The sequence below is a fragment of the Streptomyces sp. H51 genome (assembly GCF_035656535.1).
Lineage (GTDB): Bacteria > Actinomycetota > Actinomycetes > Streptomycetales > Streptomycetaceae > Streptomyces.
Genome location: NZ_JAYMHD010000039.1, coordinates 1 through 54,672, shown reverse-complemented (window position 1 = coordinate 54,672; position 54,672 = coordinate 1). Strand labels below are relative to the sequence as shown.

General features: G+C 72.3%; 60 protein-coding genes (1 of these 60 only partly in view). 32 read left to right on the top strand and 28 right to left on the bottom strand.

From position 1 onward, the window contains the following. A protein-coding gene (locus VKA29_RS12090; protein WP_324785417.1) for an enoyl-CoA hydratase/isomerase family protein crosses the window boundary here: on the top strand, positions 1-574 show its 3' portion. 230 nt of this gene lie to the left of the window's left edge; only the last 574 of its 804 coding nucleotides appear in the window; its start codon lies off the left edge, out of view; it ends in the stop codon at positions 572-574. An 18-nt stretch (positions 575-592) separates the two neighbouring features. Here VKA29_RS12090 and VKA29_RS12085 read toward each other — a convergent pair whose 3' ends face one another. After that, a complete protein-coding gene (locus tag VKA29_RS12085; RefSeq protein WP_324785416.1) occupies positions 593-1,306 on the bottom strand; it encodes a nucleopolyhedrovirus P10 family protein in 714 nt (237 codons plus the stop codon). 112 nt (positions 1,307-1,418) lie between these two features. On the opposite strand from VKA29_RS12085, the gene VKA29_RS12080 reads away from it, so the two are divergent. The 5 genes from VKA29_RS12080 to amaP are packed head-to-tail and all read left to right on the top strand — an operon-like array spanning position 1,419 to position 3,781. After that, positions 1,419-1,916: an Asp23/Gls24 family envelope stress response protein gene (locus VKA29_RS12080; protein WP_324785415.1), complete on the top strand. Its 498-nt coding sequence runs from the start codon at positions 1,419-1,421 to the stop codon at positions 1,914-1,916. A gap of 44 nt (positions 1,917-1,960) precedes the next feature. Next, positions 1,961-2,146, top strand: coding sequence for a hypothetical protein (locus VKA29_RS12075; RefSeq protein ID WP_324785414.1), 186 nt, complete (start codon positions 1,961-1,963; stop codon positions 2,144-2,146). Continuing rightward, on the top strand, positions 2,143-2,526 hold the full coding sequence (locus VKA29_RS12070) for a hypothetical protein (protein WP_324785413.1): 384 nt from the start codon (positions 2,143-2,145) through the stop codon (positions 2,524-2,526). The genes VKA29_RS12075 and VKA29_RS12070 overlap by 4 nt, the downstream gene beginning before the upstream one ends. Then, positions 2,523-3,197, top strand: coding sequence for a DUF6286 domain-containing protein (locus VKA29_RS12065; protein WP_324785411.1), 675 nt, complete (start codon positions 2,523-2,525; stop codon positions 3,195-3,197). The genes VKA29_RS12070 and VKA29_RS12065 overlap by 4 nt, the downstream gene beginning before the upstream one ends. Positions 3,198-3,202: 5 nt before the next feature. Continuing rightward, the gene (amaP, locus tag VKA29_RS12060) at positions 3,203-3,781 is read left to right on the top strand and encodes an alkaline shock response membrane anchor protein AmaP (RefSeq protein WP_324785409.1); all 579 of its coding nucleotides are present in this window, start codon (positions 3,203-3,205) and stop codon (positions 3,779-3,781) included. 42 nt (positions 3,782-3,823) lie between these two features. On the opposite strand, the gene VKA29_RS12055 is transcribed toward amaP, so the two are convergent. Genes VKA29_RS12055 through VKA29_RS12035 form a run of 5 tightly spaced genes read right to left on the bottom strand, consistent with a single transcriptional unit; the run spans position 3,824 to position 8,817 of the window. Continuing rightward, entirely contained in the window at positions 3,824-4,579 is a 756-nt protein-coding gene (locus VKA29_RS12055; RefSeq protein WP_324785408.1) for an SDR family oxidoreductase, read from the bottom strand. A gap of 4 nt (positions 4,580-4,583) precedes the next feature. After that, positions 4,584-6,371 carry a glycoside hydrolase family 15 protein gene (locus VKA29_RS12050; RefSeq protein ID WP_324785407.1) on the bottom strand — a complete coding sequence of 596 codons (1,788 nt, stop codon included), beginning with the start codon at positions 6,369-6,371 and terminating at the stop codon, positions 4,584-4,586. A 33-nt stretch (positions 6,372-6,404) separates the two neighbouring features. After that, positions 6,405-6,695 carry a hypothetical protein gene (locus VKA29_RS12045; protein ID WP_324785406.1) on the bottom strand — a complete coding sequence of 97 codons (291 nt, stop codon included), beginning with the start codon at positions 6,693-6,695 and terminating at the stop codon, positions 6,405-6,407. Beyond that, positions 6,692-7,279 (bottom strand): RNA polymerase sigma factor, encoded by a 588-nt coding sequence (locus tag VKA29_RS12040; RefSeq protein WP_420718476.1) that lies wholly within the window; start codon positions 7,277-7,279, stop codon positions 6,692-6,694. Before VKA29_RS12040 ends, VKA29_RS12045 begins: the two co-directional genes overlap by 4 nt. Further along, positions 7,276-8,817 carry a sodium:solute symporter gene (locus VKA29_RS12035; protein ID WP_324785405.1) on the bottom strand — a complete coding sequence of 514 codons (1,542 nt, stop codon included), beginning with the start codon at positions 8,815-8,817 and terminating at the stop codon, positions 7,276-7,278. Before VKA29_RS12035 ends, VKA29_RS12040 begins: the two co-directional genes overlap by 4 nt. 168 nt (positions 8,818-8,985) lie before the next feature. On the opposite strand from VKA29_RS12035, the gene VKA29_RS12030 reads away from it, so the two are divergent. The 3 genes from VKA29_RS12030 (at position 8,986) to VKA29_RS12020 (ending at position 11,648) form a co-directional block, all read left to right on the top strand. After that, positions 8,986-9,201: a DUF3311 domain-containing protein gene (locus VKA29_RS12030; protein ID WP_324785404.1), complete on the top strand. Its 216-nt coding sequence runs from the start codon at positions 8,986-8,988 to the stop codon at positions 9,199-9,201. A 114-nt stretch (positions 9,202-9,315) separates the two neighbouring features. Beyond that, positions 9,316-11,463, top strand: a complete 2,148-nt coding sequence (locus tag VKA29_RS12025; RefSeq protein WP_324785403.1) for a carbon starvation CstA family protein — start codon at positions 9,316-9,318, stop codon at positions 11,461-11,463. Further along, a complete protein-coding gene (locus VKA29_RS12020) occupies positions 11,460-11,648 on the top strand; it encodes a YbdD/YjiX family protein (RefSeq protein ID WP_324785401.1) in 189 nt (62 codons plus the stop codon). The genes VKA29_RS12025 and VKA29_RS12020 overlap by 4 nt, the downstream gene beginning before the upstream one ends. 238 nt (positions 11,649-11,886) lie before the next feature. Here the strand turns inward: VKA29_RS12020 and VKA29_RS12015 are convergent, their stop codons facing one another. The 3 genes from VKA29_RS12015 to VKA29_RS12005 form a co-directional block, all read right to left on the bottom strand. After that, complete coding sequence (locus VKA29_RS12015) at positions 11,887-12,678, bottom strand: SURF1 family protein (RefSeq protein WP_324785399.1); 792 nt, start codon at positions 12,676-12,678, stop codon at positions 11,887-11,889. Between the two features lie 48 nt (positions 12,679-12,726). Further along, positions 12,727-12,960 carry a hypothetical protein gene (locus tag VKA29_RS12010; protein ID WP_324785397.1) on the bottom strand — a complete coding sequence of 78 codons (234 nt, stop codon included), beginning with the start codon at positions 12,958-12,960 and terminating at the stop codon, positions 12,727-12,729. A gap of 80 nt (positions 12,961-13,040) precedes the next feature. Further along, entirely contained in the window at positions 13,041-14,048 is a 1,008-nt protein-coding gene (locus tag VKA29_RS12005; protein WP_324785395.1) for a DEDDh family exonuclease, read from the bottom strand. Positions 14,049-14,301: 253 nt separating this feature from the next. On the opposite strand from VKA29_RS12005, the gene VKA29_RS12000 reads away from it, so the two are divergent. The 3 genes from VKA29_RS12000 to VKA29_RS11990 all read left to right on the top strand — a co-directional run bounded on the left by VKA29_RS12000 (position 14,302) and on the right by VKA29_RS11990 (position 16,716). Further along, the gene (locus VKA29_RS12000) at positions 14,302-15,012 is read left to right on the top strand and encodes a VIT family protein (RefSeq protein WP_324785394.1); all 711 of its coding nucleotides are present in this window, start codon (positions 14,302-14,304) and stop codon (positions 15,010-15,012) included. 130 nt (positions 15,013-15,142) lie between these two features. After that, positions 15,143-16,036, top strand: a complete 894-nt coding sequence (locus tag VKA29_RS11995; protein ID WP_324785393.1) for a sterol desaturase family protein — start codon at positions 15,143-15,145, stop codon at positions 16,034-16,036. Beyond that, the gene (locus tag VKA29_RS11990) at positions 16,033-16,716 is read left to right on the top strand and encodes a lysoplasmalogenase (RefSeq protein WP_420718475.1); all 684 of its coding nucleotides are present in this window, start codon (positions 16,033-16,035) and stop codon (positions 16,714-16,716) included. The genes VKA29_RS11995 and VKA29_RS11990 overlap by 4 nt, the downstream gene beginning before the upstream one ends. 36 nt (positions 16,717-16,752) lie before the next feature. Here VKA29_RS11990 and VKA29_RS11985 read toward each other — a convergent pair whose 3' ends face one another. The 3 genes from VKA29_RS11985 to VKA29_RS11975 form a co-directional block, all read right to left on the bottom strand. Then, on the bottom strand, positions 16,753-17,760 hold the full coding sequence (locus VKA29_RS11985; RefSeq protein WP_324785392.1) for a CopD family protein: 1,008 nt from the start codon (positions 17,758-17,760) through the stop codon (positions 16,753-16,755). A gap of 101 nt (positions 17,761-17,861) precedes the next feature. Further along, positions 17,862-19,271 (bottom strand): CoA transferase, encoded by a 1,410-nt coding sequence (locus VKA29_RS11980; protein WP_324785391.1) that lies wholly within the window; start codon positions 19,269-19,271, stop codon positions 17,862-17,864. 237 nt (positions 19,272-19,508) lie between these two features. Next, positions 19,509-21,035 (bottom strand): S8 family peptidase, encoded by a 1,527-nt coding sequence (locus VKA29_RS11975; protein ID WP_324785390.1) that lies wholly within the window; start codon positions 21,033-21,035, stop codon positions 19,509-19,511. A 249-nt stretch (positions 21,036-21,284) separates the two neighbouring features. On the opposite strand from VKA29_RS11975, the gene VKA29_RS11970 reads away from it, so the two are divergent. The 3 genes from VKA29_RS11970 (at position 21,285) to moaA (ending at position 24,431) form a co-directional block, all read left to right on the top strand. Then, on the top strand, positions 21,285-21,641 hold the full coding sequence (locus VKA29_RS11970) for a DUF485 domain-containing protein (protein ID WP_324785389.1): 357 nt from the start codon (positions 21,285-21,287) through the stop codon (positions 21,639-21,641). Next, entirely contained in the window at positions 21,638-23,263 is a 1,626-nt protein-coding gene (locus VKA29_RS11965; protein WP_324785388.1) for a cation acetate symporter, read from the top strand. The genes VKA29_RS11970 and VKA29_RS11965 overlap by 4 nt, the downstream gene beginning before the upstream one ends. A 178-nt stretch (positions 23,264-23,441) precedes the next feature. Then, entirely contained in the window at positions 23,442-24,431 is a 990-nt protein-coding gene (gene moaA, locus VKA29_RS11960) for a GTP 3',8-cyclase MoaA (protein ID WP_324785387.1), read from the top strand. Here the strand turns inward: moaA and VKA29_RS11955 are convergent. Together VKA29_RS11955 and VKA29_RS11950 are read right to left on the bottom strand one after the other, a co-directional pair. After that, the gene (locus tag VKA29_RS11955) at positions 24,428-24,652 is read right to left on the bottom strand and encodes a hypothetical protein (protein ID WP_324785386.1); all 225 of its coding nucleotides are present in this window, start codon (positions 24,650-24,652) and stop codon (positions 24,428-24,430) included. The two genes, moaA and VKA29_RS11955, sit on opposite strands and share 4 nt — an antisense overlap. A 244-nt stretch (positions 24,653-24,896) precedes the next feature. Next, positions 24,897-25,295 (bottom strand): DUF3099 domain-containing protein, encoded by a 399-nt coding sequence (locus VKA29_RS11950; protein WP_324785384.1) that lies wholly within the window; start codon positions 25,293-25,295, stop codon positions 24,897-24,899. 245 nt (positions 25,296-25,540) lie between these two features. On the opposite strand from VKA29_RS11950, the gene VKA29_RS11945 reads away from it, so the two are divergent. Next, positions 25,541-25,819, top strand: coding sequence for a GlsB/YeaQ/YmgE family stress response membrane protein (locus VKA29_RS11945; RefSeq protein WP_324785383.1), 279 nt, complete (start codon positions 25,541-25,543; stop codon positions 25,817-25,819). Between the two features lie 129 nt (positions 25,820-25,948). On the opposite strand, the gene tyrS is transcribed toward VKA29_RS11945, so the two are convergent. From tyrS to VKA29_RS11920, 5 genes are all read right to left on the bottom strand, one after another. Then, positions 25,949-27,217, bottom strand: a complete 1,269-nt coding sequence (gene tyrS, locus VKA29_RS11940) for a tyrosine--tRNA ligase (protein ID WP_324785382.1) — start codon at positions 27,215-27,217, stop codon at positions 25,949-25,951. A gap of 43 nt (positions 27,218-27,260) precedes the next feature. Beyond that, complete coding sequence (locus VKA29_RS11935) at positions 27,261-28,655, bottom strand: metallopeptidase TldD-related protein (protein ID WP_324785381.1); 1,395 nt, start codon at positions 28,653-28,655, stop codon at positions 27,261-27,263. Then, a complete protein-coding gene (locus tag VKA29_RS11930) occupies positions 28,652-30,175 on the bottom strand; it encodes a TldD/PmbA family protein (RefSeq protein WP_324785380.1) in 1,524 nt (507 codons plus the stop codon). The genes VKA29_RS11935 and VKA29_RS11930 overlap by 4 nt, the downstream gene beginning before the upstream one ends. Positions 30,176-30,280: 105 nt before the next feature. After that, a complete protein-coding gene (locus VKA29_RS11925) occupies positions 30,281-30,481 on the bottom strand; it encodes a DUF397 domain-containing protein (RefSeq protein ID WP_324785379.1) in 201 nt (66 codons plus the stop codon). After that, positions 30,478-31,329: a helix-turn-helix transcriptional regulator gene (locus VKA29_RS11920; RefSeq protein ID WP_324785378.1), complete on the bottom strand. Its 852-nt coding sequence runs from the start codon at positions 31,327-31,329 to the stop codon at positions 30,478-30,480. Before VKA29_RS11920 ends, VKA29_RS11925 begins: the two co-directional genes overlap by 4 nt. Before the next feature lie 167 nt (positions 31,330-31,496). Between VKA29_RS11920 and VKA29_RS11915 the strand changes: the two genes are divergently transcribed. The 4 genes from VKA29_RS11915 to VKA29_RS11900 all read left to right on the top strand — a co-directional run bounded on the left by VKA29_RS11915 (position 31,497) and on the right by VKA29_RS11900 (position 34,225). Further along, entirely contained in the window at positions 31,497-31,943 is a 447-nt protein-coding gene (locus VKA29_RS11915) for an ATP-binding protein (RefSeq protein ID WP_420718474.1), read from the top strand. Positions 31,944-32,205: 262 nt separating this feature from the next. Next, positions 32,206-32,910 carry a 3-oxoacyl-[acyl-carrier-protein] reductase gene (fabG, locus tag VKA29_RS11910; protein ID WP_324785376.1) on the top strand — a complete coding sequence of 235 codons (705 nt, stop codon included), beginning with the start codon at positions 32,206-32,208 and terminating at the stop codon, positions 32,908-32,910. A 5-nt stretch (positions 32,911-32,915) separates the two neighbouring features. Next, positions 32,916-33,683 carry an enoyl-ACP reductase FabI gene (gene fabI / locus VKA29_RS11905; protein ID WP_324785375.1) on the top strand — a complete coding sequence of 256 codons (768 nt, stop codon included), beginning with the start codon at positions 32,916-32,918 and terminating at the stop codon, positions 33,681-33,683. Positions 33,684-33,877: 194 nt separating this feature from the next. Further along, a complete protein-coding gene (locus tag VKA29_RS11900; protein WP_324785374.1) occupies positions 33,878-34,225 on the top strand; it encodes a hypothetical protein in 348 nt (115 codons plus the stop codon). On the opposite strand, the gene VKA29_RS11895 is transcribed toward VKA29_RS11900, so the two are convergent. Then, positions 34,206-34,895, bottom strand: a complete 690-nt coding sequence (locus tag VKA29_RS11895; RefSeq protein ID WP_324785372.1) for a FadR/GntR family transcriptional regulator — start codon at positions 34,893-34,895, stop codon at positions 34,206-34,208. The genes VKA29_RS11900 and VKA29_RS11895 overlap by 20 nt on opposite strands. A gap of 73 nt (positions 34,896-34,968) precedes the next feature. Here VKA29_RS11895 and VKA29_RS11890 point away from each other — a divergent pair, with 73 nt between their 5' ends. From VKA29_RS11890 to VKA29_RS11875, 4 genes are all read left to right on the top strand, one after another. After that, positions 34,969-36,393 carry a CynX/NimT family MFS transporter gene (locus VKA29_RS11890; RefSeq protein WP_420718473.1) on the top strand — a complete coding sequence of 475 codons (1,425 nt, stop codon included), beginning with the start codon at positions 34,969-34,971 and terminating at the stop codon, positions 36,391-36,393. Positions 36,394-36,441: 48 nt separating this feature from the next. Further along, positions 36,442-36,558, top strand: coding sequence for an SGM_5486 family transporter-associated protein (locus VKA29_RS11885; protein ID WP_324785370.1), 117 nt, complete (start codon positions 36,442-36,444; stop codon positions 36,556-36,558). A gap of 221 nt (positions 36,559-36,779) precedes the next feature. Next, positions 36,780-36,986 (top strand): hypothetical protein, encoded by a 207-nt coding sequence (locus VKA29_RS11880; protein WP_324785369.1) that lies wholly within the window; start codon positions 36,780-36,782, stop codon positions 36,984-36,986. 76 nt (positions 36,987-37,062) lie between these two features. Then, the gene (locus tag VKA29_RS11875; RefSeq protein WP_324785368.1) at positions 37,063-37,581 is read left to right on the top strand and encodes a histidine phosphatase family protein; all 519 of its coding nucleotides are present in this window, start codon (positions 37,063-37,065) and stop codon (positions 37,579-37,581) included. Positions 37,582-37,670: 89 nt separating this feature from the next. Here the strand turns inward: VKA29_RS11875 and serB are convergent, their stop codons facing one another. Beyond that, positions 37,671-38,885: a phosphoserine phosphatase SerB gene (serB, locus tag VKA29_RS11870; protein ID WP_324785367.1), complete on the bottom strand. Its 1,215-nt coding sequence runs from the start codon at positions 38,883-38,885 to the stop codon at positions 37,671-37,673. Positions 38,886-39,073: 188 nt separating this feature from the next. Continuing rightward, complete coding sequence (locus VKA29_RS11865) at positions 39,074-41,092, bottom strand: streptophobe family protein (RefSeq protein WP_420718478.1); 2,019 nt, start codon at positions 41,090-41,092, stop codon at positions 39,074-39,076. A gap of 359 nt (positions 41,093-41,451) precedes the next feature. Here VKA29_RS11865 and VKA29_RS11860 point away from each other — a divergent pair, with 359 nt between their 5' ends. Continuing rightward, a complete protein-coding gene (locus tag VKA29_RS11860; protein WP_324785366.1) occupies positions 41,452-43,971 on the top strand; it encodes an FHA domain-containing protein in 2,520 nt (839 codons plus the stop codon). Between the two features lie 114 nt (positions 43,972-44,085). Here the strand turns inward: VKA29_RS11860 and VKA29_RS11855 are convergent, their stop codons facing one another. Then, positions 44,086-44,859, bottom strand: a complete 774-nt coding sequence (locus tag VKA29_RS11855; RefSeq protein WP_324785365.1) for a transglycosylase SLT domain-containing protein — start codon at positions 44,857-44,859, stop codon at positions 44,086-44,088. A gap of 903 nt (positions 44,860-45,762) precedes the next feature. On the opposite strand from VKA29_RS11855, the gene VKA29_RS11850 reads away from it, so the two are divergent. The 3 genes from VKA29_RS11850 (at position 45,763) to VKA29_RS11840 (ending at position 47,915) form a co-directional block, all read left to right on the top strand. Further along, positions 45,763-46,908 (top strand): GAF domain-containing sensor histidine kinase, encoded by a 1,146-nt coding sequence (locus VKA29_RS11850; RefSeq protein ID WP_324785364.1) that lies wholly within the window; start codon positions 45,763-45,765, stop codon positions 46,906-46,908. Next, positions 46,901-47,557: a response regulator transcription factor gene (locus VKA29_RS11845; RefSeq protein ID WP_324785363.1), complete on the top strand. Its 657-nt coding sequence runs from the start codon at positions 46,901-46,903 to the stop codon at positions 47,555-47,557. Before VKA29_RS11850 ends, VKA29_RS11845 begins: the two co-directional genes overlap by 8 nt. A gap of 112 nt (positions 47,558-47,669) precedes the next feature. Continuing rightward, positions 47,670-47,915 (top strand): chaplin, encoded by a 246-nt coding sequence (locus tag VKA29_RS11840; protein WP_324785362.1) that lies wholly within the window; start codon positions 47,670-47,672, stop codon positions 47,913-47,915. 233 nt (positions 47,916-48,148) lie between these two features. Here VKA29_RS11840 and VKA29_RS11835 read toward each other — a convergent pair whose 3' ends face one another. Next, positions 48,149-48,931, bottom strand: coding sequence for a hypothetical protein (locus VKA29_RS11835; RefSeq protein WP_324785361.1), 783 nt, complete (start codon positions 48,929-48,931; stop codon positions 48,149-48,151). Positions 48,932-49,071: 140 nt separating this feature from the next. Here VKA29_RS11835 and VKA29_RS11830 point away from each other — a divergent pair, with 140 nt between their 5' ends. The 3 genes from VKA29_RS11830 to VKA29_RS11820 all read left to right on the top strand — a co-directional run bounded on the left by VKA29_RS11830 (position 49,072) and on the right by VKA29_RS11820 (position 51,457). Continuing rightward, the gene (locus VKA29_RS11830; RefSeq protein ID WP_324785360.1) at positions 49,072-49,869 is read left to right on the top strand and encodes an ABC transporter ATP-binding protein; all 798 of its coding nucleotides are present in this window, start codon (positions 49,072-49,074) and stop codon (positions 49,867-49,869) included. A 49-nt stretch (positions 49,870-49,918) separates the two neighbouring features. After that, a complete protein-coding gene (locus VKA29_RS11825) occupies positions 49,919-50,350 on the top strand; it encodes an NfeD family protein (RefSeq protein WP_324785359.1) in 432 nt (143 codons plus the stop codon). A gap of 141 nt (positions 50,351-50,491) precedes the next feature. Beyond that, positions 50,492-51,457: an SPFH domain-containing protein gene (locus VKA29_RS11820; protein ID WP_324785357.1), complete on the top strand. Its 966-nt coding sequence runs from the start codon at positions 50,492-50,494 to the stop codon at positions 51,455-51,457. 78 nt (positions 51,458-51,535) lie between these two features. Here the strand turns inward: VKA29_RS11820 and VKA29_RS11815 are convergent, their stop codons facing one another. From VKA29_RS11815 to VKA29_RS11805, 3 genes are all read right to left on the bottom strand, one after another. After that, positions 51,536-52,042: an HNH endonuclease gene (locus VKA29_RS11815; protein WP_324785356.1), complete on the bottom strand. Its 507-nt coding sequence runs from the start codon at positions 52,040-52,042 to the stop codon at positions 51,536-51,538. Positions 52,043-52,197: 155 nt separating this feature from the next. Continuing rightward, positions 52,198-52,737 (bottom strand): YbhB/YbcL family Raf kinase inhibitor-like protein, encoded by a 540-nt coding sequence (locus tag VKA29_RS11810; RefSeq protein WP_324785354.1) that lies wholly within the window; start codon positions 52,735-52,737, stop codon positions 52,198-52,200. A 39-nt stretch (positions 52,738-52,776) separates the two neighbouring features. Further along, complete coding sequence (locus tag VKA29_RS11805; protein ID WP_324785353.1) at positions 52,777-53,559, bottom strand: sporulation protein; 783 nt, start codon at positions 53,557-53,559, stop codon at positions 52,777-52,779. A gap of 137 nt (positions 53,560-53,696) precedes the next feature. Between VKA29_RS11805 and VKA29_RS11800 the strand changes: the two genes are divergently transcribed. After that, positions 53,697-54,338 (top strand): DNA-3-methyladenine glycosylase, encoded by a 642-nt coding sequence (locus tag VKA29_RS11800; protein ID WP_324785351.1) that lies wholly within the window; start codon positions 53,697-53,699, stop codon positions 54,336-54,338. Between the two features lie 94 nt (positions 54,339-54,432). Here VKA29_RS11800 and VKA29_RS11795 read toward each other — a convergent pair. After that, a partial coding sequence (locus VKA29_RS11795; protein ID WP_324785349.1) for a hypothetical protein occupies positions 54,433-54,672 on the bottom strand: 240 nt, incomplete at its 5' end.

Sequence of the window (54,672 nt, the reverse complement as noted above, 5' to 3'; positions counted from 1 at the left end):
CATGCTGACGCCCGAGGGAATCGAGGGCGAGCCGACCTTCCTCGACCTCGCGCGCAGCAGCGACAGCGAACTGGACGCGGCCATCGCCGAGTACCAGGAGGCTTTCACCTGGTGGCGGCGCAGCGACATCGTGTCGATCGCCGCCGTGCAGGGACACGCCATCGGGGCGGGCTTCCAGCTCGCGCTCGCCTGCGACCTGCGCGTCGTCGCGCACGACGTGCAGTTCGCCATGCGCGAGACCAGCCTCGGACTGGTCCCCGACCTCACCGGCACGCACCCGCTGGTGAGCCTGGTCGGTTACGCCCGGGCGCTGGAGATCTGCGCCACCGGACGCTACGTGCAGGCCGAGGAGGCCGTGAGCACCGGCCTGGCGAACCTCGCGGTGCCCGCGGACCAGCTCTCCGACGCGGTGCGGGACCTGGCGTCGGCGCTGCTGGCCGCCCCGCGCGACGCCGTGGTCGAGACCAAGGCGCTGCTGCGCGGCGCACCGGGACGTTCGTACGACGACCAGCGCGCCGCCGAGCGCGCGGCCCAGGCCCGACGGCTGCGGGACCTCGCCGGCCTCGGCGAATAGACCGTCAGCCGACAGCGGTCAGCCGACAGCGGTCACCAGCACCGTCACGGTCGGCCGGCCGGGCAGCGTCCCGGCGACCGCCCCGCGGACCCGCCGGGCCACCTCCACGGCCCGGTGGTCCGCTGCCACCGCCACCTCCACCCGGACGTGGCGGTGCGGCAGGCCGGCCGCCCGCGTCCGCCGCTCCTCGACGTGCACGGCGCACCCCAGCCCGGCCGTCAGCCGGGCCACGCCCGCCACCGCCAGGACGGCCGCGGTGACGCGTTCCTCGTCCGGTGTCCCCGGCCGCGCGGCCTCCGGCACCCGCGGCGACGCCACGGGCGTGCGCTCCGGCTCGGTGTCCAGCAGGGCCGCCACCCGCAGGTCCACCTCCGTCACCGCCGGCCCCAGCAGCCGCGTGGCCGCGGCGCCCAGGGCCGCGCGCAGCCGGGCCGCCGTCGCCGGCAGCGGCTCGGCCGCCGTCGCCGCGAACTCGGCCGTCACCCGCAGCGGGCCCGGCGGCAGGGCACCGGGCGGCGGCGGCACGACGGGCTCGGAACCGTCCTCCGGGTGGGCCGGCGCGATCCGCAGCGCGTCGACCCGCACGCCGGGCACCTCCAGCGCCGCACGCCGCAGCACCGCCCCGGCCGCCGCCTCCGAGATCCACGCGCCGTCGCGGGGGCCGCCCAGGGGCAGCAGCCTGCCGAGCGCCAGCCGCTGCCGTACCGCGTGCGTCCACTGCTCCGCCGTCATTGCTCCAGACTGCCGCATCTCCGGCGCATCATGGCTCAGGCCCGCTTACCGTGGTCGAAGGGGGACCACAACGCGACCGGACGACCACGCGACCGGAAGGGACGTGACCGCGATGAGCGAGATGACGGAGCGGAACCGGCCGGGGACCCCGCCGGGGCAGAACGAGGTGCCGGAGACCCCGGCCACGCGCAGGGTGCAGGCGGCGCGGCGCGGCAGCGGCGACCCCGGCACCCGCGGGCGCACCACCATCGCCGACGGCGTCGTCGAGAAGATCGCCGGAATGGCCGCACGGGACGTGCTCGGTGTGCACACCCTGGGCAGCGGGCTCAGCCGCACCTTCGGCGCGGTGCGCGACCGGGTCCCGGGCGGTTCGAAGTCCGTGGCGCGCGGGGTGAAGGCCGAGGTCGGCGAGGTGCAGACCGCGCTCGACCTGGAGATCGTCGTCGACTACGGCGTGTCGATCGCCGACGTCGCCAGGGCCGTGCGGGAGAACGTCGTGGCGGCGGTGGAGCGCATGACCGGCCTGGAGGTCGTCGAGGTCAACATCGCGGTCAGCGATGTCAAACTGCCGGAGGAAGAGGGCGAGGAGCCGGAGCCGCGGATCCAGTGACCGCAGGGCCACCGGACCGTCCGCACCGCTGAGGGGAGCGCACCATGAGCAGGGCCGTGGTCGGCATGATCGCCGGAATGGCGCTGGGGTTCGCCGGTTATTTCGGCGGGTTCGGGGCCTTTCTGCTGGTGGCCGCCATGGGCGCGGTCGGCTTCGTCGTCGGCCGTTTCCTGGAGGGGGACCTGGAGGTCGGCGATTTCTTCCGCACGCGTGACGGCCGGCGGCGGTGACGTCCGTGAGCGACGGCGCCGAAGCGTCCCGCGGGCCCCTGGCCGTCGTCGAGCCGGGCGGACGCGGGGCGCTCCGGATCGCCGACCGGGTCGTCGCCAAGATCGCCGGGCAGGCCGCCCGGGAGGCGCTCGGCGAGCTGCCCGCCCCGGCCGCGCCCCCGTACGCCACCGTCGTGGTGCGTCACGAGGCCGCCCACGTCCGGGTCCACCTCGAACTCGACTATCCCTGCGACATCGGCGCCCGGTGCCGCGCCGTGCGTCGGCACGTGGCCCGGCGGGTAGGCGACCTGGTGGCAATGGAGGTGCCGGAGGTCGCCGTCCGCGTGGAACGGCTGCACCTGGCCCCGGCGCACGACGTGGCACAGGGGAGGACGCGATGAGCGAGCCCCAGGGCCCCCAGGGCCCCCAGGGCTTCGAGGGCACGACACAGCGGCTGCCGGTGGTCGAGCGGGACGCCGGCCCGGACGAGGCGTACCGGCCGCCGCCCCCGCCGGAGCGCGAGGGCGGCCGGGAGAGCCGCTTCTGGTCGGCGCGCCGCGTCCCCGCGGGCGTCACCGCGCTGCTGCTCCTGCTCGTCGCGGGCGTCTTCCTCTACGACATCGCCGCCGTGCGGGCCCACCGCCCTGCCCTGGGCTGGCGCCGGGAACTCGCCCGGCAGCTCGCCGAGCGGCCCCTCGACGACACCTGGGTGCTGCTCGGCGCGGCGGTCGCCGCCGTCCTCGGCCTGTGGCTGCTCGTGCTGGCCGCCACGCCCGGCCTGCGCGACGTCCTGCCGATGCGGCGCACCCACCCCGACGTCCGCGCCGGACTGCACCGTGCGGCCGCCGCCCCGGTGCTGCGCGACCGCGCCATGGAGGTGGCCGGCATCCAGTCGGTGCGGGTGCGGATCGGCCGCGCCCACGCCGACGTGCGCGCCGTCTCGCACTTCCGGGACCTGGACGACGTGCGCGCCGACCTGGACAGCGTGCTCACCGACGCCGTCGGCGGCCTGGGGCTGGCCCGGCCGCCCGCGCTGTCGGTGCGGGTGCGCCGGCCCGGACGGAAGGGGTGAGCGCCGTGCTCACGATCGTCAACCGGGTGCTGATCGGGGCGGTCGGCCTGCTGCTGTTCCTGCTGGGCGGCTCCGTGCTGGCCGTCGGCCTGGGCCTGCGGCCGCCGTCCTGGTGGATCCACCACGGACGGCACGACGTGCTGCTCAGCCACGCCGAACGGACCCGCTGGCGGGACGCCGGCTGGTGGTGGCCCACCGTCCTGGCCGTCCTCGCCGTCCTGGTCCTGCTGGCCCTGTGGTGGCTGACCGCGGTCCTGCGCCGGCACCGCCTCGCCGAGGTCCCGGTCGACACCGGCGACGGCGAGGGCGCCCTGCTGCGGGGGAAGGCGCTGGAGGGCGTGCTGGCCCGCGAGGCGGGCGAAGCGGACGGCGTCGCGGCAGCCCACGTCCGGCTCACCGGCCGGCGCACCGCGCCCGAGGCCCGCGTGGCCCTGCGCCTGGAGCCGCACGTGGACCCCGGCACGGTCCTGCACGACCTCACGGAGCGCGCCCTGCGGCACGCCCGCGACTCGGCGGGCCTCGCCGCGCTGCCCGCGGAGGTCCGCATCAGGAGCGCCGAGTACCGTGCCGAGAGGGTGAGCTGACGCAGCGGAGGACGGGCGGGCCGCCGGGCACCGGGGCCGGGCTCAGAACCCGTGCCGCATCCCCCCGTCCACCGGCACCATGATCCCCGTCAGATAGGACGCGGCCGGCGACAGCAGGAACGCGGCCACCCGGCCGAACTCCTCCGGCGTCCCGTACCGCCGCAGGGGGATCCGCGACTCCTGGGCGGCCCGCGTGGCCTCCGGGTCGGCGGACAGCGCGTCCAGTTCGCGCACCCGGTCGGTGTCGATGCGGGCCGGCAGCAGCCCCAGCACCCGCACGCCGCGCGGCCCCAGCTCGTCCGAGAGGGACTTGGCGAACCCGGCGAGCCCGGGCCGCAGGCCGTTGGAGATCGTCAGCGCCGGGATCGGCTCGTACACCGACGTGGACAGCACGAAGCCTATGACGCCGCCCGCGTCCAGCTCCGCCGCGGCCGTCCGCGCCAGCCGGACCGCGCCGAGGAACACCGACTCGAACGCCGCGCGCCACTGCTCGTCCGTGTTGTCCGCGACGAACCCGGCCGGCGGTCCGCCGACGCTGACCAGGACGCCGTGGAAGCCGCCGAAGTGCTCACGCGCCGCCGCGATCAGCCGCGCGGGTGCCTCCGGGTCCGCGTTGTCCACGGCCACCCCCGCGGCGTTCGGCCCCAGCGCGGCCACCGCGTCGGCGACCCGCTGCTCGTCCCGCCCCGAGACGACCACCTTCGCCCCGTCGGCGACGAGTTCCCGCGCGGCGGCGTGGCCGAGGCCGTTCGTGGCTCCGGTGACGACGTACACCCGGTCCTTCAGTCCAAGATCCATGCCCCTATCCTGCCTCCTCGTCCCCGAACAGGGCGAGAGCGGTGTTGACCAGGCCGATGTGGCTGAACGCCTGCGGGAAATTGCCCAGGTGGCGTCCGGTGACGGGGTCGTACTCCTCCGACAGCAGCCCCACGTCGTTGACGAGGCCCACCAGCCGTTCGAACAGCTCCCGCGCCTCAGCGGTGCGGCCGGCCGCGTGCAGCGCGTCCGCGAGCCAGAACGAGCAGACCAGGAAGGCCCCCTCACCGCCGGGCAGCCCGTCGACGGTCGAGTCGTCATTGCCGTAGCGGCGCAGCAGCCCCCGGTGGTCCAGTTCCTCCCGGACCGCGTCGATCGTGCCGGTCACGCGCGGGTCGTCGGGCGGCAGGAAGCCGACGCGCGGGATGAGCAGCAGCGAGGCGTCGAGCTCGCGGGACCCGTAGTACTGGGTGAAGGTGCCGCGTTCGGCGTCGTAGCCCTTCTCGCACACCTCGCGGTGCACCTCCTCGCGCATCGCGCGCCAGCCGTCGAGGTCGCCGTCCAGCTCCGGGTTCTCCTCCAGTGCCCGCACGGCCCGGTCGGCGGCCACCCACACCATCACCTTGGAGTGGACGAACTGGCGCCGGCCGCCGCGCACCTCCCACAGCCCCTCGTCCGGCTGCCGCCAGTGCGCGCGCAGCCAGTCGACGAGGGTTCGCTGGAGCGCCCAGATGTCCGGCTTGGGGGCCAGTCCGGAACGGCGTGCCAGCGCCAGGGAGTCCATCACCTCGCCGTACACGTCCAGTTGGAGCTGGTCGGCGGCCCCGTTGCCGATCCGTACCGGGGTGGAGCCGGCGAAGCCGGACAGCCACGGCAGCTCCAGCTCGGACAGCCGCCGCTCGCCCGCCAGGCCGTACATGATCCGCAGGTCGGCCGGGTCGCCCGCGACCGCGCGCAGCAGCCAGTCCCGCCAGGCCGCCGCCTCCCCGTGGTAGCCGCAGGCCAGCAGGGCGCCGAGGGTGAGGGTGGAGTCGCGCAGCCAGCAGTAGCGGTAGTCCCAGTTGCGCACCCCGCCCGGCTCCTCCGGGAGGGAGGTGGTGGCGGCGGCGACGATGCCGCCGGTCGGCGCGTAGGTGAGGGCCTTCAGCGTGATGAGGGAGCGCAGCACCGCGTCCCGGTGCGGGCCCCGGTAGCCGCAGTGGGCGGCCCACGCCCGCCAGTCGGCGACGGCCGCCTTCAGCGCCCGGTGCGGGTCGATCTGCCGGGGACGGGGCTCGTGGGACGGGTGCCAGGTGAGGACGAACGCCACCTTCTCGCCCCGGGAGACCGTGAACTCCGCACAGGTGCTGAGGTTTTCGCCCCAGGTGTGCACGGCGGGCTCGCTGCGCAGCCAGACCGAGTCCGGTCCGGCGACGGCCACCCGGTGACCGTCGGTCCGGCGTACCCACGGCACGATGGAGCCGTAGTCGAAGCGCAGCCGCAGCGTGCTGCGGACGGTGACCTCGCCGCGCAGGCCCTCGACGATGCGTACGAGGTCGGGAGCGCGGTCGCGCTGCGGCATCAGGTCGGTGACGCGGATCGCGCCCTCGGCGGTCTCCCACTCGGTGTCCAGCACCAGGGTCTCTGGGCGGTAGGCGCGCCGGGCGCAGGGGCCGTCGACGCCTTCCGGGGCGATGCGCCAGTGGCCGTTGTCCTCGTCGCCGAGCAGGCGGGCGAAGCAGGCGCCGGAGTCGAACCGGGGCAGGCACAGCCAGTCGACCGAACCGTCCCTGCCAATCAGGGCGGCGGTCTGTTCGTCGCCGACGATCGCGTAGTCCTCGATGCGCGGGTGCACGGAGTCCGGATTCCCGGCGGACCGAGGGGGCAATCAGGGGAGTGACCGGGGAAGCGATGCGTGCGCGGTCCCGCCGTCCGCCCCCGAGAAGATCACCCCGGGGTGCGAGGGGGTCTGGTTGAGCACCCACAGGCCGAGCAGGGTGGCCAGGGCGAAGACGACGGTGATCAGCACGATGAGGACCAGCCGCCGCCGGCGCTCCCGGCGCAGCCAGTCTCCGCGTGCCGTGCGATAGGCGTCGGGTGCGGGCCGCACCTCGCCGGCCAGCGCCTCGAGCGCCTCGCGCAGTCCCCGCTCGGTGCGGTCAGGACCGGTGTCCTTCATCGCCGGGCCTCCATCGCCTTGTTCAGCGCGGCGATGCCGCGTGCCATGTGTGTCTTCACCGAGCCGCAGGAGATCCTCATCGTGGCGGCTATCTCGCTCTCCTTCAGGCCGAGCCAGTGCCGCAGCACGAGGGCCTCCCGCTGACGGGCCGGCAACCGCTGCAGCGCGTCGATCAGCACCCGCTGGTCGTCCCGCAGCAGCGCGGTGCTCTCGGCGGAGGCGACGGCCTCCTCGAGAGGGCTCGGCGGATTCTCCACGTGCCTGCGGGCCACCTGCAGGTGACGTATGCGCATCCGGGTCAGGTTGCACACCGTGGACCGCAGGTACGCCTCGGCCGCCTCGACGTCCCGCAGTCGCCGCCACCTGCGGTAGATCTGGTAGTACGACTCGGCCACCACGTTCTCCGGATCGTCGGCGCCGAGCAGGACGGCCAGGCGGAGCATGGAGGAGTAGTGCAGCTCGAAGAGCCGGGCGAGCGCGGCCTCGCGCTCCAGCTCGGCGGGGTCCTGCAAAGCTGGTGCCAGGGCCTCGGCGAGCGGTTGCGGGGACGGCTCCTGCAGCGGAGCGGGCTGTCTGCGTCTCACGGGTCGTTCGCTTCCGTCTCGGGACACCGCCTGACGGCCAGGCGGGACGGCAGGTCGGTCAGATCGGCGCCGCGCGGGACGCCGAGCCGTTCCAGGGCCGCGGTGCCGGCCACCGCGACGATCAGATTGAGCACGAGGGCCGCCAGCCCGGCATAGACCTCGAACGCTCCGAAGCCCAGTGCGAGCGTGGAGGAGAACCCGTCCCGTACGACCATGACGGTCCCGGCGGCCATGCCCACGCCCCACCCGGCGAGCAGCGCCCGCGGATGCAGCCGTCCGGTGAACAGGCCGACCGTCACCGCCGGGAAGATCTGCAGGATCCACACCCCGCCGAGGAGCTGCAGGTTGACGGCGTCCTGGTCGCGCAGACCGAACACGAACGCGATCGCGCCCACCTTCGCGGTGAGCGACACCGCCTTGGCGATGCGCACCTGCCGCTTGGGCGTGGCGGTGGGCTGGACGTACTCGACGTAGACGTTCCGTACGAAGCCGGTGGCGGCGGTGATCGACATGACGGCGGCCGGGACCAGCGCCCCCACGGTGAGAGCGCCGAACACCAGTCCGGCCAGCGGCCCCGGCATCAGCCGGTCGACCAGCATCGGGACCGCGGACTCGGCAGCGCCCCGCGGGGCGCGCACCCCGGCCGCGAGGGCCGCGATACCGAGGAAGCCGAAGAGCGCCAGCAGCCCCGTCCAGGCGGGCAGGGTCACCGACACCTTGCGCAGGGTGCGTGGCCCGTCGGCGGCGAAACCGGCGGTGAGCACGTGCGGGTACATCAGCAGGGCGAGGGCCGAGCCGAGGGCCAGGGTGCCGTACGCGGGCTGCTGCTCGGGGGCCAGCACCAGCGCCGGGCTGCCCAGCTGCCGTGCCGCCCCGTCGAAGACCGCGCCGGGGCCGTGCAACCGCTCCAGCACCAGCCAGGTCACGGCCGTGAGTGAGACGAACACCGCCACCGCCTTCAGCGCGGAGATGACCGCGGGCGCGCGCAGCCCGTGCCGGTACGTCGCCACCGCGAGCCCCGCGAACAGCGCCACCATCGTCAGGTCGCCGGCCGCGCCCCGCGGATACACGCCCCCGGCTGTGAGCACCGCGCGTATCCCGAGCAGTTGCAGCGCGAGGTACGGCATCGTGGCCAGGATGCCGGTCAGGGCGACCACCAGCGCCAGCGGCGGTGAGCCGTAGCGTCCGCGCACGAAGTCGGCGGCGGTCACGTAGCCGTGCCGCCGGGCCACGGTCCACAGGCGGGGCAGCAGCACGAAGGCGAGCGGGCAGACGATCACCGTGTACGGCACGGCGAAGAAGGCGGGCGCGCCGTTGCCGTACGCCAGGCCCGGCACGGCGGTGAAGGTGTACGCGGTGTAGACGGTGCCGCCGAGCAGCAGCCAGGTCCACACCGGGCCGAGGCTGCGGTCGGCCAGCGCCCAGCCCTCCAGGGAGGGCAGCCGGTCGTTCGGGTGCAGCCGCCGCGCGGTGACGGCCAGCAGCGACGCCCCGCCGATCACGGCGAGGAACGTCGCGGTCATGGCGCTGTCGGCCATGGGTCACCGTCCTTGGTGTGCCTGTGCCCTCTCGGGTGAGTTGCGCCAGGGGCCCGCCCGGAGGACAGGAAACCGGCGGGAAATCTTCCGGACATTCGCTGTCAACCGGTTCGGGCGGATGGGCAACTCTTGCACGGACCCACAGCGGACGGGAGAGGAGCGCAGGTCATGGCACGGACCGGTCGGCACCGGCTACGGCGCGTCGCGATCGCCGTACTGCTCCTCGCGCCCGCCGCGGGCCTGCTGTGGGTGCCGCTGTACGCGGGTGCGGGTCCGCGGCTCGCGGGGACGCCGTTCTTCTTCTGGTACCAGCTCGCCTGGGTGCCGGGATCCGGCCTGTGCCTGCTCGCCGCGTACGCGCTGACCCGTGAGCGCCCTCGCTGAGCCGCCCCCTTCCTTTTTCCCCGCCGGTCCGGCGGTGGCCCGTCACCGGTCCGCCGCCGATCCACCGCGCACGTCCCGTCACGTCCCGTCACACCGTCCAGGTGAGGAACCGTCATGCCTACGTCAGCCATGCCCGAATCCGGCCGCGCAGCGCCGCAGAGATCCCGCACGCGGTCCGTACTGCTGTGGGGCGCCGTCTCCCTGGCCGGTGCGATCGCCTGGGGCGTGCTCGCCCTGGCCCGCGGTGAGGAGATCTCCGCCGTCTGGCTGGTGGTGGCCGCGCTCGGCTCGTACGCCATCGCCTACCGCTTCTACTCCCGCTTCATCGCCCGCCGGGTGCTGCAGCCCGACGACCGCCGGGCCACCCCCGCCGAGCGCCTCGAGGACGGCGTCGACTTCCACCCCACCGACCGCAGGGTCCTCCTGGGCCACCACTTCGCCGCGATCGCCGGCGCTGGACCGCTGGTCGGGCCGGTGCTCGCGGCCCAGATGGGCTACCTTCCCGGCACCCTGTGGATCGTGGCCGGAGTCATCTTCGCCGGAGCGGTGCAGGACATGGTGGTGCTGTTCCTGTCGATGCGCCGCGACGGCACCTCGCTCGGGCAGATGGCCCGCGACGAGATCGGCCGGGCGGGCGGGGCCGCGGCCCTGGTCGCGGTCTTCGCCATCATGATCATCCTGCTGGGCGTGCTGGCGCTGGTCGTCGTCAACGCGCTCGCCCATTCCCCGTGGGGCACCTTCTCGGTCGCCATGACCATCCCCATCGCCCTGTTCATGGGCTTCTGGCTGCACCGCATCCGGCCCGGCCGGGTCGTGGAGACCAGCCTCATCGGCGTGGCGCTGCTGCTCCTGGCCATCGTCGGCGGCAGTTGGGTGCAGGACTCCTCGCTGGCGTCCGCGTTCACCCTGAGCCCGACGACGCTCGTCTTCTGTCTGATCGGCTACGGCTTCGTCGCCTCCGTCCTGCCGGTGTGGATGCTGCTCGCCCCGCGCGACTACCTCTCCACCTTCATGAAGATCGGCACGATCGCGCTCCTCGCGGTCGGCGTGGTCGTGGCCGCGCCGGTGCTGCGGGCGGACGCGGTGAGCGACTTCGCCTCCTCGGGCGCCGGGCCCGTCTTCGCGGGGGCGCTGTTCCCCTTCCTCTTCATCACCATCGCGTGCGGCGCGCTCTCCGGCTTCCACGCGCTGGTCTCCTCGGGCACCACCCCGAAGCTGATCGAGAAGGAGTCGCAGGTCCGGATGATCGGCTACGGCGCCATGCTGATGGAGTCGTTCGTCGCGATCATGGCGCTGATCGCCGCGGCGGCGCTGGAACCGGGCCTGTACTACGCCATGAACGCACCGGCCGGACTGCTCGGCGCGACCGCCGAGTCCGCCTCGCACGCCGTGGCCGGCCTCGGCTTCACGATCACACCCGACCAGCTCACCCAGGCGGCGAAGTCGGTGGAGGAGCAGACGCTCATCGCCCGGTCCGGCGGGGCGCCCACCCTCGCGGTCGGCATGTCGGAGATCTTCTCCGGGCTGTTCGGCGGCACCGCGATGAAGGCCTTCTGGTACCACTTCGCGATCATGTTCGAGGCGCTGTTCATCCTGACGACCGTCGACGCGGGCACCCGGGTCGGCCGCTTCATGCTCCAGGACATGCTCGGCAACGTGTGGAAGCCGGTCGGCCGGGTCAACTGGAAGCCGGGCATCTGGCTGTGCAGCGGCCTGGTGGTCGCCGCGTGGGGCTACTTCCTCTACACCGGCGCCACCGACCCGCTCGGCGGGATCAACCAGCTCTTCCCGCTCTTCGGCATCGCCAACCAGTTGCTCGCCGCGGTCGCCCTGACCGTCTGCACCACGGTCCTGGTCAAGTCCGGTCGGCTGCGCTGGGCCTGGGTCACCGGCGTCCCGCTGGTCTGGGTGGTCGCGGTCACCTTCACCGCCGGATGGCAGAAGATCTTCTCCGACGATCCCAAGATCGGCTTCTTCGCCCAGCGCGCCCGCTACTCCGACGCCCTCGACGCCGGCCAGGTCCTGCCGCCCGCGAAGAGCCTCGACGACATGCACACCGTCGTCACCAACTCCACCGTCGACGGCGTGCTGATCGCGCTGTTCCTGCTCCTGGTCGCGGTCGTCATCGGCAACGCCGCCGTGGTGTGCGTGCGGGCGGTACGGACTCCGGGAGCACTGCCGACCAGCGAGGCGCCGTACGTGGAGTCCCGCATCGAGGTGCCCGCACGGGAAGAGGCGCCGCTGGCGGGAGCCAGCTCGTGAGCGTCCGCCACTGGGCCCGGACGGTGCGGTGGTATCTGCGGGAGCTGACGGGCGAAGCGGAGTACGACCGCTACTGCGCACGTCACCGGCGTCACCACCCGCAGGCCCCGGTGCCGACGCGGCGGGAGTACCAGGTGCTGCGCTCCCTGCACCGGGAGACGCATCCGCAGGGCCGCTGCTGCTGACGCGGGCCTCCCGAACCGCGGGGCGGGCGGAGCTCCGGACCCACGCCGCCCGCCCCGCGCCGTTGCTCACCCGAGGGGACCGACATGCGCACCGCCCGGAAGACGCCGGGCCCGTCTTCGAGCGCATCGGCCGGCACATGACGCCCCACCCGTGGAACATGCTGCCCGATCCGCGGCGCACGTTCCTGTACTGGCGGGACCGGCTGGTGGGACGCCGGCGCGGCTGACGCCTGCGGGCCTAAACCGCCGCCGGTTCGGCGTCGGCCGGCTTCTGCCCCGCCGCCTGGGCCCGGTCGCGCGCCTCACGTCGCGCCAGGGCCCACCAGCCCACCGGGACGGCCGCGGCGAACAGCCACCACTGGATCATGTACGCGTAGTTCAGCGGCGCGTCCTCGCTGCCCGGATCGGAGATCAGCTGCGGGGTGCCGCCCTTCGGCTCGGGCGCCGTCTGCTGGATGTAGCCGCCGAGGACCCGGGCGCCGAGCCGGCGCGCCTGCTCCTCGCTGTCGATCAGCATGATCTGCCGGTCCGGCAGGCCCTTGAGGTCCTTGATGCCGCTCGCCGCGGTCGTCTCGTCGGGCATCAGCCGCCCCGTGACGGTGACCTGCCCGCGCGGCGGTGCGGGGACCTCGGGGAAGGCGCTCTGGCTGCGGTCGTTCGCCGGGACCCAGCCGCGGTTGACCAGCAGCACCTTGCCGTCGGTCAGCGTGAACGGGGTCAGGACGTGGTAGCCGACCTCGCCGTCGGAGTTGGTGCGGCGCCGGACGGCGACCTCGTGGGCGGTGTCGTAGCTGCCCCGGGCGGTGACGGTGCGGTACTTCTGCTCGCCGGTCACGGCGTGTCCGGGGGAGGTCAGCCGCTCCACGGGTACCGGATCGGCGTGCAGCGCCTCGGAGACCTGCTGGTTGCGTGCGGTGCGCTGGTCGTAGCGGTGCATCTGCCAGAAGCCCAGCCTGATCATGGTCGGGATCAGGAGCAGGGCGACCAGGGTGAGGATCACCCACTGCCGGGACAACAGGAAGCGGTACACCCCACGACCGTACAACCCGGGCGAGGGGTGTCCGCGGGCGGGTCGGGCTCAGACCCGGTCGACGATCCCCGTCCTCCCCTCCGCGCGGGCGCAGTGGCCGCCGCAGTACCAGTGGCCCTCGACCTCGACGCCCTGGCCGATGATCTGCACCCGGCAGTGCTCGCAGATCGGGGCCATGCGGTGGATCGCGCAGGAGAAGCAGTCGAAGACGTGCACCGCGCCCTGCGCGTGGACCTCGAAGGTCATTCCGTAGTCATTGCCGCAAACTTCGCATCTCGCCATGCGCCACAGAGTGGGCCGTCACCGCCCTGCGGGCGAGCGGGCCGTGGGCGAGTCGCGCGGCAATCACCCGTCCGTACGGGTCACTCGTCCGCCGGTTCCACGTCGCCGAGCAGCTGCCCGAACGCCGCCTCGTCGACGACCGGCGTCCCGTACTGCCGCGCCTTGAGCACCTTGGACGTGCCGGCCTCCGGGTCGTTCGTGACGAGCAGGCTGGTGAGCCGGGACAGGCTGGTCGCGACGTGCAGTCCGGCCTCGACCGCGCGGTCCTCCAGCAGCTCGCGGTCGACCGAGGTGTCCCCGGAGAAGGCGACCCGCATGCCCTGCTTGAGCGGTCTTCCCTCCTGGTACCGCCCCGGGTTGGGATACGGGCAGGCCGGCCGCTTCCGGGACGGGCGCCAGCCGCCGGTGCGGGAGCCGCCGTAACCGCCGTAACCGCCGTGGCCGTCGGCCTGCCGGCCGATGCGCGGGGCGGGCCGGTCCGTCCACTCCGTCAGCGGCCGGCACTCCTGCAGCGGCAGCCGCACACTGCCCGCCGCGGCCGCCCGCAGGCTCGGCCGGAACGCCTCCGCCAGTACGCGCGCGTCGTCCAGCGCGTGGTGCGCCCGCTGCTGCACGACGCCGAAGTGGGCGGCCAGCGACTCGAGCTTGTGGTTGGGCAGCGGCAGGTCCAGCTGCTTGGACAGCGCGATGGTGCACAGCCGCTGCCGCACCGGCGCCTCGCGCTCGGCGCGCGCGTACTCCCGGGCGATCATCTGCCAGTCGAAGACCGCGTTGTGCGCGACGAGCACCCGGCCCCGCAGCCGGGCCGCGAACTCCTCGGCGACCTCCCGGAACAGCGGCGCCCCCTCGAGCACCTCGCTCGTCAGGCCGTGTATCCACACCGGGCCCGGGTCGCGCTCCGGGTTGACGAGTGTGTACCAGTGGTCCTCGACTTCGCCGCGCGCGTCCAGCCGGTAGACGGCCGCGGAGATGATCCGGTCGTCCCGGGCCAGGCCGGTGGTCTCCACGTCAACGACCGCGTATCCCTGGGGATACGCGGCCGGCCACGTCGTGGGGGAGGACGCGGGCGTCGTGCGGTCTTCGAGCATGGTTCCTGAGGATAAGGGCCGTGACTGACAGTCCCCTCCGTCAGGTGCCTTCTCGCACAGACGTGTTCGAGCATCCGCGATGTCTGTGATGTCGGTGATGTAACCATATGTGGCGCACCGAAGGGTCGCGCGCGCTGCCGGTCCCGCATCAACGGGCGCCGCCGCGCGGGCGGTTGGAATCCCGCGCGTCCGACGGCCGGTTCCGCGGCCCCCGCTGCCGGGTGGGAACCGGAGGAGATGAGACGATTCCGGCGTGATGGAACCTACGCACCTCGAGGCCCACGAGGGTGGAATGGGCCAGCGGCTCAACTGGCTGCGGGCCGCCGTCCTCGGCGCCAACGACGGCATCGTCTCCACCGCCGGCCTGGTCGTCGGCGTGGCCGGAGCGACCGACGACCGGGCTGCCCTGCTCACCGCCGGACTGGCCGGACTGCTGGCCGGGTCGATGTCGATGGCCGCCGGGGAGTACGTGTCCGTCTCCACCCAGCGGGACTCGGAGAAGGCCGCTCTGGCCATGGAGCGGCGGGAGTTGCGCGAGTCGCCGGAGGTCGAACTGGAGGAGCTGACCGGGCTGCTGGAGGCGCGCGGACTGTCGCGCGAGGTCGCCCGGGAGGCGGCCGAGCAGCTGACCCACCGGGACGCGCTGCGCGCGCACGCGCGCGTGGAACTCGGCATCGACCCCGACGAGCTGACGAACCCCTGGCACGCGGCATGGGCGAGCTTCCTGGCGTTCACCGTGGGCGCGCTGCTGCCGCTGCTCGCGATCGTGCTGCCGCCCGCGGACTGGCGGCTGTGGATCACGGTGGTCTCGGTGCTGGCCGCCCTCGTCCTCACCGGCTGGTCCAGCGCCCGGCTGGGCGCCGCCGCCCCGGGCCGGGCGGTGCTGCGCAACGTCATGGGGGGCGCGTTGGCCATGGGCATCACGTACGCGGCGGGGAGCCTGCTGGGGGCGGTCGGGGTGTGAGACCCCGGCAGCAGCCGGACCGCGGGGCGTCCATTGGCGGAGACGGCCAAGAAGCAAGCGCGTACCCCTGGTAATACTTGTCGGTAACAACCTCTAGCCCGCGGCTCACCGGCGCCTCTACGGTGCCATCATGCCGAACCTGCCCGATGTCGTGCTGTGGTCGATACCCGCCTTCGTGCTCCTCACCGTCGTCGAGATGGTCAGCGTGCGGATCCATCCCGACGAGGACGCCGCCGGGTACGCGGCGAAGGACGCGGCGACCAGCGTCGGCATGGGCCTCGGCAGCCTCTTCTTCGACTTCCTCTGGAAGATCCCGATCGTCGCGATCTACACGGCGGTCCACGAACTCACGCCCCTGCGGGTCCCGGTCCTGTGGTGGACCGTCCCCCTGATGCTGCTCGGGCAGGACTTCTTCTACTACTGGTCCCACCGCGGCCACCACGTCGTCCGCATCCTGTGGGCCTGCCACGTCGTCCACCACTCCAGCCGGAAGTTCAACCTCACCACCGCGCTGCGCCAGCCCTGGACCTCCCTGACGGCCTGGCCGTTCTACCTCCCCCTCGTCGCCGCCGGTGTGCACCCGGCCGCGCTCGCCTTCTGTTCCTCGGTGAGCCTCGTCTACCAGTTCTGGATCCACACCGAGCGGATCGACAGGATGCCGCGCTGGTTCGAGTTCGTGCTCAACACGCCGTCCCACCACCGCGTCCACCACGCCTCCCAGGGCGGCTACCTGGACCGCAACTTCGGCGGGATCCTCATCGTCTGGGACCGGCTGTTCGGATCCTGGGTGCCGGAGACCGACCGGCCCGTCTACGGGCTGACCAAGAACATCGACACCTACAACCCGGTCAAGGTGGCCACCCACGAGTACGTCGCCATCGCCAGGGACCTCAGGGCGGCGGCCGGCTGGCGCGAGCGGGCCGGACGACTCCTGCGCGGGCCGGGCTGGCAGCCGGCGCCCGCCGCCGCGGTGCGCGCCGAGGGAACGGTCGAAGGAACGGTCGAGGAGACGGCGGCCGCGTGAACCCCTCGCGCGTCTCCCGAGCGGCGTCGGCCGCCCTCACCGCGTTCACCGTGGTCACGCTCGTCGACCTGGTCAGCCTCACGATCGGCTTCCATCCCGGGCACGCCGTCGCCAAGCCGCTGCTGATGCCGCTGCTGGCCGCCTGGGCCGGGTTGCGGGGAGCGCCCCGGCTGCTGATCGCCGCCCTCCTGCTTGGCTGGGGCGGCGACGTGCTGCTCCTGTCCGGCGCCGACGCGGCCTTCCTCGCCGGGATGGCGTCCTTCGCGGCCGGGCACGTGTGCTACCTCGCCCTGTTCCGCGCGCACGGCACCGCACGCGCGCGTACCGGTCCGCTCGCCCTCGGCTACGCCGTCGCCCTCGCCGTGACCGTCGTCCTGCTGTGGCCGGACCTCCCGGAGGGCCTGCGGGTGCCCGTGGTCTGCTACAGCACCCTGCTCACGGCCATGGCGTGCGCCTCCGCCGTCCGCTTCGGCGCCGTGGCGGGTATCGGCGGCGCGCTGTTCATGCTCTCCGACACCCTCATCGCGACCGGCATCGCCGAGTGGCCCCAGCTGCCGCACCCCGATTTCTGGATCATGCTGACGTACACGGTCGCGCAGCTCCTCCTGGCCCGGGGCGTCCTCGGCGAGCGCCCCGCACCGCGGGAGCCGCGCCGGGCGGTGCGCTCGGCCGCCCCGTGAGCGGGCCGTGCGAACGGTCGCGGCGCGGGCCGGGGCTCACCATCTGATGGGCAGCGGCAGCGCCGTCAGCAGTCCCGACACCATGACCACCGCCGCCAGCACGACGACCTCCGCCCGTGCCGGGGCGCAGGCGGTGAGCGGGCGGGCCGCCCGGCGCAGCCGGATCCGCGCCCACAGCGCGAGCACGGCGACGGCGGCCACCAGGATCACCTTGGCGAGCAGCGTGCGTCCGTAGGCGGTCGTGGTCAGCTGGTCGAGGATCGTCTCCGGCGGCATCCGGCGCAGCGAACTGCACACCCCGGTCGCGGTGACGGCGGCGAGCAGGACGGCCGCCACGCGCGCGTACAGGCCGAACAGGGCCGCCCCCGTCTCGCCGGGGCCCCACCGCCGCAGCGTGCGCAGGGCGTGCAGCAGGCCGCCCGTCCACAGCGCCGCGCACGTCAGGTGCACCACCGTCAGGCCGGAGCCGAGCAGCGGGGCGTGCTCCACCGGGGGGTGCGCGCGCAGGGCCTCCGCGACGACCACCGCGGCCAGCGGCCACAACTGGCCGGCCGGACGGCGGGAGACGGCGCACAGGCCCGCCGCGAGGAAGGCGTTCACCTCCACCAGCGCGAGCTTGCCGTCGCGCGAGGCGTACAGGCCGCCGACGTCGACCTGGGCGAGACTGTGCGGCACCAGGTTGCCCGTCGCCACCACCGAGGCGAGCCCCAGGGCGGCCACGAAACCGGCGGCGGCCGCGTAGGGCGCCCAGCTGCGGGGTGCGACGGCCGGGGCGCCGGGCACGGAACGGGCGAGCCCCCGGACGAGGAACTCGCCCGCCGGCACGCACAGCGCCAGGAACAGCACCGCGCGCAGCAACGCGATGCCGCCGTCGCCGGGCGCGGCGGCCTCTCCGGTGCCGCGCAGCGCGGCGGACGGGCCGAACAGGGGGATCAGGGCGCCGAGCGCCGCGAGGGCGAGCAGGGCGGCGGCCCGGCCGACGCCGGGCCGCCGTATGGACCCGCTCGCGTCGGCGGCCTCCGGCGTGGGTCTCGTCAAGGTCACCCCAGGATCTTCACCAGACGGCGCAGAACCGGGCAAGTCAAGGAAAACGACCGGCGGTACGGTGTTCCGCTCACGGGTACGCTTCCGGCCCGGTCCGGGAGTCAGGCCCAGCGCGGCGCGTCCGACCCCCAGGGCGTGGCCGGCCGCGCCCAGTCGGCGGGCCCGCCGGCGAAGGAAACCGGAGGCAGGGCGTATCGCAGCCGCCCGATCGCGCTGTCCGTCAAGGAGAGACGGGAACCCGGTTCGTCGCAGGCCGCGTGGACCGGCTCGCCCGGCTCGCCCGGGTCGATCTCCTCGGTCAGCCATTGGGCCGTCCGGGCCAGTGCCAGCCGCACGAGCCGGCCGCCGCCCTCCCGCGACTGCTCGGTCAGCGCCCGCAGCACGGCCGCCGCCAGCAGGTACCCGGTGCCGTGGTCGAGGGCCTGCGCCGGCAGCGCGCCGGGCCGCTCCGCCGATCCCTCCAGGACGGCGATCCCGGAGGCCGCCTGCACCAGGCTGTCGAAACCCCGCCGTCCGCGCCACGGCCCGTACGCGCCCCACGCCGACAGCTGCGCCACGACCAGGCCGGGGCGCCGCTCGGCCAGCGCCTCGGGCGACAGGCCGAACCGGTCCAGGGCGCCGGGCCGGTAGCCGGTGACGACCACGTCCGCCGCCGCGAGCAGTTCCTCGAAGGTGCGCCGGTCGGTCGCCAGGTCCAGCGTCGCCGAGCGCTTGCCGAAGCCCGTGTCGGCGTGCTGGTCGGGCAGTTCGGGCAGCCGCGGCGCGTCCAGGCGCAGCACGTCCGCGCCGAGCAGGGCGAGGGTGCGGGTGGCGACCGGTCCGGCGAGGACCCGGGTGAGGTCCAGGACGCGCAGGCCGGCGGCGGGCAGCAGGGGAGAGCCGGCCGTCGGGGGGAGCACGCGCGCGTGCCCCGCGCCGAGCCGCTCGCGCTCGACCAGCGGCCGCCGGGCCACCTCGACCGCCTGCGCGTGCGCGGCCCACTCCTTCGGCGTGCGCAGCGCCACGGCGAGGCCGCCGGCCGCGCACACGGTCTCCTCGGCCTCCGCCGAGGACCGCTCCGCGAGCGCCGCCGCGACCGCGGCCACGTCCTCGGGGGCATCGGGGTCCGCGGACCGCTCGGTGCCCTCGGGTACGCCCAGCGCCGCCAGCAGCCGGGCCCGGTGGTGCGGGTAGTTGGCGTGCGTGCGCACCCAGCCGTCCGCCGTCCGCCAGAACCGCGACAAGGGGGCGAAGGTGACCGGGGCCCGGCCGTCGATCAGCAGGTGCCGCTCACTGTGGAACGCCGCGGCGACGGCCGCGTCGTCCACCCGGACCGCCGGCACCTCGTCGAGCCCGGCCCGCAGGGCCGCCAGCTCGGCGGCGGCCAGCGCGCACGCCCCGACGCAGGCCCGGGCCAGCTCCCGCACCGGCAGGCGGGCTTCGAGCGGGCCGGGGCGCACGACGGTCGAGACACGCGGGAGGAGGGCGGGGTCGCCGCCCAGCGCGCTCCAGGCGAACATGATGTCAGTCATGACTCAACTATGCATTATTGATTCAATCAATATATAGCCTCGCCGGGTCAAGTGCCGGATCGCCCGGACGGTGCCGGATCACCGGAACGGCGCCCAAGTGCCCGAACGGTGCCGGAGCGCGCGAAAGGGGCCGGACGGGAACGTCCGGCCCCTTTCGCGCACGTTCGCGGTACGAGCGGACCGTGCGGGCTCTGACAGGCCCTGAGCCCGGGGGGCCGGAGCCCCCCGGGAAGCGGGTTACTTCACCGCGCGCAGCGCGTTGACGACACCGAAGCCGAAGAACCCGTTGACGCGCTTGCCGCCCACGCAGGTCGCGTCGACCACGCCGTCGCCGTTGCCGTCGTACGGCTCCGTCGGGCAGCCCGGGTTGTCCGCCTGCGCCTTCAGCAGCGCCTGCAGCTGGGCCGGGGTCGCCCACGGGTGCGTCGACTTCAGCAGCGCGGCGACGGCCGCGACGTGCGGCGAGGCCATCGAGGTGCCCTGCAGGAAGCCGTACTGGTTGTTCGGCATCGTGGAGAGGATGCGGCCGTTCTTCGACGGCGTGTCCGGGATCTGGTACTTGTCGCCGCCCGGACCCGCGACGTCGACGACGCCGTCACCGTAGCTGGAGTAGTACGACTTGGTGCCCTTGACGCCCGTCGCGCTGACCGTGACGACGCCCGGGAGCTGGGTCGGCACGTCGAAGCACTCGTGCGGGTCGACCGTCCGGGTCACGGCGGTCGAGTCGTCGGGGCTGGAGTCGTCGACCAGGGCGTCGGAGTCCAGGTCGTCGTTGGAGTTGCCCGCGGACGCCACGTTGAGCGTGCCCTTGCTCCGCGCGTAGAGCTGCGCCCTGTTGACCGCGTCGACGATGGCCCGCTGGTCGGGGTCGTCCATGCAGTTGTACAGCCACGGGTCGACGTAGTAGCTGTTGTTCGTGACCTCGACGCCGTGGTCGGCGGCGAACACGAAGGCGCACACGACGCTCTCCGGGAAGAACAGCGAGTTCTCGTCCGGCTGCGCCACGGTGATGCTCGCGACCTTCACGCCGGGCGCCACGCCCGCGACGCCGATGCCGTTGCGGGCCGCGGCGATCTCACCCGCCACGTGCGTGCCGTGGTAGTGGTCGGCGTCCACCGGACGCCACGAGCCGTACGTGGTGTCCGCCTTGCCGCTGACGCAGTTCGCGGACTGCCCGGCGGAGAAGTTCGGCGCGATGTCGGGGTGGGTGTCGTCGACGCCGGTGTCGATCACCGCGACGGTCACCTTCTTGCTGCCCGGGTTGATCTCGGCGGCCTTGTCGGCGCCGATCGCCCGCAGGTCCCACTGGTCGGCCTCCAGGGGCTCCTCTCCGGCCGCAGCGCTGTCCGCGACCTTCGCGGCCTGCGCCTGGGAGAGGTACTGCACGGCGCCCTCGTCCGTCGTCCCCGCCGCGGTGACCGGCGAGGTGCGCGAGGCGCCGGCCGACTGCACGCCGCGGACCTTGCGTATCTGCCGCGCGAAGTCGGGGTTGGCGGAGTGGGCGACGATCACGCCTATCTTGTCGTAGGCCACGACCACGGTGCCGCCGGCCGCGGTGATCGCGTTCTTGACCGACTCGATCGTGTGATGGTCGGTCTTCGTGTTAACGAGGTACGCGTAGGTCTCCGCGTCTGCTGCCTGAGCCGTCGACTCCGCCCGCGGGGCGGCCTGGGCCGCGACCGGCAGGAAGCCGAGCGAGGCGGTCAGGGACAGCACGACCGGCACCGCGAGAGCGAGCCGGCGTCTTGAACGCAGATGAGCCATGGGGTCTCCACATCATCCTGAAACAGAACCGCCCGAGACACAGGTGCTGCTCGGGCAGGTACATGACGGGTGGTGCAGACCCGAAACTATCTTCCGCAGTCGTTGGCCAGCAATGACTTACCCCAGGTGACTTCGGAAAGAACGGAAGGTGTTTGAACCCGTCCTCGTGTCGCGCCGTGCCCTTGGTCAGGGAACGCGAGGACACTCGCGCCCGGTCCCCTTCACCACCCGCAAACGCGAGGAGACTTCGTGGCCACCGACGCACCGCCGCCCTCGAAAACCGAAGACCGGCTCCCGTCCACCGAGGAGTTCGAGGAGGTGCAGAACAGCGCGGAGTTCGGCGAGCTTCGCCGCTCCCACCGCTCGTTCGCCTTCCCGCTGACGATCGCCTTCATCGCCTGGTACCTGCTGTACGTCCTGCTGTCCAACTACGCGGGCGGCTTCATGGGCACCAAGGTGGCCGGCAACGTCAACGTCGCCCTCGTCCTGGGGCTGGCGCAGTTCCTGACCACGTTCCTCATCGCCTGGTGGTACTCGCGGCACGCCGCCGCGAAGCTCGACCCCAAGGCGCAGGCGATCAAGTCCCGGATGGAGAACGGCGAATGAACCACGCGCAGACCACCCTGCTGGCGGCCGGAGCGGCCAGCGAGCACCGGACCCTGATCATCAGCCTGTTCTCGGTGTTCGTCCTCGCGACCCTCGTCATCACCGTCTGGGCCGGCCGCCAGACCAAGGACGCCGCCGACTTCTACGCCGGCGGACGGCAGTTCACCGCCTTCCAGAACGGCCTCGCCGTCTCCGGCGACTACATGTCCGCGGCCTCCTTCCTCGGCATCGCCGGCGCCATCGCGCTGTTCGGCTACGACGGCTTCCTGTACTCCATCGGCTTCCTGGTCGCCTGGCTGGTCGCCCTCCTCCTGGTCGCCGAACCGCTGCGCAACTCCGGCCGGTACACGATGGGCGACGTCCTCGCCTACCGCATGCGCCAGCGCCCGGTCCGCACCGCGGCCGGCACCTCCACGATCGTCGTGTCGATCTTCTACCTGCTGGCCCAGATGGCGGGCGCCGGCGTGCTGGTCTCGCTGCTGCTCGGCATCACCAGCGACGGCGGGAAGATCGCCATCGTCGCCCTGGTCGGCGTCCTGATGATCGTCTACGTCACCATCGGCGGCATGAAGGGCACCACCTGGGTCCAGATGGTCAAGGCCGTGCTGCTGATCCTCGGCGCGCTGCTGCTGACCTTCCTGGTGATGCTCAAGTTCAACTTCAACATCTCCGACCTGCTCGGCAGGGCCGCCGAGAACAGCGGCAAGGGCTCCGCCTTCCTCGAGCCCGGCCTGAAGTACGGTGCGACCTCGATCTCCAAGCTGGACTTCATCTCGCTCGGCATCGCCCTGGTCCTGGGCACCGCGGGCCTGCCGCACATCCTGATCCGCTTCTACACGGTGCCCACCGCCAAGGCCGCCCGGAAGTCCGTGAACTGGGCGATCGGCCTCATCGGCGCCTTCTACCTGATGACCCTCGCGCTCGGCTTCGGCGCCGCCGCGCTGATCAAGCCGGACGAGATCATCGCCTCCAACAAGGCCGGCAACACCGCGGCACCGCTCCTCGCCCTGCACCTGGGCGGCATCGACTCCAACTGGGGCGCCGTCCTGCTCGCCTCCATCTCGGCGGTCGCCTTCGCCACCATCCTCGCGGTCGTCGCGGGCCTGACCCTGGCCTCCTCCTCGTCGTTCGCCCACGACATCTACGCCAACGTCATCAAGAAGGGCCAGGCCAGCGAGAAGCAGGAGGTCACCGCGGCCCGCTGGGCGACGGTCGCCATCGGCGCCGTCTCGATCTTCCTGGGCGCCCTGGCCCGCGACCTGAACGTGGCCGGCCTGGTGGCCCTGGCGTTCGCGGTCGCCGCCTCCGCCAACCTGCCGACCATCCTCTACAGCCTCTTCTGGAAGCGCTTCACCACCCAGGGAGCCCTGTGGTCGATCTACGGCGGTCTGGTCACCGCGGTCGGCCTGGTGCTGTTCTCGCCGGTCGTCTCCGGCAAGGCGACGTCGATGTTCCCGGACGTCGACTTCCACTGGTTCCCGCTGGAGAACCCCGGCCTGGTCTCCATCCCGGTCGGCTTCCTGCTCGGCGTCATCGGCACCTACCTGTCCAAGGAGGAGCCGGACGCGGGCAAGTACGCCGAACTCGAGGTGCGGTCCCTCACCGGCACCGGCGCCCACTGACCCGCCCGCCGGCAACCCCCTGAGCGGCCGCGTCGCAGGATCCCTGCGGCGCGGCCGTGTGCCGCCCGGGAGACGGGGCACCCTGTCCCCGGGGAGAGTGCACCGTCGATGTCGGTGCCGTCGCGTACGCTCGCAGCTGGAGCAGAACGACCGATCCGCCACGAGGGAGGGGGCCCACGTGCTCATCGACACCTACGGCCGGGTGGCCACCGATCTGAGGGTCTCGCTGACCGACCGGTGCAACCTGCGGTGCACCTACTGCATGCCCGAGGAGGGCCTGCGGTGGCTGGCGAAGCCCGACCTGCTCACGGACGACGAGATCGTCCGCCTGATCGGCATCGCCGTCACCTCCCTGGGCATCCAGGAGGTGCGCTTCACCGGCGGCGAGCCCCTGCTGCGTCCCGGTCTGGTGGGGATCGTCGAGCGCGTCGCCGCCCTGGACCCGCGCCCCCAGACGTCCCTCACCACCAACGGCATCGGCCTGAAGCGCACCGCGCCGGCCCTGAAGGCGGCGGGCCTGGACCGGGTGAACGTCTCGCTGGACACCCTCCGCCCGGACGTCTTCAAGACGCTCACCCGCCGCGACCGCCACCGGGACGTGATCGAGGGCCTGCACGCGGCCCGCGAGGCGGGCCTGACCCCGGTCAAGGTCAACTCCGTCCTGATGCCCGGGCTGAACGACGACGAGGCCCCCGACCTCCTGGCCTGGGCCGTCGAGCACGACTACGAGCTGCGCTTCATCGAGCAGATGCCCCTGGACGCGCAGCACGGCTGGAAGCGCGAAGGCATGGTCACCGCCGGCGACATCCTCGCCTCCCTGCGCACCCGCTTCGAGCTGACCCCGGAGGGCTCCGACGCGCGCGGCTCGGCGCCCGCCGAGCGGTGGCTGGTGGACGGCGGCCCGCAGCGCGTCGGCGTCATCGCCTCCGTCACCCGCCCGTTCTGTTCGGCCTGCGACCGCACCCGCCTCACCGCCGACGGCCAGATACGCACCTGCCTGTTCGCCACCGAGGAGACGGACCTGCGCGCCGCCCTGCGCTCCGGCGCCCCCGACGAGGAGATCGCCCGCATCTGGCGGCTGGCGATGTGGGGCAAGAAGGCCGGCGCGGGCCTGGACGACCCGTCCTTCGAACAGCCCGAGCGGCCGATGTCGGCGATCGGCGGTTAGACCTGGCCGTCCGGCCCTTCGGGCGCCTGCCAGTCCTCGAGTTTCACGACGTCCTTCAGGAATCCCCGTACGCCCAGGAACTGCGACAGGTGTTCGCGGTGCTCCTCGCACGCGAGCCACGTCTTGCGCCGTTCCGGCGTGTGGATCTTCGGGTTGTTCCACGCCAGCACCCACACGGCGTCGGCCCGGCAGCCCTTGGCGGAACAGATGGCGTCACTCACGGATTCTTCTCTCCACCGCTGGTCTCTCCACCGCTTCGTCCCGCAACAGCGGCGAACAAGGCGACGCCGAGCAGCCACGGGGGGAGCTGCCCGGCGTCGGTCTGTCGCTCCGACGGGGGATGCGGAGCGCCTACGAAGTATGTCATGGGTCACCGGTCGCCCGGCACTGGAACAACATGATTGATCTGAGGTTTTCTTGAGCTTGGCGCCAAGTCGTCCCCCGGCCGCCGCCCTGCCGCCGGGGTCAGGTCCGCTCGTGCGGCCCGCTTCGTTCTCCCGGCGCGGGGCCGGCCTTGACATCTTCCGGATCGGGTTCCGTGAAACCGTCGTTCGTCCGGGGCGGCGCGACCATGGGACGCACCGGAGCGGTGAGGAACGTCGACGGAAGGGACGGCGCGTTCTCTCGCCCGGCGTTCGCGACCACCACCGCGATGTAGGGCAGAACCGCCCCGAGCACCAGCGCCACGATGGCGACCGGCCGCTCCACGTTCCACAGGCAGGCCGCGAGGATCACCGACACCGTACGGATCGACATCGAGATCACGTACCGGCGCTGCCGCCCGCGCACGTCCTCCTGGAGGCCGGTCCGGGCTCCGGTGATCCGGAACACCTGGACGCTGCCGCCGCCGCGCTGCTTCCGCATCACATTCCACCATCCGCCCGTCTGGGACTTCACCACACCCCGGGACCGGACCGCTCCGTCGGGGAAAAACAGCCCGGACACGTCCACGTTACGCCGCGTCCACGCCGCCCACGAGACCGGGTCCCCTCCCCGCCTGCGCGTACGCCGTCGGCCCCGGCGCGTAGGGCCGCCCCCGACATGCGCCGTACGGCGCACGGCCGGACACTCGACGTACCGCTCACGTCGAGTCGTTGCAGGAGGCTGCCATGGGGTGGTTGTGGGCGATCATCGTGGGATTCGTGCTGGGCCTGATCGCGAAGGCGATCATCCCCGGCAAGCAGCACAGTCCCCTGTGGCTGACGACGATCTTCGGCATGCTGGGCGCGATCGCCGGAAACGCCCTCGCCCGCGCTTTCGGCGTCGAGGCGACCCCCGGCGTCGACTGGACCCGCCACATCTTCCAGGTGATCGCCGCGGTCGTCATCGTCGCCGTGGGCGACAGGCTCTACATGGCGACCCTGGGCAAGAGAAGGCAACGCGCCTGAGGAGGCAACGCGGCTGAGGCGAAAGCTCCCGCCGCATCCCTGGGAACGCACCCGCCGACCCCCGGAAAGCGCGTGGGCGGGCCGCGGCCCCGAGGCCGCGACCCGCCACGTCCCGCGCCGTCGCGGGGCTCAGGCCCCGGTCACCTCGACGGCGGCCAGGTTCCGCTTGCCCCGCCGCAGCACCAGCCACCTGCCGTGGATCAGGTCCTCCTCGGCGGGGACGGCGTCCTCACCGGCGACCTTCACGTTGTTCAGGTAGGCGCCGCCCTCCTTGACCGTGCGCCGCGCCGCCGACTTGCTGGCCACCAGGCCGGTCTCCGCGAACAGGTCGACGACCGGACCGAGCGTGGCGACCCGGATGTGCGGCACCTCGGACAGCGCCGCCGCCAGGGTCCGCTCGTCCAGCTCCGCCAGCTCGCCCTGGCCGAAGAGGGCCTTGGAAGCGGCGACCACGGCGGCGGTCTGGTCGGCGCCGTGCACCAGCGTCGTCAGCTCCTCGGCCAGCGCCCGCTGCGCGGCACGGGCCTGCGGCCGCTCCTCGGTCTGCCGCTCCAGCTCCTCGATCTCCTCGTGGGACCGGAAGCTGAAGATGCGCAGGAAGTTCGACACGTCCCGGTCGTCGGCGTTCAGCCAGAACTGGTAGAAGGCGTACGGCGTGGTCAGCTCCGGGTCGAGCCACACCGTGCCGGACTCGGTCTTGCCGAACTTGGTGCCGTCCGCCTTGGTGATCAGCGGGGTGGCCAGGGCGTGCACCGAGGCGTGCGGCTCCACCTTGTGGATCAGGTCGGCGCCCGCGGTGAGGTTGCCCCACTGGTCGCTGCCGCCGGTCTGCAGCGTGCAGCCGTAGCGCCGGTACAGCTCCAGGAAGTCCATGCCCTGGAGGATCTGGTAGCTGAACTCGGTGTAGCTGATGCCCGCGTCGGAGTTGAGCCGCCGCGAGACGGCCTCCTTCGCGATCATCTTGTTGACCCGGAAGTGCTTGCCGACGTCCCGCAGGAACTCGATGGCCGACAGGCCCTGGGTCCAGTCCAGGTTGTTGACCATCAGCGCGGCGTGCGGCCCGTCGAAGTCCAGGAACCGCTCGATCTGGCCGCGCAGCCGGGTCACCCAGCCGGCCACCACCTCCGGATCGTTGAGCGTGCGCTCCGCGGTCGGCTTCGGGTCGCCGATCAGGCCCGTGGCGCCTCCGACCAGGCCCAGCGGGCGGTTGCCCGCCTGCTGGATCCGGCGCAGCGTGAGGATCTGCACGAGGTTGCCGAGGTGCAGGCTGGGCGCGGTCGGGTCGAAGCCGCAATAGAACGTGACGGGGCCGTCCGCGAACGCCTTGCGCAGTGCGTCCTCGTCAGTGGAGAGGGCGATCAGCCCGCGCCACTTCAGCTCGTCGACGATGTCCGTCACGGTTCTCGTGTCTCCTCGAGTGGGCTCGTAATCAGGTACGAGGTTATACGCCCTGGCTGACAGAGCTCATATTGAAGTCCGGCACCCGCAGCGCCGGCATCGCGGCCCGGGTGAACCAGTCGCTCCACTCCCTGGGCAGCGTCTTCTCCGTACGCCCGGCCTCGGTGGCCCGGCCCAGCAGGTCCACCGGCGACTCGTTGAACCGGAAGTTGTTCACCTCGCCGGTCACCTCGCCGTTCTCCACGAGGTAGACGCCGTCCCTGGTCAGACCGGTCAGCAGCAGGGTGGCCGGGTCGACCTCGCGGATGTACCACAGGCAGGTCAGCAGCAGGCCGCGCCCGGTGGCCGCGACCATCTCCTCCAGGGAACGGTCGTCGCCGCCGTCCAGGATCAGGTTGTCGATGGCCGGCGCCACGGGCAGCCCGGTCACCGCCGCGGTGTGCCGGGTGGTCGTCAGGTTCGCCAGCTCGCCCCGGCGCATCCAGTCGGTGGCCGTGAGCGGCAGGCCGTTGTCGAACACCGACTGGTCGCCGCTGGAGGAGTGCGCGATCACGAACGGCGCCGACTCCAGGCCCGGCTCGTCCGGGTCGCTGCGCAGCGTCAGCGGCAGCTCGGCCAGCCTGTCGCCCACCCGGGTGCCGCCGCCCGGCCGGGAGAACACCGTGCGGCCCTCGTCCGCGTCCCGGCCCGACGCCGACCACATCTGGTAGATCAGCAGGTCGGCGACCGCGGTCGGCGGCAGCAGCGTCTCGTACCGTCCGGCGGGCAGCTCGATCCGCCGCTCGGCCCAGCCGAGCCGGACGGCGAGCTCCGCGTCCAGCGCGGCCGGGTCGACGTCCTTGAAGTCGCGGGTGGAGCGGCCGGCCCACGCCGAGCGCGTACGGTCGGGCGACTTGGCGTTCAGCTCCAGCGTGCCGTTGGGCTGGTCGTGGCGCAGCCGCAGACCGGTCGACGTGCCGACGTAGCTGGAGACCAGCTCGTGGTTGGCGAAGCCGTACAGCTCCCGGCCGCCCGCACGGGCGCGTGCGAACGCCTCGCCGAGCGCCGGGGCGAAGTCGGCGAACACCGCGGAGCTGGTCTCCGCGGGCGCCTCCGTGAACCCGGGGGACCGGGTGGCACCGGTGACCAGCGGCTGCGCGTCCTCGGCGGGTCCCGCGCCCCGGGCGGCGGCCTCGGCGGCCCGCACCAGCGGCTCCAGCTCGTCCACGGTCACGGCCGCCCGGGAGACGACCCCGGAGGCCGTGCCCTGCTTGCCGTCGACGGTCGCGATCACGGTGAGCGTGCGCCCGCGCGTGACGCCGTTCGTGGTGAGCGCGTTGCCCGCCCAGCGCAGGTTGGCGGTCGACCGCTCGTCGGCGATCACCACGCAGCCGTCGGCGGTGGACAGTTCCAGGGCCCGCTCGACGACCTCGTGCGGCTTGTTGCTGCGGGCGCTCATCGACCGGCCTCCTGCGTGGTGTTGAGGATGTTGACGCCCCTGAAGAGGGCCGACGGGCAGCCGTGCGAGACGGCGGCGACCTGGCCCGGCTGGGCCTTGCCGCAGTTGAACGCGCCGCCGAGGACGTACGTCTGCGGACCGCCCACCGCCGCCATCGAGCCCCAGAAGTCGGTGGTCGTGGCCTGGTAGGCGACGTCCCGCAACTGCCCGGTGATCCGCCCGTTCTCGATCCTGAAGAACCGCTGGCCCGTGAACTGGAAGTTGTAGCGCTGCATGTCGATCGACCAGGACCGGTCCCCGACCACGTAGATCCCGCGCTCCACCCCGCCGATCAGGTCCTCCGTCGACATCCCGGCAGGGTCCGGCCGCAGCGACACGTTGGCCATGCGCTGCACCGGCACGTGCGCCGGGGAGTCGGCGTACGCGCAGCCGTTGGACCGGGCGAAACCGGTCAGCTTCGCGATGCGGCGGTCGAGCTGGTAGCCGACCAGCGTGCCGTCCTTGACCAGGTCCCAGGACTGCGCCGCGACGCCCTCGTCGTCGTAGCCGACGGTCGCCAGGCCGTGCTCGGCGGTGCGGTCGCCGGTGACGTTCATCAGCTCGGAGCCGTAGCGGAGCCTGCCGAGCTGGTCGAAGGTGGCGAACGAGGTGCCGGCGTACGCGGCCTCGTAGCCGAGCGCGCGGTCCAGCTCGGTGGCGTGGCCGATGGACTCGTGGATGGTCAGCCACAGGTTGGAGGGGTCGACGACCAGGTCGTACAGGCCCGGCTCGACGCTCGGCGCCCGCATCTTCTCGGCGAGCAGCTCGGGGATCCGCTCCAGCTCCGTCTCCCAGTCCCAGCCGGTGCCCCGCAGGTACTCCCAGCCGCGGCCCACGGGCGGCGCGAGGGTCCGCATCGAGTCGAACTCGCCGCTGGACTCGTCCACCGACACGGCGGTCAGCTGCGGGTGCAGCCGGACGCGCTGCTGGGTGGTCACGGTGCCCGCGGTGTCGGCGTAGAACTTGTTCTCGTGCACGGTGAGCAGGGAGGCGTCGACGTGGTTGACGCCGTTCGCCGCCATCAGCCGCGTGCTCCACTCCGCCAGCAGCCCCGACTTCTCCTCGTCGGGCACGGTGAACGGATCGATCTCGTACGACGAGACCCACGTCCGGTCGGCGTGCACCGGCTCGTCCGCCAGCTCCACGCGCTCGTCCGACCCCGCGGCCCGGATCACCTCGGCGGACAGCTTCGCCATCGCCACCGCCTGCGACGCCACCTTGGCGGCGGCGTCCAGGGTCAGGTCCACCCCCGACGCGAAGCCCCACGTGCCGCCGTGCACGACCCGCACCGCGTACCCGAGGTCGGTGGTGTCCGAGGAACCGGCCGGCTTGGCGTCCCGGAAGCGCCAGGAGGCGCTGCGCACCCGCTCGAACCGGAAGTCCGCGTGCTCCGCGCCCAGCGCACGCGCGCGTGCCAGCGCGGCGTCGGCCAGGGGGCGTAGCGGGAGCGCCAGGAATGACTGATCGACTTCGTGGGGCACCGGTGAAATCCCTTCGGGCGCTTGCCTGTTGTGACCTTCGGAGGCAGTGAATCACGCACACCGACGGGCGGGCACGGAACCGACTTCGCGCCCGCCCGCGGAAGATCAGTTCTCCGGGGACGAGTCCGCGGCGAGCGCGGTGAACGCGGCCCACGCGGCCGGCGTGACGACCAGCGGACGGATGCCCCGGTCCTTGGAGTCACGGACGTGGACCGTGCGGGGGCGCAGGGCGACCTCGACGCAGTTGTCGCCCTCGCTGCCGCTGTAACTGCTCTTGAACCAGCGTGGCTCATCGGTACCGCTCATAGCGCTCCTCGGATCCGTTCCAGCAGCTTCACGGTGGCCCCGCAGTCCAGGGCCTGTGAACGCAGCTTGCCATAACGCTGGAGCAGGACGCTGACGTCTTTCGGAGCGGAGATCAGAGTGCTGGACCGCTGTCCCTCGGTGTAACCGATCCACTGGTGGGAAGCCGTCTCGGCCAGGTACATCTGACCGTCGATACCGCAGTGGTCCTCCTGCACGGTGGGCATGACCTGGATCTCGACATTGCGCCGGGTGCCCACATCGAGCAGGTGGTCGATGACGCGCCTGGTGACCTCGCGGCCGCCCATGCGCCGTTCCAGAACGCTCTGTTCGATGACGAAACTGAACGCGGTGTTCTGCATGGTGGCGATGAGCTGCTGGCGGTCCAGCCTGGCTGCGACCTCACGTTCGATCTGCTCCTCGGAAACCGGCGGCAGCCGCCGATCGAAGATCGCCCGGATATAGGGGTCCGGCTGCAACAACCCCGGGACCGCCCGGCACTCGTACGCGTAGAGGGAGACGGCCTCCTCCTCGATGCCCGCCCACTGCCGGAACCACGACGCCAGCCCCGCCCTCCGCGTCAGGCTCTTCGCCGCCGCGGTGAGGACCTTGAGGCCGACCGGCCCCAGCACCTCCGCCGCCCGCGCGGGCAGATCCGTCGGCGGGAACCGCTTGCCCTGCTCGATCTTGGCGACGTACGCCGCCGAATACCCCACCCGCAGCGCGAACTCCTCCTGTGTCAGGCCGGATTCCTCCCGCAGCGCCTTCAGGACCGCGCCGAAGGTCTTGAGACTGTCGGAGAGCTCCGCTTCAGTACCGTTGGTGCCGCCTCCGCCGTGGTCCGCCGTCATCGCCGCGCGCCTCCCGTGCTCACGTTTCCGTGTCCTTCCGAACGCCGCTCAACCCACCCAGGGTCACGGTGCGTTACCCACCCAGTCCAGAGTGTGCACCGGTACAGCCGCGTCTGTATCGGTGTCGTCCCTGTTGGCGAGGCAAACGGGGCCGGAACGCTGGAGCCATGTCAGCGCCACAAGCCCAAGAGGCCGTTACCGTAAGTGTGTTCGTGCAGCGGTTCTCCGCCACGCGTCGAGGGGCCCGCCTCGCCCGCAGACTGGCCGCGCACCGGCTCGACCTCTGGGGCGTGCCGTACGGCAGCCCGGCCTCCGACACCGTCGTGCTCGTCGTGGCGGAACTGGCGTCCAATGCCGTGCTGCACGGCCGTGTCCCCGGCCGCGACTTCGAACTGCGGCTGCGCTGCGACCGCGCCTCCGGAGTCGTACGCGTGGAGGTGGCCGACACCCACCCGACGCCAGCGAAGCCCCCGCTGCCCGGGGCGGGCCCCGAGGACGCGGACGGCGGCAGGGGCCTGCTCCTGGTGGAGGCTGTCGCCCAGCGCTGGGGTGTCGACGCACGCCGGAGGCCGGGCAAGACGGTCTGGGCGGAGTGCGCGGCCTCGGTCGGGTGATCGCACACGGTTCCCGGGCGGCGCCGGCTCGCCACGGCGGACTGCGTGATCCGCTCCGTGGCTCACGCCCCCGGAATGCCGGACTTGACCGCGGAGCGCCTCCGTGCCGCCCCGACTGTAGGGATCCGACAGGGCGTGGCCCGAGCCACTGTGGATGCCCCAATGTCCCCGGCCGGGGACGGACCGATAGGTTTTCCGGGAAGCCGCCTGCCATCCAGGTGTCCGGGCGGAGGTATCAGAACGTTATCGAAAGGGTGATCCGTTGAGCCGCTCGGTTCTCGTCACCGGAGGCAACCGGGGCATCGGCCTCGCCATCGCCCGCGCTTTCGCCGACGCCGGCGACAAGGTTGCGATCACTTACCGGTCGGGTGAGCCGCCGGCCGGCTTCCTCGCCGTCAAGTGCGACATCACCGACACCGAGCAGGTGGAGCAGGCCTACAAGGAGATCGAGGCCGAGCACGGCCCGGTCGAGATCCTCGTGGCCAACGCCGGCGTCACCAAGGACCAGCTCCTGATGCGCATGACCGAGGAGGACTTCACCTCGGTCATCGACACCAACCTCACCGGCGCCTTCCGCGTCGTCAAGCGCGCCAACCGCGGCATGCTGCGCGCCAAGAAGGGCCGGGTCGTCCTGATCTCGTCGGTCGTCGGTCTCTACGGCGGCCCCGGCCAGGCCAACTACGCCGCGTCCAAGGCCGCCCTGGTCGGCTTCGCGCGCTCCCTCGCCCGGGAACTGGGCTCGCGCAACATCACCTTCAACGTCGTCGCGCCCGGCTTCGTCGACACCGACATGACCAAGGTGCTCACCGACGAGCAGCGGGCCGCGATCGTGTCCCAGGTGCCGCTCGGACGCTACGCGCAGCCGGAGGAGGTGGCCGCGACGGTGCGGTTCCTCGCCTCGGACGACGCCTCGTACATCACTGGAGCCGTCATCCCCGTTGACGGCGGACTGGGAATGGGTCACTGAACGACATGAGCGGAATTCTCGAGGGCAAGCGCGTCCTGATCACGGGCGTGCTGACGGAGTCCTCCATCGCCTTCCACACCGCCAAGCTCGCCCAGGAGCAGGGCGCCGAGATCATCCTGACCGCGTTCCCGCGGCCCACGCTGACCGAGCGCATCGCCAAGAAGCTGCCGAAGCCCGCCAAGGTCATCGAGCTCGACGTCACCAACGACGCGCACCTGGCCCGGCTGGCCGACGTCGTCGGGGAGGAGCTCGGCGGGCTCGACGGCGTCGTGCACTCCATCGGCTTCGCCCCGCAGGACGCGCTCGGCGGCAACTTCCTCAACACGCCGTTCGAGTCCGTGGCCACCGCCATGCACGTCTCGGCGTTCTCCCTGAAGTCGCTGACGACGGCCTGCCTGCCGCTGATGCAGAACGGCGGCTCGGTCGTCGGTCTCACCTTCGACGCGCAGTTCGCCTGGCCGCAGTACGACTGGATGGGCCCGGCCAAGGCCGCCCTCGAGGCGACCAGCCGCTACATGGCACGCGACCTGGGCAAGCAGAACATCCGCTGCAACCTCATCTCGGCGGGCCCCCTCGGCTCCATGGCCGCCAAGTCCATCCCCGGCTTCAGCGAGCTGGCCTCGGTGTGGGACAGCCGCTCCCCGCTGGAGTGGGACCTGAAGGACCCCGAGCCGGCCGGCCGCGGTGTCGTCGCCCTGCTGAGCGACTGGTTCCCGAAGACCACCGGCGAGATCGTGCACGTGGACGGCGGTCTGCACGCCATCGGCGCCTGACCTGCCCCTTCCCGTACCGGCGACGCCCCGCTCCGCGCACCGCGCGGGGAGCGGGGCGTCACCCGTTCGGCCCACGCGGCCGGGCGGAGCCGGGCCGCGACGGCGCACGCTGGTTACGCGTTCACTCCGGATCCCGCGTCGGATCTCGCGTCCAGCACGCGATCCCTCCCCAGCTCGGCCGAGGAGGTCCCCTTGTGCGCCTGTCCCGAAGCCTGGCCCCAGTGACCGTCGCCGTCGCTCTCGTGCTGGCCCTGCCGTACGAGGCGGCGTCCCTCGCCCGTGCGACTGCCGGCGACCCGGACCCGGCGCAGCCCTTCGGCGCCGAGTGCCGCAGCAGGGTGACCGGGTCCCACGTGGTCGCGTACTGCCACAACCCCTACCCGCAGACCGACCGCGTCAGCCTGCACGTCGAGTGCGCCCGCTGGTGGGACCTCGACACCGACGCGGCCGGCGTCGACGTCGACCCGGCGGCGACCGTACGGCTCACCGCCCGGTGCTGGAAAGAGGTCGCCGCGGTGTGGATCAGCCACCGGCGGGCGTGAACAGCCCGGGCCGGCACCCGAACGGATAGTCCGCGGCCTCGGCGCCCGCGGCGTCCGCGTCGCCCGCGCGGACGGCGTCGACCAGCCGCGTGTGGTCCATGTACGTCTCCGGCGTCAGCTCGTCGCCGACGTCGTCGCGCAGCCGGTCCCGCAGCACCTCGCCGAGGTCCGCGTACATCGCCGTCATCACGTCGTTGTGGGAGGCGGACACCACCGCCAGGTGGAAGGTCGCGTCCGCCGTCACGAACGCCTCCGCGTCGCCCGACGCCCACGCCTCCTCGCGGCGCCGCAGCAGCGCGTCGAGCTGCTTGAGGTCCTTCTCCGTGCGCCGCCGGGCGGCGAGGCTCGCCGCGGCCGACTCCAGCGTGGAGCGCAGCTCGGCGATGTGCCGCGGGTCGGCACCGGCGAAGCGGCGGTGCATGACGCCGGCCAGCTCACTCGTCGCCACGACGTACGTGCCCGACCCCTGCCGGATGTCCAGCAGGCCGTTGTGGGCGAGCGCGCGGACGGCCTCGCGGACGGTGTTGCGGGCGACGCCGAGCTGCTCGACCAGCTCCGGCTCGGTCGGGATGCGCGAGCCGACCGGCCACTCGCCGCTGGTGATCTGGGCGCGCAGCGCGTTGATGACCTGCTCGGACAGTGCGGAACGGCGCGGATGGCTCAGGGGCATGGCACACCTTCGCACGAGCGGGGGACGCTCTGTCCGCCTGGGCGTGGACGACCAATCATCCCATCATTCTATGATGGCTGGCATGGTGAGCGAGGAAACCCGGACGACGATGTCCACCCCGTCCGTCCGCACCCCGGCGGCGAGCGCGCCCCCGGCGCCCGCCGCCCGCGCGTGGCCGTCGCGCATGCTGGTGCTCGGCATCGTGCTGGCCGCCCTGAACCTGCGCCCCGCCATCACCAGCCTCGGCGCGCTCCTGGAAGAGGTCCGCGACGGGCTCGGCATGAGCGGCGGTGTGGCCGGGCTGCTCACCTCCGTCCCCCCGCTCTGCTTCGCCGTCTTCGGCGTCACGGCGCCGCGCCTGGCCCGCCGGTTCGGACCGGGCGCGGTGGTGTGCGCCGGCATGGCCGCCATCACGGCGGGCCTGCTGCTGCGGCCCTACGTCGGCGGCACGGCCGGTTTCCTGGCCGCCAGCGCGCTGGCGCTGATGGGCATCGCGGTCAGCAACGTCCTCATGCCGGTGATCGTCAAGCGCCACTTCCCGGACCGGGTCGGGTCCATGACCGGCCTGTACTCGATGGCCCTCGCGCTGGGCACGGCGGGCGCGGCGGCGGTGACCGTGCCGGTGACCGAGGCGCTGGGCGGCCGCTGGCAGTCCGGGCTCGCGGTGTGGGCGGGCCTCGCCGCGGTGGCCGTGGTGCCGTGGACCCCCTTCGTGCGCCGGGGGCAGCGGGACGCCGGGCCGGCCGGAGAGGCGGCCGCGCGGAATCCCCGGTCCTCCGGCGGGGCGCCCGCGCGCGTGGACCGGTCCGTCGGTGGCGCGTCCGCGCGCGTGGACCGGTCCGTCGGTGGCGCGTCCGCGCGCGTGGACCGGCCCGCCGACCGGGCGCCCGCGACCGAGCACCACCCGGCCGCGGTGCGGATCACCCGCAGCCGTACCGCCTGGGCACTCGCCGTCTTCTTCGGGCTCCAGGCCACCGCCGCCTACATCACGATGGGCTGGATGGCGCAGATCTTCCGCGACGCGGGCGTGCCCGCCGGCACGGCAGGGCTGCTGCTGGCCGTCACCATGGTGATGGGCGTCCCCCTCGCCTTCGTCATCCCGCGCGTCGCCGCGCGGCTGCCGCGGCAGGGCCCGATCGTCCTGGTGCTCAGTGCCTGCGGACTCGCCGGGTACGCCGGCCTGTATCTCGCGCCGGCCGCCGGCGCCTGGGCCTGGGCGCTGCTGCTCGGCGTCGCGAACTGCGCCTTCCCGCTGGCCCTGACCATGGTCGGCATGCGGGCCAGGACCGGAGCGGGCGTCGCCCAGCTGTCGGCCTTCGCGCAGAGCACCGGATACCTGATCTCCATCCCGGGCCCCCTCCTGGTGGGCCTGCTCTACCAGAGCAGTGGCGGCTGGGGGGTGCCGATCGCCCTGATGGCGGGCCTGATGGTGCCGCAGACGGTCGTCGGGATCCTGGCGGGACGCGACCGCACGGTGGAGGACGAGGCGGCCCGCTGACCTCACCCCGGCGGCCCGTGGGGCCGCGCGGGGTGCGAGACTGGCCGTATGCCAGTCCTCGACCCGAATCCCCGCAACGGCCAGAAGAAGATGCTGCTCGTCCTCGGCGCGTTCTTCGCCATCTTCCTGATCATCGCCGTCGTCGCGACGATCGCCGCGCCCTGAGGCCGCCGGCCCGATACGGCCGCCAGGGGACGTCCGACGACGGCACCGGCGGCGGCGCCGACGACGGCCGATGGTAGGGCTGGCCCCCCTGTCCCCTAGGGGGTGAGTGTCAGGGTCAACTGGGTGGGTCTCCGGATGGGTTGGGGGCCGCCGACTCCGTACCTTCGAGTTGTGGCCGCTCGCCGTGGCCACGGACCACTCGAAGACCATCGGAGGCACCCATGCCGGCCCGTACGCACCCCCGGCCGCACCCGGCGTCCACGGGCGGCGTCGACATACGGCTGCCCTGGTGGGCCCTGGCCCTGCCCACGCTGGCCTTCGTCGTGCTCCTGGCCGTGGTGCTCAACCCCACGGACGCGCACGCGGCGGCGGGCGACCCCGTGATCAGTCATCTCTTCGCGCGCGTGCAACAGCTGACAGGCCGCTGACAGGCCGCTGACCTTTGGATCGGCCGCCCGCCAACTCCCACCGCCCCGTGGCCTGTTTCATGCGAAGCTGGATGCCATGAGCGTCGCAGAACCCCGCAGGATTGTCCTCTTCCGGCATGCGAAAGCCGACTGGCCACCGGTGACCGACCACGAGCGACCCCTCGCCGAGCGGGGCCGCAAGGACGCCCCCGTCGCCGGTCGCAAGCTGGCCGACACCGGCATCCACCTCGATCTGGCCCTGTGCTCCACCGCGACCCGTACCCGTGAGACCTGGAAGCTGGCTGTCCACGAGCTTCCGGAGCGGCCGAAAACCGTCTACGAGGAGCGGATCTACGAGGCCTCCCCGGGCGAGCTGATCGCCTTGCTCAACGAGACTCCGGACGACGCTCAGAACGTGGTCCTCATCGGCCACAACCCGGGCATCCACGGCCTCGCCGAGATCCTGGCCGGCCCGGACGAGAGCGACGCCCGCCGCCGGATGGCCCGCCGCGGCTTCCCGGCCGCGGCCTTCGCCGTCCTCGCCTTCGAAGGCTCTTGGAAGAGCCTGGAGCCGGGCGTGGCCACGCTGCTCGACTACTGGGCGCCGTCCGAGTAGAGACCTCGACGGGACACGACGACCGAGCCGAGGGGCCGGGCACCGTCACGGCGTCACGGTGCCGGGCCCCTCGCCGCTCGCGGAACGTTTCACTGCTCGTCGAGCGTGTCCGCCGCCTCGACCTCTTCACGGGTGACGCCCAGCAGGTACAGGACCGTGTCGAGGAACGGCACGTTCACCGCGGTGTGCGCCGCCTCCCGGACCACCGGCTTGGCGTTGAAGGCGACCCCGAGACCGGCCGCGTTGAGCATGTCCAGATCATTGGCGCCGTCGCCGATCGCGACCGTCTGCGCCAGCGGTACGCCCGCCTCGGCGGCGAACCGGCGCAGCAGCCGCGCCTTGCCCGCCCGGTCCACGATCTCCCCGACGACCCGCCCGGTCAGCTTCCCGTCGACGATCTCCAGGGTGTTGGCCTGCGCGAAGTCGAGGCCGAGCCGCTCCTTCAGATCGTCCGTGACCTGCGTGAACCCGCCCGAGACGACACCGACTTGGTAGCCGAGCCGCTTCAGCGTCCGGATCAGCGTGCGCGCACCCGGCGTCAGCCGCACCTCGCTGCGCACCTTGTCCACCACCGAGGCGTCCAGCCCCTCCAACAGGGCCACACGCGCGTGCAGCGACTGCTCGAAGTCCAGTTCCCCGCGCATCGCGGCGGCCGTCACCTCGGCGACCCGGTCCTCACAGCCGGCGTGCGCGGCGAAGAGCTCGATCACCTCGTCCTGGATGAGCGTCGAGTCCACGTCCATGACGACGAGCCGCTGGGCCCGCCGGTGCAGTCCGGCGGCGACCACCGCGATGTCGACACCGAGTGCCGCCGCGTCGGTCACCAGCGCCGTGCGCAGGGGTCCGGTCTCCACGCCGGACACCGCGAACTCCACCGCCGTGACCGGGTACTTGGCGAGCCGGAAGATCCGGTCGATGTTGCCGCCGGCCTTGGTGATCCGCGCGGCGATCTGGGCCGTCGCCTCCGCGGTGAGAGGGTGGCCGAGCACGGTGACCAGGGAACGCCCGAGACCGCGCGGCCGGTTGTCGCCGTGCCCGGAGAGGATCTCCGCCTGCATCTTCATGGACTCCGCCCAGCTGTGGACGGTGGCCCGCAGGCTCCCTTCGAGCCCTCGCGGCGGCTCGGTCACGAGCGCGCACAGCACCATCCGGCCACGGGTGACGACCTGCTCGATGTCGACGACGTCGACGGAATAGGCCGCGAGGGTGTCGAAGAGGCCGGCCGTGATGCCCGGCCGGTCCTTGCCGAAGATCTTGACGAGGAGGGTGGGGACGTCAGAGGACGAGGTCTGCGAAGCGCTCATGGTGTATCCACCGTATCCGGCACCCAGTGCCCTCCGCCCCTGAGGTCCGCCTGGCGGACAGCGAACACTGGGTGTCGGCCGGGTGTCCGGCACCTTGCCCACCGGCCGCGACCGTCCGGCGGGGCCGCCCGCGGCACCGCCGGACGGTCGCTACGGCCGACCGCTGCCCCGCGCCCCGCGAGCACGGCTCATCGGTCCGTCTTCGGCTCTCTCGGAGGGGTTCTCGGAGGCTTCCTCGGAGGGGGTGGCGGTGTCGGCGACTCCGGTGCGGATCCCGGTGCCGGTCCCGTTCCCGCGTCCCGTCCGGACGCCGGCCCGGACGCCGGCCCGGACGCCGGCCCGGACGCCGGCCCGGACGCCGGCCCGGAAGGCTGCCGTGGAGGGCGCGGGGGGCGCGGGGGAGGGGCTCCGAGCTGCCGTACCACGGTCGGGGCGCCGTACACGTCCGGCTCGGCGGGCGGCGGACCGTCGGGGTTCCGCGCGTCGCCGTCGGCCGGCCCTGCGCTTACCCGGTCACCGCCGCGGGGCGCACCCCGGACGGGCCCCGGCCCGTCCGGCGGCCGCGCGTCCTCCGGCTCCCGCAGCTCGTCCGGTACCAGCAGGTAGGGGTTGGTGGCGGGGTTCGGCGGCCGGTACGGCACACCCGGCTCGTACGGCCCGGCCCCACCGGAGACCAACCCACCGGAGACGTCTTCGCCCCCACCGGAGACGCCCTCGCCGCCGACGCCGCCCGTCTCCGGGACCTCCGGGGCCTTCGGGGTCTCCCGGACCCCCGGGGTCTCCCGGACCCCCGGGAACTCCCGGACCCCCGAGGTCTCCCGGTCCCCCGGGAACTCCCGCACCTCCGCGTCACCCCCACCGACCCCTGCCGCCCCTGCGGCCGGTCCAGCCTCCGCCGCGGGCGCGACCGCGCGAGCCAAAGGTGCCGCGCGCCGCCCCGCCACCCCGCCGGCCCGTGCCAGCAGCGCCCCCGCCGCCCCCGCTCCCGCGCCCCACAGGGCGCCCAGCAGCAGCGCCGTCCCCGGACGGCCGTGCAGCCGGATCCCGGCGCCGAACGCGTCGAAACCCAGCACGGACAGCGAGGCGTCCACCGACACCTCCGTCAGCCAGGCGAGCAACGGCAGCGCCACCGCCGTGGCGATCCCCAGCCGCAGCGCGCACCGCCCCGCGAACCCGGCGGCCCCCGGCTCGCCCGCGGCTCCGGCCGCCACCGGCGTCCGTACCGCGGTCAGCACGCCCGCCAGCAGCATCGTCACCGCCGCCGCGACGCCCAGCAGCCACACCCGGCCGTCCAGCTCCGCCAGCCGGCCCAGCGTCACCTGCTGGTCGGTGCTCGCGGTGAGCAGGTCGTCCAGCGGGTCGGGCAGCAGCCGGGCGAGTTCGCCGGTCGCCCTGCCGTCGAACGGCACGAACAGGCCGACCGGCATGCCCAGCCAGGCACCGTTCGGCGCGCCGAGCAGCGCGGCGCCCGCGATGCGCCGGGGATGGTCGTCGCCGATCGCCGCGTACGCCGCCGCGGCGAGGCCCGCCACCACCGCCGCCAGCAGGACCGTGACGAGGGCGGACACGGCCGGACGCACGACCCGGTGCACCGTCTGCCAGCCGCGCGGCAGGGGGGTGCGTCGTGAGGCCAGCAGCGCGATCAGCAGGACCCCGGCCGACCAGCCGAGCCCGCCGAGCAGCGTCGGCGCCGTGTCGACGGTGAAGCCCACGGCCGCCTTCGCGTGGATGAGGTCGCCGACGTTGTCGGGCAGCAGCCCGCCGAGGTCACCGAGATCGCCCAGACCGGGGATGCTGAGGCCCCCGTCGGCTTTGCCGGGCAGCTTGCCGAGGCCCAGCGAGCCGCCGTCGATCGTGATGACGTCGTGGCCCGCCCAGGCCAGTCCGCCCAGCATGGCGACGAACAGCGCGATCACCGCGCCCGCGCGCGCGAGCAGTTCGGCCGGTGCGATCACGACGCCGGCCGCGCGCAGGGAGCGCAGGAAGAACCACGACAGCAGGAGCGCCCCGACCAGTCCGACGCCCAGTGGCGTGATCGTGACGGCCGTGTGGGCCGCGGCGCCCTTCAGACCGAACGCGGACACATCACCGGACGGCGTGACCGAACCCCCCGCCCCGAGGGCCACGACGGCCGCGGTCATCGGCCCGAGCGAACCCGCCGAGTCGGCCTCCAGCAGGTGCAGTCCGAGCGCCGCCGTGCCCGCCATCCCGATCAACGCCCAGCTCACGGAGACGATCGCGGACAACAGGACGTCGGCCCACGGCACCCTCCTGCCGTACTCCGCGCTCTCGACGCTCGACGACGTGCTCGACGACGTGCTCAACGACAGACCCCCCCGATCCGCGGCGCGGCCCGGTGGCCGCGCATGTCCCCCTCGCGTGGATTACCACTCTCCGGGTCGATTTCCACCCCGTCAACGGAACCGGCCGTTGCGTAAGCGCGTGCTTTTCACAAGGCCCGGCTTTCGGTCAGGGGGCGGAGCCTGAAATAGTTCCCGACGATGTTCGACATCCCTAGACTCCCTGCGATGGGGGTAACTCGGGGGACTACTCAGTGGGGCATGGAGTGCCGGAACTCGTACTGGAATCGAATGGACGTACCTGGACGCTCGACGCGTCCAGGACCTACACCCTCGGACGTGATCCGCAGGGGGACATCGTGCTCGACGACGCCAGGGTGTCCTGGCGTCACGCCACGATCAGCTGGAGCGGCCGCAGTTGGGTCATCGAGGACCACGGCAGCACCAACGGCACGTTCGTGCAGGGCCAGCGGATCCATCAGCTGGAACTCGGACCCGGCGCGTCGGTGAACCTCGGCAACGCGACGGACGGCCCACGCCTGAACGTCTCCGGAGCGGCGGCCGCCGCGCAGCCGCAGCAGCCGTACGCCGCCCAGGGGGCGAACCCGGGCTGGGCCCCGCAGACGCCGCAGCAGGCGCCGCCGCAGCAGGCCGGCTGGCAGCAGCCGCAGGCCACGCCGCAGCAGGCCGCGCCGCAGCAGGCGGCGCCCATTCCGTCGCAGCAGGGGCCCGGCGGTGGCGCGGGGGCGCCGCCGGTCTACGGCGACCGCAGCCCGACGACGTTCCACCAGTTCTCGCTCGACCGCGTCATGCGCATCGGTCGCGCCCTGGAGAACGACCTGGTCGTCTCCGACCTTCAGGTCTCCCGGAACCACGCCGAGTTCCACGCCACACCGGACGGCCGCCTGGAGATCCGCGACCTCGGCTCGCACAACGGCACCTACGTCAACGGCCAGCCGATAGCCAAGGGCGGCTCGCAGCTGCTGGGCCCCACCGACATCATCGGCGTCGGCCACTCGACGTTCCGGATCGTCGGCGACCGGCTCGAGGAGTTCGTCGACACCGGTGAGGTGTCCTTCTCCGCCCGCCACCTGACCGTGACGGTCGACGGGGGCAAGCAGATCCTGAAGGACGTCTCCTTCGGAGTCCCCGAGAAGTCGCTGATCGCGGTGATCGGTCCGTCCGGCTCGGGCAAGTCGACCCTCCTGAAGGCGCTCACCGGCTACCGGCCCGCCAACCAGGGCGACGTCCTCTACGACAACCGCAACCTGTACAAGCAGTTCGCCGAGCTGCGCCAGCGCATCGGTCTGGTCCCGCAGGACGACATCCTGCACAAGGAGCTGACCGTCAAGAAGGCCCTCAAGTACGCGGCCAAGCTGCGCTTCCCGGCCGACACCACGGCCGCCGAACGCGAGGCGCGCATCGACGAGGTGCTGCGCGAGCTGAAGCTGGACATCCACAAGGAGAAGAAGGTCACCTCCCTCTCCGGCGGCCAGCGCAAGCGCGTCTCCGTCGCCCTGGAGCTGCTCACCAAGCCGTCGCTGATCTTCCTCGACGAGCCGACCTCCGGCCTCGACCCGGGCATGGACCGCGACGTCATGCAGCTGCTGCGCGGTCTCGCCGACGACGGCCGCACGGTCCTCGTCGTCACCCACTCCGTCGCCGAGCTGGCGCTGTGCGACAAGCTGCTGGTGATGGCGCCGGGCGGCGCGGTCGCCTACTTCGGCCCGCCGGAGGAGGCACTGAACTTCTTCGGCTACGACACCTGGGCCGACGTCTTCTCCGCCTTCGAGAACTACCGCGACTACGACTGGGCGGGACGCTGGAAGGGCTCGCAGCACTACCAGATGTACGCCGCGGACATCGACGCCGTCGCGCCGCAGTCCGTACAGGTGCCCCCGATGCAGGCGATGCGGCCGCCCAAGCCGCAGGGCTGGATGTCGCAGTTCATCACGCTGGTGCGCCGCTACGTGTCGGTGATCGCGTCCGACAAGGGCTTCCTGGCCCTGATGGTGATCCTGCCGGCGGTCCTCGGCGCGGTGAGCCTGCTCATCGACTCGGGCAACAGCCTGCTGCCCAACCCGTTCAACCCGCAGACCGGCCGGATCATCCCCAACGGCACGGCCACCACGGTGCTGCTGATCCTCGCGGTCGGCGCCTGTTTCGCCGGCGCCGCGAACTCCGTCCGAGAGCTGATCAAGGAACGGGTCATCTACGAGCGGGAACGCGCCACCGGCCTGTCCCGCAGCGCGTACCTGATGTCCAAGGTGTTCGTGCTCGGCGCGATCACCGTGTTCCAGGGCGGCCTGGTCGGCGCCATCGGCTTCTTCAACCGGGAGATCCCGGAGAAGGGCCTGGTGCTGGGCGGGGCCACCATCCTGGAGCTCTCCCTGCCGATCATGGCCCTGGGCTTCACCTCGATGATGTTCGGCCTGATCATCTCCTCGCTGGTGAAGACGGCCGAGAAGACCATGCCGCTGCTGGTCATGTTCGCGATCATCCAGGTCGTGTTCACCGGCTGCCTGTTCACCCTGAACGGCTCGATCGGCGTCAACCAGTTCTCGTACCTGATGCCGTCGCGGTGGGCGGTCGCCGCCGCGGGCGCCACGCTGGACTTCAACAAGATCGCCCCGCCGAAGCCGGGCGAGAGCAACGACCCGCTGTGGGAGCACACCGTCGGCACCTGGTGCGTGGACATGATCGCCCTGATCGCCCTCGGCGTGGTCTGCGGCTTCTTCGTGGCCCGCTTCCTGCGCCGCCACGAGCCCGAGGTCATGCGCAAGTAGCGGCGCGGCAGCGATCAGGGCCCGCAAGGCCCGTACGGTCCCGAAGGGCGGCACCCGTCAGGAGGTGCCGCCCTTCGGCGTCGTGTACCGAGGTCCGCGCTGACCTCGGTGACCTCAGTACGCGCTGTTGACGTTGTCGATCGAGCCGTACCGGTGGGCCGCGTAGTTGGCCGCGGCGGTGATGTTGGCGACCGGGTCGTAGATGTTCCAGGACGTGCCCGGGACGTGGTACGCCTTGAAGGTCGGCGGGATCACCTGCAGCAGACCCTTCGACGGGATGCCGTTGATGGCGTTGATGTCCCAGTTGTTGATCGCGTTCGGGTTGCCCGAGGACTCACGCATGATGTTGCGGTGCAGGCCGCTGTAGCTGCCCGGGATGCCCTTGGACTTCATGATGTCCAGGGACTTCCTGATCCAGCCGTCGAGGTTGTTGGCGTACGTCTTCGCGGCCACCGCCTCGATCGCGGGGCGCTGGGCGGACCGGTTCGCGGCCTCCGCCTTGCGCGCCGCCTCGGCCTGCTTCCCGGCCGCGGCCTCGGCGGCCTGCTTCCGGGCGGCGGCCCGAGCGTCGGCCCCGGCCTTGGCGTCCGCCTTCGCCTTGGCGGCGGCCTCCGCCTTCGCCTGCGCCCTGGCCTTGATGGCCTCCGCCTTGAGGCTGGCGCCGGCGAGCTGGTCGGTGACGCTGGCCCGGACGTCCTTGATCTGCTCGGCGCTGTAGGCCACAGGCGCCATGGAATCCGCCTCGCTCGTGGTCCTCGCCCCGGACCCGCCGGGCACCGCGGTGAAGGCGAGGGCTGCGGCGCCGAGGGCGGCGACACCGCTCAGCGCGATCCTGTGGTGCCGGGTCAGCACACGACTGAGACCACGAACGGGGGTGTTTTCGAGCATGGCAGACGGACCTCTTCGAATAGCGCGGAAATCGCTCCGAGTCCGGCGGGGGACAGGGGTCCGTCCCGCACTAGGGCCGCGGGGGAGACCGCGGCGCTGAGCGACGGGAGCAATTCTTAGCGGCCGCAAAATTCTGTGGCAACGATGTGACGTACGACCCCGGATAGTGGATCAGGTGTGGGTAAAGCGGGACAGACCGGGGTGTCCTTCCCGCTCATGAGGGCGAGCATGGTCTCCTAACGTCTTTCGTAAGTGACGTGCGTCCTGTGCGCGGCGTCACAGCCACCGCACGGCGGTCTCACCAGAAGTTGCGCCCGCAATGCTCTGCGTGAGGGGTCTGCGACGGGAACGGCCACTGCGGGCCGCCGACTTCGTGCCCTCCACCGCCGCCGCCCCCGCACCGCCGCCGACCCCGCGGCGACAGCCCCCACGCGGAGAGCGGCCGCCCCCGCACCGCCGCCGACCCCGCGGCGACAGCCCCCACGCGGCGCCGCCGACCCCGCACCGCCGCCGACCCCGCGGCGACGGCCCCCACGCGGAGAGCGGCCGCCCCCGCTCGGTGCGGGAGCAGCGGACGGACCGCCCGTGCTTCAGCACGGAGCGGGAGTACCGCGGGCCCGGGGCCACCGCAGCCGGCGAGCAGCCCGCCCGGCACCGCGCCCACCACAGCCGCGCACCGGCCGACGGCTCCTCCCGTACCAGCCGCAGGCCCCCCGCCTCCGGGCAGCGGCCACCCATGTACCCGCGGGCCCGCCCGCACGCGCGCGTGCGAAGAAGCGCACCATCATGCGTGCCCGGTCGGGCCCGTCCACGACGGGAGACCTCCGGCCTAGGTCCACGGGCCCGGGCGGTGGCCGTCGCCGGTCCGATCCGGCTGTCACACCCCGCCGGTACCGTGAGGGCATGAGTCGAGGTCCCCGGTCCGGTCTCGCGGCGGTCAGTTCCGCGCTGCTGGCCATGAGCAGGCATCTGGAGGTGCGCGACGTCCTCAAGACGATCGTCGCCTCCGCCCGTGAGCTGCTCGGCGCGCAGTACGCCGCGCTCGGCGTCCCGGACGACCACGGAGGCTTCGCCCAGTTCGTGGTGGACGGCGTCAGCGACGCGCAGTGGAAGGCCATCGGCCCGCTCCCGCGCCAGCACGGCATCCTCGCCGCGATGCTGCACGACGCCGGGCCCGAGCGGCTCGCCGACGTGCGCGAGGACCCCCGCTTCGAAGGCTGGCCGTCCACGCACCCCGAACTCTCCGACTTCCTGGGCCTGCCCATCCGCGACGGCGACGAGACCATCGGCGCGCTGTTCCTCGCCAACAAGAACTGCCCGAAGCCGCACGGCGGCTGCGGCTTCACCGAGGAGGACGAGGAACTCCTGGCCATCCTCGCCCAGCACGCGGCCATCGCCCTCACCAACGCCCGCCTGTACGAACGCAGCCGCGAACTCACCATCGCCGAGGAGCGCTCCCGTCTCGCCCACGAGCTGCACGACGCGGTCAGCCAGAAACTGTTCTCGCTGCGCCTGACCGCCCAGGCCGCCGCCGCGCTCGTCGACCGCGACCCCTCCCGCGCCAAGGGCGAGCTGCAGCAGGTGGCCGCGCTCGCCGCCGAGGCCGCCGAGGAACTGCGCGCCGCCGTCGTCGAGTTGCGGCCCGCCGCGCTCGACGAGGACGGACTCGTGGCCACCCTGCGCACCCAGATCCAGGTCCTCGATCGCGCCCACACCGCACGCGTGACCTTCACCAACGCCGGCTTCCGCGCCCTGCCCGCGGCCCAGGAGGAGGCCATGCTGCGGGTCGCCCAGGAGGCCCTGCACAACGCCCTGCGGCACTCCGGCGCCGAGAACGTCTACGTGACCGTGGGCCGGCGCGGCTGCGGTGCCGCGCTGCGGATCTCGGACGACGGCCGGGGATTCGACCCGCGGTCGGTCCGGAGCACGGGGCGCCACCTGGGCCTGGTGTCCATGCGTGACCGGGCGAGCGGGGTCGGCGGCACGCTGGCCGTGGAGTCGGCGCCCGGCAAGGGCACCACGGTCGAGATGGAGGTTCCCGGTGGCTGACCCGATCAAGGTGCTGGTCGTCGACGACCACCAGGTCGTCCGCCGGGGCCTGCGCACCTTCCTGGAGGTGCAGGAGGACATCGAGGTCGTGGGCGAGGCGGCCGACGGCGCCGACGGGGTGGCCCGCGCTGAGGAACTGCGGCCCGACATCGTGCTGATGGACGTCAAGATGCCCGGGATGGACGGCGTGGCGGCGCTGCGCAGACTCCGCGAGCTGGACAATCCCGCGCGCGTGATCGTCGTGACCAGCTTCACCGAACAGCGCACGGTCGTCCCGGCGCTGCGCGCGGGAGCCGCCGGCTACGTCTACAAGGACATCGATCCGGACGCGCTGGCCGGCGCCATCCGCTCCGTACACGCCGGACACGTCCTGCTCCAGCCCGAGGTGGCCGACGTCCTGCTGTCCCAGGAGGACGCCGGCCCGAGCCAGGGAAGGGCCGGTTCGCTCACCGAACGGGAGCGTGAGGTGCTCGGCCTGATAGCCGACGGCCGCTCGAACCGGGAGATCGCGCGTGCCCTGGTCCTGTCCGAGAAGACGGTGAAGACGCACGTCTCGAACATCCTGATGAAGCTCGACCTGGCGGACCGCACCCAGGCCGCACTGTGGGCGGTACGCCATGGAGTGGCCGACGGTTCCCCTCCGGACTGAGATTCATACTGTCGTGGGAACGTCACCCACTTGGCGCATCCTCCGGGAGCCCCCGCCGTTCTCCAGTGCGTGCCGCGGTGACTGCCGCGGCAGTCACCAGGAGGGGCAGCAAGTGAAGAACCTGAAGAAGGCAGTGGCCGTGACGATGGTGGCCGGCGGCCTGGTCGCCGCCGGATCCGGACTGGCCTCCGCCACCGACGGCGCGTGGGCCGGCGGCGGGGCCCAGGACTCCCCGGGCGTCCTGTCGGGCAACGTCGTCCAGGCCCCGGTGCACCTGCCGGTGAACGTGGTGGGCAACACCGTGAACGTCGTCGGCGCGCTGAACCCGGCCTTCGGCAACCTGGGCGTCAACCACTGACGCCCGCCGCGCAAGCGCCCTGATCGCCGGCCTCCCGGCCCCCACCCGGGAGGCCCCGGCGCACCGAGGTCACGGAGCCGGCCGCGTCCCGCCCGGCGGCGCCCAGGCCAACCGTCCGCTGTCCGTCCCCCTCGCCGTCGGTCCGCCCTCGCCGTCTGTCCGCCCCCGCTGTCGGTCCGCCCGCCCGGCTGTCGGTCCGTCCGGCTGTCGGTCCGCCCGGTCCGCCGCCCCGGTCACCTTCGCTCCCGCTCCTCCACGACCGCGTTGTACGCCGCCACCTGCGCCCGTCGAGCCGTCCGCTCCACCGGCCGCAGCGCCTCGGAGCGCGCCGCCATCTCCCCGGCGCTGACCGCACCCCCGTGCCCGCTCTCGCCCGCCAGCGACACCAGCAGCCCCACCCGCCGCGCCAGCTCCAGCACCCGCACCGCCCGCGCCGGATACCCCGGCGCCAGCACCTCCCGGCCCTTCTCGGCCCGCGCCCGGTACGCGTCGATCGCCGCCTCCGCCACCGGGCCCGACCCGGCGACGTCCAGCCGCGAGAGGACCTCCGTCGCCTCCCGCAACGCCTCCGCCAGCTCCCGCTCCGCCTCGCCCAGCGACGGAACGTCGGCCGGCGGCGCCTCCCGCACCGCCAGGCAGTGCCAGACGACCTCGACATGCAGATCACCGTCGGGCCCGGCCTCGCGCACCTCCGGCACCAGCCCGAACGCGGCGCCGTGACAGATCGCCGCCTCCCCGGCGTCCAGCGCCCGAGCGTTGAACTCCGGCGGCCCGCTCAGCCCCAGCGGATGCCCGGGCGCGGGCAGCGCCACCCGCAGCCCCGTGACCCCGAGCGCCCGCAGCCGCCCCAGCGCGAGCGTCAGTCCGACCGGCCCCGGCTCGCCGGGCAACCCCTCCACCCGGTGCACGGCGTCGTCGCCGACGATCGCCGCCACGGCGTCATCCGGAGAGACAAGTCCGGCCAGAAGGGCGTTTCCCCAAGCGGCAAGGCGTCCTGAACGCGGTTCCGTGAGCATGCCCCCCACCCTAAGGACCGGACCGATGGGTGGGAGCGGCCGACCGGTGGCGTAGATTTCCTAGAGGGCTGTGCCACAAAGCGCACGCGACCGCCGAGACGCCGAAACCTGGTCACACTGCAAGGGGAGACAACGCGCTCATGAGCGATGTTCTGGAACTTCAGGACGTATCCGTCATCCGTGAGGGCCGGGCTCTGGTGGACCAGGTCTCCTGGTCGGTCAAGGAAGGCGAGCGCTGGGTCATCCTCGGCCCGAACGGCGCGGGCAAGACCACCCTGCTCAACGTCGCCTCCAGCTACCTCTACCCCAGCAAGGGCACCGCCGCCATCCTCGGCGAGACCCTCGGCAAGCCCGGCACCGACGTCTTCGAACTGCGCCCCCGCATCGGCATCGCCGGTATCGCCATGGCCGACAAGCTGCCCAAGCGCCAGACCGTCCTGCAGACCGTGCTGACGGCCGCCTACGGCATGACCGCGCACTGGCAGGAGGACTACGAGGAGATCGACGAGCAGCGCGCCCGGGCCTTCCTCGACCGCCTCGGCATGAGCGAGTACCTCGACCGCAAGTTCGGCACCCTCTCCGAGGGCGAGCGCAAGCGCACCCTCATCGCCCGCGCCCTGATGACCGACCCGGAGCTGCTGCTCCTCGACGAGCCCGCCGCCGGCCTCGACCTCGGCGGCCGCGAGGACCTGGTCCGCCGCCTCGGCCGCCTCGCCCGCGACCCCATCGCCCCCTCGATGATCATGGTGACCCACCACGTCGAGGAGATCGCCCCCGGCTTCACCCACGTGCTGATGATCCGGCAGGGCAAGGTCCTCACCGCCGGACCCCTGGAGCTCGAGCTCACCTCCCGCAACCTCTCCCTCTGCTTCGGTCTCCCGCTCGTCGTCGAGCAGGTCGGCGACCGCTGGACGGCCCACGGCCTGCCGCTGTCCTGAGGGCTTTCGCGCCCTGTCCGAGACCCGACCGCGGCCCTACCATGACCGTGTGAACGACATCGACGCATGGGTGTGGTGGCTCGTCGGCGCGGCAGCGCTGGGAATCCCGCTCGTGGTGACCGCGATGCCGGAGTTCGGCATGTTCGCGGTGGGCGCCGTCGCCGCGGCGGCCGTCGCCGGTCTCGGCTTCGGCGCGGTGGCCCAGGTGCTCTCCTTCGTCGTCGTCTCGGTCGCCCTCATCGCCGTCGTACGGCCCATCGCGTACCGGCACCGCACCGAGCGGCCCCAACTCGCCACCGGCATCGACGCCCTGAAAGGCAGGCAGGCCGTCGTGCTGGAGCGGGTCGACGGATCGGGCGGCCGGATCAAGCTCGCGGGGGAAGTGTGGTCGGCCCGTTCCCTCGACACCGGCCGCGCCTACGAAGCGGGTGAGGAAGTGGACGTCGTGGACATCGAGGGGGCCACGGCGATCATCATGTGACCTCGCTCGACCCAACTGGATCTCAACTGCTCCGAACACCCCACGAGTTACGCGACGGTCTGTCACACTCGACCAGCAAGATCTTCAACGACACAAGATCTTCCATAGGCGCCGAGGCGGAGAAGGGTACGGGGAACGACGATGGAACCGGTCATCATCGTCCTGATCATTCTGGTGGTGTTGGTCTTCATCGCCCTGATCAGGACTATCCAAGTCATCCCACAGGCCAGCGCCGCCATCGTGGAGCGCTTCGGCCGTTACACGCGGACGCTGAACGCGGGACTCAACATCGTCGTTCCGTTCATCGACACCATCCGCAACCGCATCGACCTGCGCGAACAAGTCGTCCCGTTCCCGCCGCAGCCGGTGATCACCCAGGACAACCTGGTCGTCAACATCGACACCGTCATCTACTACCAGGTGACCGACGCCCGGGCCGCCACCTACGAGGTCGCCAGCTACATCCAGGCGATCGAGCAGCTCACCGTCACCACCCTGCGCAACATCATCGGCGGCATGGACCTGGAGCGCACCCTGACCTCCCGCGAGGAGATCAACGCGGCCCTGCGCGGGGTCCTCGACGAGGCCACCGGCAAGTGGGGCATCCGCGTCAACCGCGTCGAGCTCAAGGCCATCGAACCGCCGACCTCCATCCAGGACTCGATGGAGAAGCAGATGCGCGCCGACCGTGACAAGCGTGCCGCGATCCTCCAGGCCGAGGGTGTCCGGCAGTCCGAGATCCTGCGCGCCGAGGGCGAGAAGCAGTCCCAGATCCTGCGCGCCGAAGGTGAGGCCAAGGCCGCCGCCCTGCGCGCGGAGGGCGAGGCCCAGGCCGTCCGTACGGTCTTCGAGGCGATCCACGCCGGCGACCCGGACCAGAAGCTGCTGTCCTACCAGTACCTCCAGATGCTCCCGAAGATCGCCGAAGGCGACGCCAACAAGCTCTGGATCGTCCCCAGCGAAATCGGCGACGCCCTCAAGGGCCTGTCCGGCGCCATGGGCAACTTCGGCCCCATGGGCGGCGGTTCGGGCGGCAACGGATCCACGGGCAACGGAAATGGCGGCGGCGCAGCCGCGGAGCGCCGGGAGAAGCCCCAGATCGACTGACGGCACCGCGAAAAGCACTGTTCCCCGCGCCCCCTCGGCAAGGAGCGCGGGGAACAGTGCTGTTCAGCACCGAAGTTCTCAGGCGACGTCGCGAGCCAGCCAGTCAGGAAGCGAGGCGGCGTCGTCGGCCCCCAGCGCCAGCAGCATCGCATCGGCGGGCGTCGGCTCGAACGGCTGCCTCAGCAACGGCATACCCGCCTCCTCCGGTGTCCGGTCGGCCTTGCGGTGGTTGTCCTCCGCGCACGAGGCGACCGTGTTCAGCCAGGTGTCCTGGCCCCCCTGCGACCGCGGCACCACGTGGTCCACGGTGGTCGCCCGCCTGCCGCAGTACGCGCACCTGTGCCGGTCCCGCACCAGGACACCCCGCCTCGACCAGGGTGCTTGTCTTCGGAACGGCACCCGTACGTACCGGCACAGCCTGATCACCCGGGGCGCGGGTATGTCCACCGCGGCACCCCGCATGCGCAGTTCGGGGTGGGCCTGCTCGACGACGGCCTTGTCCTGCAGCACCAGGACCACGGCCCGGTTCAGGGTCACCGTCGACAGCGGCTCGAAGCTCGCGTTCAGCACCAGCGTGTCACGCATCCAGCCCACCTCCCGTCTGCACCGGCCCACCCCCTGGCGGGCTCGGATCAACTCTGGACGGGCACGCCGAGATGGACAACGCAATAAAAAAGTGCCCGCCCCTGATCAATTCCAAGACCAGGGGCGGGCAAACGTTCTATGAACGTTCCTCCTGCTCAGCCCTCCGCGGGAACCTCGTACTCCCCGATGAGCTGGGCACGCGCGATCGTGTGGAAGCGCAGGTTGAAGCCGACGGCGGCCGGGGAGGTGTCCGAGTCCGGACCGAGCTTCTCCTGGTCCACGGCGTACACCGTGAACACGTACCGGTGCGGCCCGTCCCCGGGCGGCGGAGCGGCTCCGCCGAAGTCCTTCGTCCCGTAGTCGTTCCGCGCCTGGACCGCGCCCTCGGGCAGTCCCTCGAAGGTGCCGCTGCCCGCACCGGCCGGCAGTTCCGTCACCGAGGCCGGGATGTCGAACACGACCCAGTGCCAGAACCCGCTGCCGGTCGGGGCGTCCGGGTCGTAGCACGTCACGGCGAAGCTCTTGGTCTCCGGCGGGAAGCCCTCCCACCGCAGCTGCGGCGAGGTGTTGCCCTCCGCGTGGACCTGGGCGCTCTTGAGCGGCGCGCCTTCCTCGACGTCCTCACTCGTCACCGTGAACGACGGCACGGGGGGATGGAAGTCGTGGGGGAGCGGCCGCCTCTTGAGCTCGGTCACCTCGGTACCTCCTGATCGGTTCCGTTCAGTGGTCCGAGCCTAGAACCAGTTGCGCTTGCTGCCGACCTCGGACAGCCACTGGTTGAGGTACGCCGCCCAGTCGGTCGCGTGGTAGTCGTGCAGACCCACCTGGAACGACCGGAAGGTGTCACTGCCCTCGCTGAACAGCCCCGGCTTCTTGTCCATCTCCAGCACGACGTCCATCGCGTGCGCGTCGGCCACGAAGCTCAACTCGACCTGGTTCAGCCCCCGGTACTGCGACGGCGGGAAGAACTCGATCTCCTGGTAGAAGGGCAGCTGCTGCCGCGTGCCCCGGATGTGGCCGCGCTCCATGTCCGCGCTCTTGAAGCGGAAGCCGAGCTGGATGAACGCGTCGAGGATCGCCTGCTGCGCCGGCAGCGGGTGCACGTTGATCGGGTCCAGGTCACCGGAGTCGACGGCACGCGCGATCGCCAGCTCGGTGCTCACACCGATGTTCATCCCGCGCAGCGACTGCCCGTCGATCATCGTGATCGGGGTCTCCCACGGGATCTCCAGCCCGAACGGCACCGAGTGCACCGCCTTCGCCTGGAGCTCGAAGGCACCGCCGATCTGCAGCTTGGCGAACTCGATGTTCTGGTGGTACTCCTCTTCGCCGCTCTCCACCTCGACGCGCGCCCGCAGGGCCACCGACAGGCCCTCGATGTTCTGGTTCACGGACCCGCCCTGGATCCGCACCTCGCCCTGGACGACGCCACCCGGAACGACGTTCACCTCGGTCAGTTCGGTCTCGACCGAAGCTCCGCCGGCCCCCAGACTCGCGAGCAGCTTCTTGAACGCCATGACTCTCCTCTTACGTTTGGACCCTTGATCCCTACAAACGCGATCCGGGTCCGGCCGGTTCCGCCTCACACCCTGGCAAGACGGCCGAATCTTCGCCACCCCTCGGCGTCCACCCGTCTGGACTACGCTCGTACCCCATGATCGCGCCCCCGGACCGTACGCCACTGCCCAGGGAGTTCTTCGACCGCCCGGTACTCGAGGTCGCGCCGGACCTGCTGGGCCGCGTCCTGGTGCGCACGACCCCGGACGGCCCGATCGCGCTGCGCCTCACGGAGGTCGAGGCCTACGACGGCCAGAGCGACCCCGGCTCCCACGCCTATCGCGGCCGCACGCCCCGCAACGACGTGATGTTCGGTCCGCCCGGACACGTGTACGTGTACTTCACCTACGGCATGTGGTTCTGCATGAACCTGGTGTGCGGACCGGAAGGCAGGGCGAGCGCGGTCCTGCTCCGGGCCGGCGAGGTCGTCGAGGGCGTCGAGCTCGCGCGCAAACGCCGGACCTCGGCCAGGACCGAGCACGAACTGGCCAAGGGCCCCGCCCGCCTGGCCACGGCCCTGGACGTGGACCGGGAACTCAACGGCACGGACGCGTGCGCGCCCGGTGACACCCCCCTGCGGATGGTGACGGGTACCCCTGTCTCCCCCGCTCAGGTCCTCAACGGCCCGCGCACCGGAGTCGCAGGTGACGGCGGTGTCCACCCCTGGCGCTTCTGGGTCGGCGACGATCCGACCGTGAGCCGGTACCGGGCCCATGTACCGCGCCGCCGTCGAAGTTGACTCGCTCCGCGAAGGTGCGTAACGTAGCCCGAGCCGCTTGAACCGGGTACGGCATTCGCCTGCAGCCGGAAGCGGCCAACCCACTACCTGACGATCACCCCTCAGCGGGGTCGAATTCGGCGTGTTCGCGCGCGAATTCGAGCCGGCGGAACTCGATTATGAGTTGGCGAGGGAATCGGCTAACGTAGTGAATGTCGAAAGGCCCCGCCGACAGGGAATCAGACGCCGAAAGCATCTGATAGAGTCGGAAACGCAAAACCGAAGGGAAGCCCGGAGGAAAGCCCGAGAGGGTGAGTACAAAGGAAGCGACCGTTCCTTGAGAACTCAACAGCGT

Bases quoted from the DNA above. Each gene is read 5' to 3' on its own strand.
- VKA29_RS12005 (WP_324785395.1), bottom strand. From the start codon at position 14,048: ATGCTCGAAGACCGCACGACGCCCGCGTCCTCCCCCACGACGTGGCCG.
- VKA29_RS11950 (WP_324785384.1), bottom strand. From the start codon at position 25,295: ATGCGGAAGCAGCGCGGCGGCGGCAGCGTCCAGGTGTTCCGGATCACC.
- VKA29_RS11800 (WP_324785351.1), top strand. From the start codon at position 53,697: ATGATCGCGCCCCCGGACCGTACGCCACTGCCCAGGGAGTTCTTCGAC.
- VKA29_RS11965 (WP_324785388.1), top strand. From the start codon at position 21,638: ATGAACCACGCGCAGACCACCCTGCTGGCGGCCGGAGCGGCCAGCGAG.
- VKA29_RS12065 (WP_324785411.1), top strand. From the start codon at position 2,523: ATGAGCGAGCCCCAGGGCCCCCAGGGCCCCCAGGGCTTCGAGGGCACG.
- VKA29_RS11815 (WP_324785356.1), bottom strand. From the start codon at position 52,042: ATGCGTGACACGCTGGTGCTGAACGCGAGCTTCGAGCCGCTGTCGACG.
- VKA29_RS11890 (WP_420718473.1), top strand. From the start codon at position 34,969: ATGGCTGGCATGGTGAGCGAGGAAACCCGGACGACGATGTCCACCCCG.
- VKA29_RS11920 (WP_324785378.1), bottom strand. From the start codon at position 31,329: ATGACGGCGGACCACGGCGGAGGCGGCACCAACGGTACTGAAGCGGAG.
- VKA29_RS11820 (WP_324785357.1), top strand. From the start codon at position 50,492: ATGGAACCGGTCATCATCGTCCTGATCATTCTGGTGGTGTTGGTCTTC.
- VKA29_RS11830 (WP_324785360.1), top strand. From the start codon at position 49,072: ATGAGCGATGTTCTGGAACTTCAGGACGTATCCGTCATCCGTGAGGGC.
- VKA29_RS11895 (WP_324785372.1), bottom strand. From the start codon at position 34,895: ATGCCCCTGAGCCATCCGCGCCGTTCCGCACTGTCCGAGCAGGTCATC.
- VKA29_RS11995 (WP_324785393.1), top strand. From the start codon at position 15,143: ATGCCGAACCTGCCCGATGTCGTGCTGTGGTCGATACCCGCCTTCGTG.
- VKA29_RS11805 (WP_324785353.1), bottom strand. From the start codon at position 53,559: ATGGCGTTCAAGAAGCTGCTCGCGAGTCTGGGGGCCGGCGGAGCTTCG.
- VKA29_RS12010 (WP_324785397.1), bottom strand. From the start codon at position 12,960: ATGGCGAGATGCGAAGTTTGCGGCAATGACTACGGAATGACCTTCGAG.
- VKA29_RS11865 (WP_420718478.1), bottom strand. From the start codon at position 41,092: ATGGCGGGCACGGCGGCGCTCGGACTGCACCTGCTGGAGGCCGACTCG.
- VKA29_RS12085 (WP_324785416.1), bottom strand. From the start codon at position 1,306: ATGACGGCGGAGCAGTGGACGCACGCGGTACGGCAGCGGCTGGCGCTC.
- VKA29_RS11935 (WP_324785381.1), bottom strand. From the start codon at position 28,655: ATGAGCGCCCGCAGCAACAAGCCGCACGAGGTCGTCGAGCGGGCCCTG.
- VKA29_RS11850 (WP_324785364.1), top strand. From the start codon at position 45,763: ATGAGTCGAGGTCCCCGGTCCGGTCTCGCGGCGGTCAGTTCCGCGCTG.
- VKA29_RS12025 (WP_324785403.1), top strand. From the start codon at position 9,316: ATGCCTACGTCAGCCATGCCCGAATCCGGCCGCGCAGCGCCGCAGAGA.
- VKA29_RS11880 (WP_324785369.1), top strand. From the start codon at position 36,780: ATGCCGGCCCGTACGCACCCCCGGCCGCACCCGGCGTCCACGGGCGGC.
- VKA29_RS12030 (WP_324785404.1), top strand. From the start codon at position 8,986: ATGGCACGGACCGGTCGGCACCGGCTACGGCGCGTCGCGATCGCCGTA.
- VKA29_RS11925 (WP_324785379.1), bottom strand. From the start codon at position 30,481: ATGAGCGGTACCGATGAGCCACGCTGGTTCAAGAGCAGTTACAGCGGC.
- VKA29_RS11980 (WP_324785391.1), bottom strand. From the start codon at position 19,271: ATGACTGACATCATGTTCGCCTGGAGCGCGCTGGGCGGCGACCCCGCC.
- VKA29_RS11885 (WP_324785370.1), top strand. From the start codon at position 36,442: ATGCCAGTCCTCGACCCGAATCCCCGCAACGGCCAGAAGAAGATGCTG.
- VKA29_RS12075 (WP_324785414.1), top strand. From the start codon at position 1,961: ATGAGCAGGGCCGTGGTCGGCATGATCGCCGGAATGGCGCTGGGGTTC.
- VKA29_RS11855 (WP_324785365.1), bottom strand. From the start codon at position 44,859: ATGCTCGAAAACACCCCCGTTCGTGGTCTCAGTCGTGTGCTGACCCGG.
- VKA29_RS11835 (WP_324785361.1), bottom strand. From the start codon at position 48,931: ATGCTCACGGAACCGCGTTCAGGACGCCTTGCCGCTTGGGGAAACGCC.
- VKA29_RS12080 (WP_324785415.1), top strand. From the start codon at position 1,419: ATGAGCGAGATGACGGAGCGGAACCGGCCGGGGACCCCGCCGGGGCAG.
- serB (WP_324785367.1), bottom strand. From the start codon at position 38,885: ATGAGCGCTTCGCAGACCTCGTCCTCTGACGTCCCCACCCTCCTCGTC.
- fabI (WP_324785375.1), top strand. From the start codon at position 32,916: ATGAGCGGAATTCTCGAGGGCAAGCGCGTCCTGATCACGGGCGTGCTG.
- VKA29_RS11975 (WP_324785390.1), bottom strand. From the start codon at position 21,035: ATGGCTCATCTGCGTTCAAGACGCCGGCTCGCTCTCGCGGTGCCGGTC.
- VKA29_RS12055 (WP_324785408.1), bottom strand. From the start codon at position 4,579: ATGGATCTTGGACTGAAGGACCGGGTGTACGTCGTCACCGGAGCCACG.
- VKA29_RS11915 (WP_420718474.1), top strand. From the start codon at position 31,497: ATGTCAGCGCCACAAGCCCAAGAGGCCGTTACCGTAAGTGTGTTCGTG.
- VKA29_RS11875 (WP_324785368.1), top strand. From the start codon at position 37,063: ATGAGCGTCGCAGAACCCCGCAGGATTGTCCTCTTCCGGCATGCGAAA.
- VKA29_RS11945 (WP_324785383.1), top strand. From the start codon at position 25,541: ATGGGGTGGTTGTGGGCGATCATCGTGGGATTCGTGCTGGGCCTGATC.
- VKA29_RS12045 (WP_324785406.1), bottom strand. From the start codon at position 6,695: ATGAAGGACACCGGTCCTGACCGCACCGAGCGGGGACTGCGCGAGGCG.
- VKA29_RS12035 (WP_324785405.1), bottom strand. From the start codon at position 8,817: ATGGCCGACAGCGCCATGACCGCGACGTTCCTCGCCGTGATCGGCGGG.